This window comes from Prauserella alba (assembly GCF_024171735.1).
GTDB classification, from domain to species: Bacteria; Actinomycetota; Actinomycetes; order Mycobacteriales; family Pseudonocardiaceae; genus Prauserella; species Prauserella alba.
In genome coordinates this window covers 973,937-1,029,511 of sequence record NZ_JAMTCH010000004.1, presented here as the reverse complement: position 1 = coordinate 1,029,511, position 55,575 = coordinate 973,937, and the positions used below count along the sequence as shown (strand labels likewise).

Genomic DNA, 55,575 nt, shown 5'->3' with positions numbered 1-55,575 from the left:
GTGTTGGCGAACGTGACCGCGCCCGTCTGCGTCGCCGGGTCGATCAGCGTGCAGGCGAGGAAGCCGGGCATCGACCCGGTGTGCCCCGCGAGGCGCTTGCCGCCCGTCTGGACGAGCTGGAAACCGAGGCCGTACCCGGCGCTCCAGCCGGTACCGGAATCGTCGACCGTGGCGGCCTCCCGCATCTCGGCGACGGTGTCCGGGTCGAGCACGCCGCCGGTGCGACCGCCGGTGAACGCCGTCCAGCGCGCCAGGTCGTCGAGCGTCGACCACAGCTGTCCCGCGGGAGCCATCGCGCCCGCGTCGTGGGCCGGTTCGGGCAGCAGGACGTCGGCGAACGGGTGGACGGCGTAGCCCGTCGCCGTGGTCAGGCCGTGCTCACCGGGCATCGGAGTGGTGTGCCGCATGCCCAGCGGTTCGAGGATCTCGGCGCGTACGACGTCGAGCCAGTCCGCGCCGCGCAGCGCTGCGACGAGCCTGCCGAGCACGCCGTAGCCGACGTTGGAGTAGTGGAACCGGCGGCCGGGGCGGTGCTTCGTCTCGCCCGCGGTGAGGCTCGTCGACAGGTCGGTCCAGCCGCCGCCGGGGCTGCGTTCCCACCACGCCCCGGGCGACTCCGACGTCAGGCCGCTCGTGTGCGACAGCAGCTGAGCGATCGTCGAGCCGCCGAACGTGGTGCCCGGCACGTGTGTGTCGAGCGGGTCGTTCAACTCGAGCAGCCCTTCGTCCCGCAGCCGCAGCACGGCAGCGCCGACGATCGACTTGGTGATGGAGCCGATGCGGTACTGGGTCGTCCGGTCGGGGCGAACGCCGTCGACCGTGCCGCGCGATCCCCACCACGTGATCTCGCCGTCTCGTACGAGGGCCGCCGCCAGCGACGGCGCGCGGCCCGCGACCTGCTCGGTGGCGATACGGCGGTTCAGCACGAGTTCGGTGGTAGGCAGCATGCCGAGATCGTAGACAGGGGCGGGGTGCACGCGGGCGCGCATACCGGTCGCGCGTTCGCCCCGAAGGGCACCTTTGGGGCGCTCAACGCCTCTATTCTTCCCTTCGCGTGCCCTGAGGAACGAGGGGAGGAATAGGGGCGCTCAACGCAACCAGGGTGCCCTTGGGGGATTTGGCGTGCGTCACGAACGGCGCCGGTCGGGGTTCCCTGGCGGGCTAGGGTGCTCGGCATGGCGACGCAGCGCATGACGATGCAGCGCATGACCACGCAGCGGGTGCGGGTTGACGACGGGGTCGAGCTGGCGGTCCACGTGGCGCAGCCGCCGGGATCCTCGACCGCCCCGAGTCCTGCGCGACACGCGGAGGCCGTGAGCTCCGCGGGCGCCTCGGAGCCGGCGAGGTCCGCGGGCGATGCGGGCGGAGGGAACGCCGTGCCGGTGCCCACGGTGGTGTGCGTGCACGGTTATCCGGACAACTCGTCGCTCTGGGACGGCGTCGCCGCGGAGCTGGCGGGCCGGTTCCGCGTCGTCACCTACGACGTCCGCGGTGCGGGTGCATCGGACCGTCCGCGCACGCGGGAGGCCTACCGGCTCGACCGGCTCGCCGCCGACCTGGCCGCCGTCGTCGACGCCGTGAGCCCCGACGATCCAGTTCACCTGCTCGCCCACGACTGGGGCGCGATCCAGACGTGGCACGCGGTCACCGGCTCGTGGCTGCGCGGCCGGGTCCGCTCGTTCACGTCGATCTCCGGCCCTTGCCTCGACCACGCGGGCCACTGGTTCCGGGACGGTCTGCGCAGGCCGTCCCGCTGGCGCGACCTGGCCAGGCAGGCGCTGCACTCGACGTACATCGGATTCTTCCAGCTGCCGGTCGTACCCGAACTGGCGATCCGCAGCGGCCTGCTGGCCCGCGTGCTCCGCAGCACCGATCCGGACGAACCCGCACCCGACACGGGCGACGCCGTCGCCGGGCTGAACCTGTACCGCGCGAACATGCCGCGGAGGCTGGGCGGCCCCGGTGAGCGCCACGCCGACGTTCCGGTGCAGGTCGTCGCTCCGACCGGGGACGGCTACGTCACACCCCCGCTGCAGTCGGGCGTCGAACGCTGGGTCGCCGACCTGCGGGTTCGCCGGATCTCGGGCGGGCACTGGGTGGCGCGCGCCGAGCCGCGGCGGATCGCGCGGGCGGCCGCGGAGTTGATCGACCACGTCGAGGGCAGCGGTGTAGCGGGCGGCGGCGTCGCGGACCGCGGTGCCGGTGGCGGAGATGGCGCCGTCGGTGGCGGTGAGGCCAGGTCGTTGCGCCGGAGCCGGGTCAATCCTCGTCCCGCAGGACGGTTCGCGGGGTACCTCGTGGTGGTGACGGGCGCCGCGAGTGGCATCGGCAGGGCGACCGCGCTGGCGTTCGCCGCCGAGGGCGCCGACGTCGTGCTCGCCGACGTCGCACCGTTGACGGCGGTCGCCGACGAGGTGCGTGCCAGGGGCGGCGAGGCGTTCGCCTACTCGGTCGACGTGTCCGGCGCCGAGGCGATGGCGGAGTTCGACGCGGCGGTCGCGGCCGAGGTCGGAGTGCCGGACGTGGTGGTCAACAACGCCGGTGTGGGGGTGGCCGGGCCGCTGCTGGACACGTCGGTGGCCGACTGGTCGTACGTCATCGACGTCAATCTCTGGGGCGTGATCCACGGCAGCAGGCTGTTCGGCAGGCGGATGGCGGAGCGCGGCGAGGGCGGTCACATCGTGAACGTCGCGTCGATGGCGGCGAAGGTGCCGAACGCGATGCTGCCCGCGTACTCGACGACCAAGGCGGCGGTGCTGCACCTGACCGAGTGTCTGCGCGCGGAGCTGGCCGCCCACGGTGTCGGCGCGAGTGCGGTGTGCCCCGGGATCGTGCGCACGTCGATCGCCGCCACCACCCGGTTCGCCGGTGCCGATGCGGCCGAGCAGGCGGGGCGCCGGACACGGTCGGACCGGCTGTTCGCACGCCGGAACTTCGCTCCCGAGAAGGTGGCGTCCGACATCCTGCGCGCGGTCGAGCGCGACCGGCCCGTGGTCGCACCGACGGCGGAGGCGAAGGTCGCGGGTGTGCTGGCCAGGTTCACGCCCGGGCTGTTGCGCGCGGCCGCCCGGCGACACCGTGCATAACTCCCCGTAACGGACTTTCCGTATCGCGGCCGACACTTCACGTACGCATCGCGAACCGGAAATATAGGGCACGCTGCGGAGACGTCGAGGATCACCTACGAAAGTAGCCCGGCGTCCGAGGGACCCATGCGGTTACGATGCGTGCATCCGTGTTCAAGGCGTCCCCTGTAGGAGTGATCGATGAGCGGTTACGACGTCGATCCGGACGAGCTGCGCGCTGCGGCGCGGTCGATCGGCACCGCCGTGGGTAAGGCCGACGACCTGAAACTCGAGGACGTCGTCGGCGACAAGAAGGCGTTCGGTGACGACGCCGTCGCGACGGCCCTCACCGAGTTCTGCACGACGTGGCAGCTCGCCGCCGGGGTGCTGCAGGACAGTGGCCGGGAGGCCGGGCAGTCGCTCGACGGCGCCGCGACCGGATACGAGCGGGCCGACGAGCAGAACACGATGGGATCGGCACCCGGCCCAGGGCCGCAGGTGCCGCCGATGTGACCGGAAGCGGGCGACATGGCTGAACTGGGGTCGACCGAGGACCCGAAGGAACTCATCCCCGGCAACGCGGAGACCATCACCGGCGCCGCGAACACGTTGCGGGCACGCGCGAAGAAGTTCGCGGAAGTGGCCTCGGACCTCGGCAACGTGCGGATCGAGAACTGGTACGGCGCGGCGAGCAACCAGTTCTGGGACACGTTCACCGCGGAGAAACCGAAGTGGGAGAAGGGCGCGTCGGCGCTGAGGTCGGCCGCCAAGACGCTCGACGGTCACGCGCAGACGGTCTCGTGGGCCCAGTCGCAGGCGGCGGAGGCGATCGCCACGTACAACGAGGGCCAGCGCGCCACCGCGACCGCGCAGCAGGACTACATGGACGAACACGGCGTCTCGCCCAACGCGCCCGGCGCGTCTACCTCCTCCGGTTCGTTCACCGACCCCGGTGAGGCCAAACGGCAGGAGGCGCGGGAGATCCTGAACCGTGCCCGCAACCAGCTCGCGACCGCCGGTGGCGAGAACGCAGGCGCCATCAGGAAGCAGGGCGGGCATTCGCCCGACGCGCCGGGCTGGCTGACCGGCCCCGCGGACTTCGCGTCGACGTCGCCGCAGATCAAGGGCAACGTCAACACCGACTCGATGGCGTCGAAGACGCTCATGGACCAGGCCAGGGAGGACGGCGGGCGCTGGAACGACCGGTTCGACCGGTACAACCAGTACGGCCACCGGTTCGACACGCCGCAGCGGGGTGGTCCGAACGTCGACGTGACCGTTGCCCAGTCGAAGGCCTCGTACGACCTGCTGAAGGCGCAGGCCTCCGGTGCGACCCAACTCGGGGACGCCACCGCATCGGGCTCGGCGGGCGCGAAGCTCGGCGCGGAGGCCAGTGCGGGCGCAGGCTTCACCCGCGACGGCCTCAAGGCCACGGCCAAGGCCTCGGCCGGTGCGACCGCGGAAGCCAAGGGGCAGGTCAACTACGGAGCCGCCGAGGTGGGCGGTTCCGGCAAGGCGTTCGCGGGTGCCGAGGCGCAGGGCACCGCCGAGGTGGGCGCCGACGGACTGAAAGCGGGCGCCAACGCGTTCGCCGGTGCGCGCGCCGAGGGCGAGGTCCACGCGGACGTCGGCGGTGTCGGTGCCGGTGTGAAGGGCGAGGCGTGGGCCGGTGTCGGCGCCGAGGCCAACGTGCAGGTCGGCATGGACGACGGCAAGTTCGTCGTCGGCGGTGAGGTTGGTGCCGCGCTCGGCGTGGGTGGCAAGCTGGGCGGTGAGGTCACCGTCGACCCGGGCAAGATCACCGACACCGCGCAGGACGCGGGTGCCGCCATCGGCGACTTCGCAGGGGGCGTGGGCGACAAGGCCCGCGACGTCGGCGGAGCGCTGAACCCGTTCGACTAGCCCGTACGCCGAACCCCGCGGCCGCGCGCTGCGTGAGAAGGAGAGCGAATGGCCACGCAACTGCCGGTGCCGCTGGAGCTGGAGCTGCCGGAGGGGTGGACGTCGGCGCCGCCGGACGAGGTGGACGCACCGGGCGCGGCGTTCGTCGCGTTGCACCTGCCGTCGGCCGACGGCTTCACGGCCAACATCACCGTGTCCGGCAGTATGCGCTCCGGTGATGACGTCCTCGAGGAGACCGCCGACGAGTCCCTCGAACGGCTCGGAAGCGCGACGGCGGGTACCGCGGAGCTGCGGCAGCGGCAGGGGCTCGGGTCGGCGGACGCGCCCGGCCTGATGCAGCTGGTCGATCTGACCACGACGATCGACAATCAGCCGCTGAAGCTGATCCAGTTCCAGGTGTACCTGCTGCTGCGGGACGTTTCGGACCCGGAGAAGCAGGTCGTCGTCGAGGTCATGCTCACCTGTAAGGAGTCACAGTTCGACACGGTCCTGCCGGACTTCCAGACGTTCGTGTCGAACATCAGCCCTGCCTGAGCACGCCCTGCCCCCGCGTGTCCTGCACTCGGCACCGCGTGTTCTGCGCTCAGGTGTCGTCCGGTCGCCGGGCGGTGCGCTGACGCGCGACCGTTCCTCCGCGTATCCGGCCCCGGGTCGACGTGCGCCGGACACGGCTCAGGTGACCGTGGGCCTGCCGAGGTCGGCGGGCAGCAGGCCGGCGACCTCGGTCAGGTACGCCAGCGCGGAGTCCACATCGGACTGTCCGAACGGTCCCTTTTGCTCGAACCACGTCAGCAGCAGGTCGCCTTCGAACCGCAGCGGTAGTCCGCGGGTGTTGACGGCGGTGCGCAGCGCCGGATTCAGGACCGTCTCGGCGAAATCCTGGTCGCCGCGGGGCCGGACGTCCTTCTTGGTCGGTGTCACTTGCAGGGTCGGCACCTCGTGTGCGAGCCGCAGGGTGAACACGCGGTAGTAGCGCGAGTACGTCTTCCGCTCGCCGACGGTCATGGGTGTGGGGGTGTATGCCAGGCACGTGAACTCGCGGCCCCCGGTCACCCCGTGGATCAGGTCGCGGCTGATGCGGCCCCGCGCGGTCTGGGTGAACGGAAAACCGGTGAACCGGTCGGCGTAGCCGGACTCCTCCTCCTGGTACGTCCAGCCGCGCCGCTGCGCGAGCTCGGCGAGCCCGGGGCCGGAGTCGTGGCGGTACTTCTCGTCGCGCCTGCGGTTGCGCAGCATCAGCGTGACCGCCGCCGCCACGATCGCGGCGAACACGACGACGAACAGGATCGGCGCGAGAACATCCATGCCGGCTCCAACACCTCGGGAAGGGGACACCGTGCACCCTGCCATCCACCGCGCTCGCGGGTACGGCCCGCGCCGCGGTGCCGTTCTGATCGGGTGGCCGTGGCGGTGGTCACCGGTCGGACGGTTTCGCGAGGGCAGGCCGAGGCCCTAACGTCACCACTCACGGTGCGGTTCGGCCACGTTCGGGGCACCTTCGAAGGGCATGGTTCGCGTTCGGGAGGTTGGCATGGCGGAACTGGATGATGTCAGCGGTGCGGCGGTGCGGTTGCCGGACATGCGGGTGTCGTACGAGGCGGAGACCCTCGACGAGGACTCACTCGCGCCGACCTGGCACGAGCAGCTTCAGCGGTGGCTCGACTCCGCCGTCGACGCGGGGCTGCCGGAACCGAACGCGATGGTGCTCGCCACGGCCGACGCCGACGGGATGCCGTCGTCGCGGACTGTGCTGTGCAAGGGCCTCGACGAGCGCGGCATCGTCTTCTACACGAACTACACCTCGGCCAAGAGTCACGACCTGACGTCGACGCGCTTCGCGTCGGTCACCTTCCCCTGGTACCCGCTGCAGCGTCAGGTGACCGTGCGCGGCGAGGTGGAGAAGGTCGGCGCGGCGGAGACGGCGGCCTACTGGCGCGGCAGGCCGCGCGGGTCGCAGCTCGGGGCGTGGGCGTCGCCGCAGTCCACGCGGGTCGGGGGCCGGGAAGCGTTGGACGACCTGCTGGCCGCGGTCGAGCGCCGGTTCGTCGACGTCGAGGAGATTCCGGTGCCGCCGCACTGGGGTGGTTGGCGCGTACGTCCGGTGAGCGCGGAGTTCTGGCAGGGCCGCAAGGACCGCCTCCACGACCGGTTGCGTTACGTGCGCACCGACGACGACTGGCGCGTCCACCGCATCGCCCCCTGATCGCGCGGTGCCTTCGAAGCCCCAAGGGCACCTTGGGGTCGCTCCCGGGATCTGCCAGGTCGTCCAGCTCGGCTACGTCGGCTACGCCGTGTCGGCCGCCAACCGTGCCGCTCGTGCCGCCACGGCCGCCAGGGCCGATTCCGCGACCGGCGACGCCTGAGCGGTCCGCCCGCGCCCGCCCGGAGGTCCGGACCGTGCCGAAGTGAGCAGCGCCATCGGCCACAACTAGTTAGTTGTCGTACGCTAACGAGTTGTGAGTGATCGGACCGACGACAAACCCCGCGCGGCGAGGAAGCGCCTCGGTTCGATCGTCATCGACCGGCGTCCGCTGAAGATCCCGGCGTTCCGCAGGCTGTGGGTGTCGTCCCTGGTCACGGCGATCGGAAGTCAGTTGACGGCGGTCGCCGTGCCGAAACAGGTCTACGACATCACCGGTTCGTCGGCCTACGTTGGCCTGACGGGTGTGTTCGGGCTCGTCCCACTGCTGATCTTCGGGATCTGGGGCGGCGCGATCGCCGACACCGTCGACCGCCGCAAACTGCTGCTCGTCACCAACACCGGTATCGCGGTGACGGCGTGCCTGCTGTGGGCGCAGGCCTACTTCGACGTCGGTTCCGTCTGGGTCGTGCTGTCCCTGCTCGCCGTCAACCAGGCGTTCTTCGCCGTCAACATGCCCACGCGCAACGCCGTCGTGGCACGTCTCGTGCCGACGGAACTGCTGCCGTCGGCGTCGGCGCTCACGGGCACGATGACGACGTTCGGTGCCGTGTTCGGCCCGCTCGCGGCGGGTGCGCTGCTGCCGATCGTGGGGTTGTCGGCCCTGTATCTCGTCGACTCGGTGGCACTGCTCGTCGTCGTGTGGGCGGTGTGGCGGCTGCCGCCACTGCCGCCGCAGGACGGCCGGATCCGCCGCGCGGGCCTGCGCGACATCACCGACGGCTTCCGTTACCTGGGGGCGCAGAAGATCCTGCTCGCCTCGTTCGTCGTCGACATCGTCGCGATGGTCGCCGGGATGCCGCGGGCGCTGTTTCCCGAGATGGCCGAGCGCACGTTCGGCGACCCGGCAGGCGGCGGTCTCGCGCTGGGCTGGCTGTACGCGGCCATCCCGCTCGGCGCGATGCTGTTGTCGCTGATGTCCGGTTGGGCGAGTCGCGTGAGCAGGCACGGTGTGGTGGTCGTGGTGGCGATCGCGGTGTGGGGTCTCGCCATCGCCGGGTTCGGCATGTCGCAGGTGCTGTGGCTGTCGATCGTGTTCCTGGTGGTCGCGGGTGCGGCCGACATGGCGAGTTCGATCTTCCGCATGGCGATCCTGCAGACCGCGGCGACCGACGAGATGCGCGGCCGGACGCAGGGCGTGTTCACGGTCGTCGTCGCAGGCGGGCCGCGGGTGGCCGACGTGACGCACGGCTGGGCCGCCGCGGGGGTGGGGACCGGCGCGGCGGCGACCGGTGGTGGCCTGCTCGTGCTCGTCGGCGTGGCCGTCGCGGTGCTGTTGATTCCGGCGTTCTGGCGGTATCGCGCGCCGGTGACCAGCGGGAACGTATCGGACAATTCGTAACCGAATCGAGACCTGCCGCGGGTGGTCCGGTGGCCGTGCGGCACACTTTCCGGCATGTCGAACGCGGGCGTGACGGACGAGTCCTCGCCGACCGGGCAGCCCCCACTGAAACGGGTCCTCGGGTCGAAGCTGCTGTTGTTCTTCGTGGTCGGCGACATCGTCGGCACTGGGATCTACGCGCTCACCGGACAGGTCGCGGGCCGGGTCGGCGGGGCGCTGTGGCTGCCGTTCCTGTTGGCGTTCACCGTCGCCTTCATGACGGCGTTCTCGTACCTGGAACTCGTAGGCAAGTACCCGCGGGCGGCGGGTGCGGCGCTGTACACGCACAAGGCGTTCAACATCCGCATGCTGACGTTCCTCGTCGCGTTCGCGGTGATGTGCTCGGGCATCACGTCGGCGTCATCGGCGGCCGTCGCCTTCGGCGACACCTATATCGCCGAGTTCATCACCGCGCCGATGCCGCTCATGGCGATCGCGTTCATCGCACTGCTGGCGCTGATCAACTTCCGCGGCGTGCGGGAATCGGTCACCACCAACGTCGTGCTGACCTGTATCGAGATCGGCGGGTTGCTGATCATCATCGGTGTCGGCGTCTGGGCGGTGCTGAACGGGAGCGGCGACGCGAGCCGGCTCGCCGAGTTCAACACGCAGGACCAGACCATGCTCGTGGCGATCACGTCCGCCACGTCGCTGGCGTTCTTCTCCATGGTCGGCTTCGAGGACTCGGTGAACATGGCCGAGGAGACGAAGGATCCGGCGCGCGTGTTCCCCAAGGCGATGCTGTGGGGCATGGTGATCGCAGCGACGATCTACATCCTCGTGTCGGTGACGTCGTCGCTGCTGGTGCCCGCCGAAGGACTCGAGGCGGCCGAGAGCGGCGCGCTGCTCAAGGTGATCGACATCGGCGCGCCCGGCATGCCGCGGGAGATCTTCTCGGCGATCGGCCTGTTCGCGGTCGTCAACTCCGCACTGATCAACATGCTCATGGCCAGCAGGCTCGTGTACGGCATGGCGAACGAGCGGATCATCCCGAAGGTGTTCGGCACGGTGCACCCCGCCCGTCGCAGTCCGTGGGTGGCGATCCTGTTCACGAGCGCCATCGCCGTCGTGCTGGTGTCCGTTGTGGACATCGACGTGCTCGGCGGTACGACGGCGTTGCTGCTACTCGTCGTCTTCGCGGTGGTCAACGTGGCGGTGCTGGTTCTCCGGCGGGATCCGGTGCCGCACAACCACTTCCGAGCGCCGACGGTCGTTCCCGTGCTGGCGGCCGTGTTCTGCCTGTACCTGGCCAGTCCGCTGTCCGGCCGACCGGCGCGCGACTACGTGGTCGCGGCGATCCTACTGGCGGTCGGGCTCGTCCTGTGGGCCGTCAACCACGTCGCGATGCGTGCGCTGCACCAGAAGCAGTCCGCAGACGCCTCGCGGTAGACCGTCTCAGGCGAGATTCGCCAGTTCCACCGGGTCGTGGGAGCAGAACACCGTCACCTCGCCGGTACGGGACACCTCGGCGAGGCGCCGCTGGTTGGCGACGCGGGCCGCGCGATCGGTCTGCAGCGCGCGTTCGAACAGTGACAGACCGCGCGGGCAGTGCGGCTCCGTCTCGAGTTCGCCGCGGAAGAAGTACGCATCGCCGGCGTGCAGCCGCCATTCGTCGCCCGCGCGCACGGCGACGCCCGCGTGGCCGCGGGTGTGCCCGGCCAGCGGGATGATCAGGACCTCCGGCGGCAGGCCCGTGAGCTGGCGTACCGCGTCGAAGCCGAACCAGCCCTCACCGCCGGGTTCGTAGGCGGTGAAAGCGGGTTCGTGCGCGAACTGCACCTTGCGGTACCGCGACCGCTCCTTGGCGTCGGCGGGCTGTTCGAGGGCGCGCAGTTCCCGGGCGTTGATGTGCACGGTCGCGTGCGGAAAGTCGACGAGGCCGCCCGCATGGTCGAGGTCGAGGTGGGTCAGCACGATGTGCCGCACATCGGCTGGCTCGAAGCCGAGTGCCCGGACCTGTGCCGCGGCGGTGCGGGACGGGTCGCGCACCGGCGAGATCCCGGTGGCGAAGGCCCGGCCCAGCCATTCGGCGGGCCGGCTGAGCGCGGGCGTTCCCATGCCCGTGTCCACGAGCACCAGTTCCGAATCGGTCTCGACCAGTATGCAGTGGCAGGTCAGCTCCGCGCGCCGCGCGATGCCCGGCTCGCCGTCGACGAGCCCGCCGCCGAACGGCCGCATCGCGCCGCCGCTGAAATGGTGGACCCGTGTCGTCATGATCACGACCCTAGTCGCAGCCGACCGCCGTGTGCGGCCGTTCGCTGTCGGCGTACCACCGGGCGGCCATCCTGGTGCGTGCCGCCACCGCCCCGCGATGTGCACCAGCACGTCCCAGTATGTTCGGGACATGGCCAATCCGACCGGGGAACACTTCGAGCTTCTGCGCGGCAACGCGCGCGCCGTCGTCACCGAGATCGGCGCGGGGCTGAGGTCGCTGACGATCGGCGGCGCCGCGTACGTCGAGACCTTCGCCGAGGAGGAGCAGCCGCCGAAGGGGGCCGGGCAGGTCCTCGTGCCGTGGCCGAACCGCACTGCCGGAGCGCGGTGGACGTTCGACGGCGAGGAGCAGGAGCTCGAGGTCACCGAACCCGCTCGCGGCAACGCCATCCACGGCCTGGTGCGGCATCAGGAGTGGGAGCTGGTCGAACACGCCGAGTCCTCGATCACGTTCGGCTGCGACATCGGCGCCGCGAAGGGCTGGCCGGTGCCGCTGCGCACCGGCATCGTCTACGACCTCGCGCCGCGCGGGCTGACCGTCACGCACACGGTCAGCAACGAGGGCGACAAGGCGGTCGGCTTCGGCGTCGGGGCGCATCCCTATTTCCGCATCGGCGACGTGCCCACCGACGAACTCACGCTGACGCTGCCCGCCACGCGCGTGCGGCCGTTCGACGATGACAAGCAGTTGCCCTACGGCGAGGAACAGGACGTCGAGGGCACCGGCTACGACCTGCGCGGTGGTCGCATCGTGGGTGGACTGGACCTGGACACGGCGTTCACGGGGCTGGAACTCGGCGAGGACGGACTGCACCACGTGTGGCTGAGTCACCACGAAGGGACCCTGGACGTCTGGTCCGAACCGGATTTCCGCTGGGCCCAGGTGTTCACCCCGTCGGACTTTCCCGAGCGCGGCCGTGCGATCGCGATCGAGCCGATGACGTGCCCCGCGGACGCGCTGAACTCGGGCACCGACCTCATCACGGTCGAACCGGGTGAGACGTGGCGTGGTTCGTGGGGCATTCAGCTCGCAGGTTCGTTAGCCTAACGAACTATGACTACCGCAATCACGAACGGATACGTGGTCCCCGTCGACGGTGACCCCATCGACGGCGGCACAGTGCTGATGGACGGCGGCAAGATCGTCGCCGTGGGATCCGGCGTCGACGTGCCCGCCGACGCCGAGGTCGTCGACGCCGCGGGCCGGTGGGTCCTGCCCGGCTTCATCGACGCGCACGCCCACCTCGGCGTGCACGAGGACGGCGAAGGCTGGTCCGGCAACGACACCAACGAGATGACCGACCCCAACGGCGCCCGGTTCCGCGCGCTCGACGGCATCGACCCGTACGAGCCCGGATTCGACGACGCACTGTCCGGCGGCGTCACGAGCGTCGTCATCAAGCCCGGCTCCGGCAATCCCATCGGTGGGCGCACCGTCGGCGTGAAAACGTGGGGCCGCACGATCCTCGACATGATGTTCGCCGAGGACGTCAGCGTGAAGAGCGCACTGGGCGAGAACCCGAAGCGCGTCTACGGTGAGAAGGACAAGACACCGTCGACCCGCCTCGGCGTGGCCGCCACCCTGCGTGAGGCGTTCACCAAGGCCCGCAACTACGCCGCCCAGCGCGACCACGCGGCGGCCGAGGGCAAGCCGTTCGACGTCGACCTCACCATGGAGACACTGGTGCAGGTACTCGACGGCGAGCTGTACTGGGATCAGCACACCCACCGCGCCGACGACATCGTCACGGCCGTGCGACTGGCCGAGGAGTTCGGCTACAAGCTCGTCGTCAACCACGGCACCGAAGGCCACCTGATCGCGGACTTCCTCGCCGAACGCGACGTGCCGGTGATCCTCGGGCCGCTGTTCACCTCGCGCGCCAAGGTGGAGCTGCGGAACCGATCGATGCGCGCCGCGGGCATCATGGCGCGTGCCGGTGTGAAGCTCGCGATCACGACTGATCATCCCGTGATCCCGATCGACTTTCTCGTCTACCAAGCGGCGCTGGCGGTCAAGGACGGTCTGGACCGGACGACGGCGTTGCGCGCGCTGACGGTGCATCCGGCGGAGATGCTCGGACTCGGCGACCGCATCGGTGCGCTCAAGCCCGGCATGGACGCCGACGTGGCCGTGTGGTCCGGCGACCCGCTGGATGTCATGAACCGTGCCGAGCGGGTGTTCGTCCGCGGTCGCGACGTGTACGCGTTCGACGACGCGACGGGCGAAGGCGTGGTCGCCGACCGCCGCTACCGCGAATAACGACACCCGGGCAACGCGGCGGCATGGCGACGCTGCGGCGTGGGCAACGCGGCGGCGGGCGCGGTGCGGCGGCGTGAGTACGCGGGCCGCGTGTCCTGCACTCGGCCCCGCGTGTTCTGCACTCACGCCGCCGTGTTGCGCCCTCGGGGGCCCGTGTTGCGCCCTCCGGGGCCCGCAGGTCTCGCGCTGTGCGGTGCCATGGTGTTTCCGGTTGCGAAACCGTCGGTAGCGCAGGTCGAGTTCAGCCGCCACGGCGCCGGATGGTCGACCACCGTCACCGCGGAACATGCCGGCCTGGGTGCAGTTCTCGCGGTTTCGGAGCAGATCTCGGCGTGCTGAATGCAGAACACGCTGGACTGAATGCAGAACACGCGCCCCGGAATCCGCAACACGGGCCCCGGGAACTGCAACACGGGCCCCGGAATCCGCAACACGGCGTCGTGAGTGGGGTTACGCCTCCTTGAGGGCGCGGGCGATGACCATGCGCTGGATCTGGTTCGTGCCCTCGAAGATCTGCGGCACCTTGGCCTCGCGCATGTAGCGCTCGACGGGGAAGTCGCGGGTGTAGCCGGCCCCGCCGAGGACCTGCACGGCGTCGGTCGTCACCGTCATCGCCGAATCGGTCGCGACGAGCTTGGCCACCGACGCCTGCCGCTGGAACGGCATGCCGCGGTCGCGGCGCCGGGCCGCGTCGAGGTACATCGCCCTGGACGTCTCGACGGCGGCCGCCATGTCGGCGAGCAGGAACTCCATCCCCTGGTTCTCGATGATCGGTTTGCCGAACTGCTGCCGGGTCTTCGCGTACGAGACGGCCTCGTCGAGCGCCGCCTGAGCCAGGCCGACCGAGCACGCCGCGATACCGAGCCGTCCGGACGCGAGTGAATCGAGCGCGATCTTCAGCCCCGCGCCCTCCCCGCCGATCAGTCGCCCGGCGGGCACGCGGGCGCCGGAGAAGATCATCTGCGCCGTCGTCGACCCGGTCAGGCCCATCTTGCGCTCGGGGGTGGCCGCGTCGAGTCCCGGCGTCGAGCCGTCGACGAGCAGGCAGCTGATGCCCTTGGCGCCGTCGTCGGAGGTCCGGACCATCGTCGTGTAGAAGTCGGCCTGACCGCCCGCGGTGATCCACGCCTTCGTGCCGTTGACGACGTAGTCCCCGTCGTCGCGCCGGGCGCGGGTGGACAGCGCTGCCGCATCGGATCCGGCGTGCATCTCGGACAGCGCGTAGGCGCCGAGTAGCTCGCCACCGAGCATGGCTGGCAGCCACGCATCGCGCTGCTCGTCCGTGCCGTAGTGGGCCAGCGCGAAGCACGACATCGTGTGCACCGACAGGCCGACGCCGACGGACATCCACGCGCCCGCGATCTCCTCGAGAGCCTGCAGGTACGTCTCGTACGGCACCTCGCCGCCGCCCCAGCGTTCGGAGTACGGCAGACCGAGCAGACCGGACTTGCCGAGCAGCCGGAACTGCTCCCTGGGGAACCGCTCGGCCTCCTCGTACTCGGCTGCGACCGGCGCCAGTTCGTCACGGGCGATCTCGCGGGCGAGCGCGATGAGGTCTGCGGACTCGGTGTCGGGAAGCAGGCGTTCGGCGGGCATCGGTGGCTCCTCGGCTGGCTGTGTCGCCCCGAGGGGCGCCCTGGGGGCGCTCAGCGCCACAAATGTTCCCTTCGCGCTGCTCCTGATCGTCTGACCGCGAGGGGAAGATTCGGGGCGTTCAACGCCACCAAGGTGCCCTTGGGGGCAAAACTTAGTACTGAAAACAGTACTGTGGTGGTGTTCTCAGTACCATCATAAGCTCGACGTATGCCCCAGAACCAGACCCGGCGGCGAACTCGCCCGGCCACTGCCCGTCAGCAGGCGTTGCTCGCCGAGGTCGAGGAGCTGTTCCTCGCCGACGGGTTCCTCGGCTACACCCTCGACGACCTGGCAGGACGCCTCCGCTGCTCGAAGTCGACGCTGTATGCGCTCGCCTCCAGCAAGGAACAGCTCGCCGTCACGGTCGTCACGCATTTCTTCCGCGGGGCGGCCGAGCGCATCGAGGCGCGGGTGGCCGGGGCCGCCGATGCGCGGGCGAGGATCCAGGAGTATCTGGCCGGGGTCGCCGAGGAGCTGGGCCGCGCGTCGGAGACGTTCATCGCCGACGTCGACACGTTCGAGCCGACCCGTGTCACGTACGAGTTCAACTCCCACGCCGCCGCCGACCGCATCCGCGCGTTCATCTCGGAAGGCATGTCCGACGGTCTGTTCCGCGACGTGCACGGGCCGCTGGTCGCCGAGTTCGCCGAGTTGCTGATCGAGCAGATCCAGAGCGGAACCGTCAGGGCGCGCACCGGCTACTCGGACGCCGATGCCTTCGCCGCACTGTCCGATCTGCTGCTGGGGGGCCTGCAGCGGGACGGCGGTCACGGAGGCGACGGTGGGCCCGGCCGCACCGGCGCCACCGCCGCTGTCACGCGTGCCGGTAACGTCCTCGCGACCGCGGCTGCCGGGGGCACCCCGGTAGCCGGTCGTGACGCTGAACCCACAACGGTCACGGACGACGCCGTGGCGGCCGAGACCGGCTCGGCAACGACGAAAGGAGCGCGGCGATGATCGTGTCCGGCGGTGAGGCGCTGGTGGACCTGGTGCCCGCGGAGTCCGATCCGGCGCTGCTGGCCCCTCGGCTCGGTGGCGGGCCGTACAACGTGGCACTCGCCGCGGGCAGGCTCGGCGTGCCGACGGCGCTGCTCTCGCGGTTGTCGACGGACCGTTTCGGCGACGCGCTCGTCGAGCGGCTCGAAGCGTCCGGTGTGGACACGTCCCTGCTGCAGCGCGGCCCTGAGCCGACGACGCTCGCCGTGGTCGCCCTCGATGAGACGGGCGCGGCGCGCTTCAGTTTCTACACCGAGGGCACCGCCGACCGGCTCGTCGAGGACCCGGGGCCGTTGCCCGCCGGCACCGGGATTCTGTCGCTCGGCACCCTCGGCATGGTGCTGGAGCCGGGTGCGAGCGCCTACGAGGCCGTGCTCCGCCGGGAGGCCGCGCGTGGCGTACTCACCGCGCTCGACCCGAACATCCGCGCCGACATGATCAGCGATCCCGACGCCTACCGGAAACGGTTCGCGTCCTGGCTGCCCGATGTGCGGTTGCTGAAAGTGTCCGACGACGACGCGGAGTGGCTCACCGGCGGGGAGTCGGCCGTCGAGGCGGCGGCGACATGGCTCGACGCCGGGGTCGAGGCCGTCGTGCTGACTCGTGGCGGTGACGGTCTGTCGGTGCTCACGACCGACGGTGAGGTCGCACGCGTACCCGCGGCGGATGTCGCGGTGGTCGACACGATCGGTGCCGGCGACACCGTGTTGGGAGCGCTGCTGGCGTGGTTCGCGGACCGCGGCGTGACGAATCTCGCCGCGATGACGCCCGACACCTGGACGCAAGCGCTTGCGTACGCCTCTCGTGCGGCGGGTGTGACGGTGTCACGCAGCGGCGCCGAACCGCCTACCTCGAACGAGTTAACCGGCGACCAAAACGCCAGCGTGTGAACCTTGTCGCACCGGGTCGCTGTGTGTAACGCCACGGCTGCGAAAAAGCCCTTATCTGGACTAGCGTTAGGGAGCATTCGTACCCCAGCGGGGCGGTGCGACGAGGCTGAAGGGCCTGTCGCGTACACGCGGTGACCAGCAGAACATGCGGTCGCCACCGGCCGGCCCGTGTGACCGTGAGAGGCATGTGCATGTCCGACGCGACTGCGGCGCAGTCCGAGGGCGAGAAGGCCGTGCTCCGCCTGCCCGATGGCGAGCACGACTTCAACGTTGTCCGCCCTGTTGACGGCGCCCCCGGCATTCAGCTCGGGAAGCTGCTGGCCCAGACCGGCTACATCACCTACGACCCGGGTTTCGTCAACACCGGGGCCGCGTCTTCCGCCATCACCTATATCGACGGTGAGGCGGGGATCCTGCGCTATCGGGGTTATCCCATCGAACAGCTGGCGGAGCGCTCGACGTTCGTCGAGGTGTCCTACCTGCTGATTCACGGCGAGCTGCCGAACAAGCAGCAGCTGGAGGACTTCACCTCGAAGATCAACCGGCACACGCTGCTGCACGAGGACCTGAAGCGCTTCTTCGACGGTTTCCCGCGGGACGCCCACCCGATGCCGGTGCTCTCCAGCGCCGTCTCGGCACTCTCGACGTTCTATCAGGACGCGCTCGACCCGTTCGACAAGTCCAACGTCGACCTGTCGACCGTGCGCCTGCTGGCGAAGGTCCCCACGATCGCGGCCTACGCCTACAAGAAGTCGATCGGCCAGCCGTTCCTCTACCCGGACAACTCGCTCGGTCTCGTGGAGAACTTCCTCCGCATGACGTTCGGTCTGCCCGCCGAGCCGTACGAGATCGACCCGGTGATGGCGAAGGCCCTCGACCAGCTGTTCATCCTGCACGCCGACCACGAGCAGAACTGTTCGACGTCGACCGTGCGGCTCGTCGGCTCGTCCGAGGCGAACCTGTTCGCGAGCATCTCGGCCGGCGTCATGGCGCTGTTCGGCCCGCTCCACGGCGGCGCGAACAGTGCCGTGCTGGACATGCTCGAGGGCATCAAGGCCGACGGCGGCAACGTCGACAGGTTCGTCGAGCGGGTCAAGAACAAGGAGCCCGGCGTTCGCCTGATGGGCTTCGGCCACCGGGTCTACAAGAACTACGACCCGCGCGCGAAGATCATCAAGAAGACGGCCGACGAGATCCTGTCGAAGATCGGCGGCAACGACGAGCTGCTCGACATCGCCAAGCGGCTCGAGGAGCGCGCGCTGTCCGATGAGTACTTCATCGAGCGCAAGCTCTACCCGAACGTCGACTTCTACACGGGTCTGATCTACCGGGCCATGGGTTTCCCGACGCAGTTCTTCACGGTGCTGTTCGCCCTGGGCCGGCTGCCCGGTTGGATCGCGCACTGGCGCGAGATGATCTCCGACCCGGAGACGAAGATCGGCCGTCCGCGTCAGATCTACACGGGTGCGAAGGAGCGCGACTACAAGCCGCTCTCCGAGCGCTGAGTACGACAGCGCTGACTCGCGGTTCGCACACGAGGGCCGCCGCCCGATATCCGGGCGGCGGCCCTCGTCGCGTGCGGAAACCGTTGCCGCGTGCCCCCAAGGGCACTTTGGTTGCATTCAGTGCGACGTTTCTTCCCCTCGCGGGCACGACTGGTCGGCCGAGTTGTAGCGGATCGTGAGGGGAAGGTTTGTCGCGTTCAACGCCACCAAGGTGCCCTTGGGGGCAAACGGGTCACGCCGTCAGGCGAGGGTGCGGAGGCCTTCGGTGGTGCGGGCGACCAGGTCGTCGACGCGGGAGCGGGCCGCTTCGGCCTCGGCCGGCACGAGGCCGAGGCGGGTGCGCCGGTGCAGCACGTCGTCGGCGTCGAGCGCGCCTTCGTGGCGGGCGGCCCACACGACCTCGGCTGCGGTGACGTCGGTGCCCGCGAAGACCGGCTCGGCGAGCTCGCGATCGACCTCGCCGAGCGCCGCCACTCGCGGGGCCTCGGTGCCGTACTTGGCGACCAGTCGCGGCGGCGCGTCCACAACGGACAGCTGGCTGCGGCTCGCGGCGCCGAACAGTGGCAGCCTGCTGGTCCGTGATCGCCCGGCGGGCAGGCGCGCCGATCGCACCGCCGCGTCGACGGCGTCCTCGGCCATCTTCCGGTAGGTCGTCAGCTTGCCGCCGACCACGGTGAGCACGCCGGTGTCCGGGTCGGTCAGCACCGCGTGGTTGCGGGACAGGTCGGCCGTCGCGCCGTCGGCCTCCAGCAGAGGGCGCATTCCGGCGAAGGAGCCCAGCACGTCGTCGCGGGTGAGTCGACGTTCCAGTATCGACGACGCCACCTCCAACAGGAAGGCCACATCGGACTGTGGAACCGTCGGAACGTCCTCGGGGTCGCCGTCGAGCGGTTCGTCGGTCAGCCCGAGATACACCCGCCCGCCGGGCTGGGGGAGTAGCAGCACGAAGCGGTTCAGTTCCCCCGGAACCGGCACCATCACGGACGTATCTCCCAGGCCGGTCCGTTCGGCGTCGAGCACCAGGTGGGTTCCCCGTGACGGTCGCAACCGCACCGACGGCGCCAGCGAGCCCGCCCAGACGCCCGTCGCGTTGACGACCTGCTTCGCCCGTAGTTCCACAGTGGATCCCGTCATGCCGTCGCGTGCGACGACGCGGTCGGCGTACAGCCGTGTCGCCGAGAGTCGCGTAAGGACACTCGCGCCGTGTGCCGCCGCCGTACGGGCGATCGCCACGACGAGACGCGCGTCGTCGGTGAGCGCCCCGTCGAACGACAACAGGCCGCCCCGCAGTCCGGTGCGCCGGAGACCGGGCGCGAGGGCGAGTGCCTCGGCCGACGGCACGGCCCGTGGTCTCGGCAGCAGTGACGACGGGGTCCTCGCCGCCCGTCGCAGCGCGTCGCCCGCGTGCAGTCCGGCCCTGGTGAGCAGGTGCCCGGGTTCGGTGGCCGGGCCGTAGGCGGGGAACACCTGCGCCATCGGCCGGGTCAGGTGCGGCGCGGTGCGGGTCATCAGTACGTTTCGCTCGACGGCGCTCTCGTGTGCGAGGCCGAGCTCGCCGTGGGCGAGGTAGCGCAGCCCGCCGTGCACGAGCTTGCTCGACCACCGCGACGTGCCGAACGCGAGGTCGTGGGCCTCCACGAGTGCGACGGTGAGCCCGCGGGACGCCGCGTCGAGTGCGCAGCCCGCGCCGGTGGCGCCACCGCCGACGACGATGACGTCGATCTGCTTGCCGGCGGCCAGGTCGTCGAGTTCTCGCGTGCGACGGCGGGCTGTCAGGGAGGCCGTGATCATGGCGTGAGGGCTCCTTCGAGCAGCTGGGCGAGTTCGGTGAGCAGGTTCTCCGGGGGTACGCCGGTCTCGCCGGCGGTCGCGGGCCGCAGGGACAGTACGAACGACTGGAGCAGTAGCAACAGCGCGCGAGACTGTGCCGCCGGATCGCCGGGCCGCACGGAACCGTCGGCGTGGCCTTCGACGACGAAGGTGTGCAATCCGTCCTCGGCGAGGCGTTGCGTCGCCCCGAGGCGTTCGGTGACGTACGGCAGCAGCAGCTCGGCGTCGAGGTCCAGCACGGTGCGCAGCAGCGGATCGGTGCCGAGTCGGCGGACGCCCGCGACGGCGTGTTCGACGAGGCGGGACCGTGCGGTGCCGCCCGCGGGGACGTCGTCGGCCACTCGCTGCAGCAGGGCGGTGAACTCTCTGGTCATGAGCGTCGCGAGGACGTTGCCGACGTCGGGGAAGCGCCGGTACACGGTCATCCGCGACACGCCGGCGGCCTGGGCGATGCCGGTGAGCGTGGTGCGCCGAACGCCGCCGGCGAGCACGCATTCCTTGGCCGCATCGAGCAGTGTGTCGTCCGAGACACGACCACCGGCACGGGTGTGACATTCCGGCTTCATGTGTCACACTATAGTCGTGACCGACAGCATTGACCACCGCCTGCGAGGTGCCTGGACGCCCGACGGTGCCGACGCCTCCCATCTCACGGCCAAGGAGCTCCGCTGGTTGCGGAGCCGGATCGGCGACACCACCCCGAACGATCCGGTGGCGCCCGATTCCGCCATCGCGACGCCGCCGTCGCAGTTGCCGGAGCGGACACGGTCCGCCATCGCCGCGGTCGTCGGCGCGGGCAACGTGCTCGAGGAACCGCGTGAACGCCTCGAGCGCAGCGGCGGGCTGTCGTACCTGGACCTGCTGCGGCGACGGCAGCCGACCGCGGGAATCCCCACCCCCGACGGCGTCGTGCTGCCGGGCAGTCCGAAACAGGTGCAGCAGGTGCTGGACGTGTGTGTCGAACACGACGTCGGCGTGGTGCCGTTCGGTGGCGGCACGTCCGTCGTCGGCGGTGTGACGGCGTTCAGGGGCGACAAGAAGGCCGTGATCGTCCTGGATCTGGAGCGCCTGAACCGCCTCGTGTCGGTCGACCCGATCTCCCGTACAGCGGTACTGCAGGCCGGGGTGCGCGCACCGGACGCCGAGCGCATGCTGTCGGCCCACGGCTTCACCCTCGGTCATGTCCCGCAGTCGTTCGAACGCGCCACCATCGGCGGGTTCGCGGCGACCCGTTCGGCGGGGCAGGCCTCGTCCGGATACGGCCGTTTCGAGGACATGGTCACCGGTGTGCGGCTGGCGACCCCGCGCGGCGAGTGGGAACTCGGCGTGGCGCCGGCGTCGGCGGCCGGGCCCGATCTGCGGCAGCTGGCGATCGGCAGCGAGGGAACCCTCGGCGTCATCACCGAGGTCGCGGTGCGCGTGCGGCCGCTGCCCGACAGCGAGCACTTCGAGGCGGTGGCCGTCGACGGCTGGGAACGCGGTAGCGGACTCGTGCGGGAGCTGGCGCAGCAGGGGCTGCTCGCCGACATCACTCGCCTGTCCGATGTGGACGAGACGGCGGTGCAGCTGCAGCTGGCGGGGACGTGGAAGACGAGCGCGTTGCGCCGTTACCTGAGTGCCCGTGGGGTCGACTCCCCGTGCCTGCTGGTGCTGAGCTGGCACGGGGAGTCGGCCGACCGCCGCAAGAAGGCGATGCGGCTGTTGCGCTCCGGTGGTGGCGTGTGGCTCACGTCCGCACCGGCGCGAGCGTGGCTGCGCGGCCGGTTCGGTGGGCCGCGCCAGCGGGATGCGCTCCTCGACGCGGGCGTGTGCGTGGAAACCCTCGAAACCGCAACGCACTGGTCGAAACTCGGCACGCTCTACGACCGGGTGCGTACCGCGTTACGGCGGGAACTCGGCCATCCGCTGATCATGTGCCACGTGTCGCACGCCTATGAGACCGGTGCGTCGCTGTACTTCACGGTGTTGACGCCGCGGGATCCGGAGGATCCGATCGGTCAGTGGGAACGAGCCAAGGCCGCGGCCTGTGAAGCCATCTCCGCCGACCGTGTCGGGACGATCTCGCACCACCACGCCGTCGGCATGGACCACGCGCCGTATCTGACGGCCGAGATCGGCGAACTCGGCCGTGACGTCCTCGCCGCCGCCAAGCGGGCGGTCGACCCGACCGGGATCCTCAACCCCGGCAAGCTCATCGGCTGACGGGCGTGCCCTCCGGGACGACGGTCACGTCGAGTCCGTGGGTGCCGGCCGCCTCGCCGGTCAGCCGGGCGGCACCGTACTGGACCAGTTCGGCGGTCCGCACGGGTGCGCCGTCGACCAGCAACGGCATGTTGCCGCCCTCGATGCCGACATAGGCGTACACCTCGTCCAGAGTGGACCCGTCCTCGAGCCGGATATGTCCACTGTGGAGGCGTGCGAGGTCGTAGGCCTTGCCCCGCGCCTCGCAGACGTCGAGTGCTTCGACCTGGCCCGGCGTCGCGAACCACACGGCGTGCCACTCCGTGACACCCGGTGCGGACGCGAGCGTCGCGGGCCGCTGGTCGTCCCGCGGCCGCAGCGCCGCCGCCCACACGGCCGCCAGGTCGCGGCATTCCGCGCGTGCGGAGATCACCGGCCCGGACAACCCCAGCGTTTCCCGCAGCCACGTGATCTTCGAAGGGCACACGTTCGAGCCGTAAGCCAGCACCGGCACGCGCTCGCGGTCCGCGCGTGCCGCCGCGAGCGTGTCGGCAGACAGTGCGTACCCAGCGCCGTCGTGGTGGACGTACGAGTGCGAAGGGCGGGCGCCCGGGTACGGGTCCTCCGGGTATTGGGCGTCGTGGAAGATCGGTTCTCCGGAAATCAGGATCGCTCAGCCCTCGATGATGTACGCGATGCCGCCGCTGCCGCTCGCGACCTCGCCTTCGGCGTCGTAGCGCTTGGTGCGCTGCCAGATCGTTTCGAACTGCTCGCGATCGTAGACGCGCCGCACCTCGTCGTTGGACTTGGACGCCGGGTCGTTGGCGATCACGTCACCGTCTTCGGTGAACCCGACGACCACAAGGAGGTGTCCCGCGGTGCCGTAACCGGCGCCGTCCAGCTCCTTCTCCAGGAACGACTGTGACGTGATGACCGGGATGCCGCGCGCGATGTAGCTCTCCAGTTCGGCCAGCGAGTGCAGGCGGGTGACGTTGCCCTTGAGCCCGTACTGCGAGGCGTAGGCGGTGTTGAACGGCCAGTTGCCGGTGCCCTCGTAGGCGTAGTCGTAGGTGTGCCGCGCCGCGTGCGCCACGCTCTTGTCCGGATAGTCCGCGGGAAGCCACGACAGCTGTTCGTCGGTCGGCTTCGCGCCCCAGTACTCCGCGACCATCGTCGTGGACGTAGGGCTGCACCACGCCTGGCCGCCACCGCCGTACTCTGGATAGTTGCCACGGTGGACGTTCTGCGCGTACGTGGGCACGTCCAGCTCGATGCCGGCCGCCTCGCCCGGCTCCGTCAGCTCCGGGCGGAACCGGTCCGGCACGTCGGAGGTCATCGCCCCGACCTGCGTGACCACCGGTGAGGCGTTGGACCCCTCGGCGCGGTACAGGGTCACGCGCAGCCGGTAGGCACGGAACGCCACGCCGTCGGCGGCCGACAGCGTGTCGGTGTAGACGGCGGCGTGCTCGTCGGACTGGCCCGTGACGCTGGTGCGCTCGATGTCGCCGTCGCCGTAGGCCCACTTGCCGAGCGTGTACCAGGAGGTGTCGGCACCGGCTGCGGTGCGCGCCTGCGCCTGGACCTTCAACCAGGTGCCCTCCGGCGTGCGGGCGTTCCAGGACGAGATGAGCTCGGAGGCGTCGAAACCGGGTTCGTGGACCGGTGACGTCCAGGTGCCGTACTCGTAGCCGTTCTCGGTGCCTACGGGATCGCTGATGCGCATGCCCTCGTCGCCGGGGCTGACGCCGTCGAGCTCGCCCGAGGCGAAGTCGCGCGGGCTGCTCCAGCCGTGGTGGTCGATGGCTTCGTCCTCGGTGGAAGGGGCCGCGGCTCGCGCGGACGCTTCGCCAACGGGTAGGGCCGGAGCGGAGGCGGTCGCCGTGGGCTGCAGGATCACCGATGCCGTGATCGCCGCCGTCAGCACCGTGGAGAGTCGTCCGCGCATGGCGAGTCATTGTTATCGCCGGACAGCGGCGTGTAAACCGCGGATGGACCGTTCGGCCCACGTCGTGGGTCCCTCTTCTCACCCTCCGTGCGCACCGCGGTTCGCGGGAGCGCCCCCAAGGGCACTTTGGTTGCATTCAACGCAACCAAAGTGCCCTTGGGGGCATCTGCCCCTGGGCCGGGTGGGGGATCGCCTAGAAGTGTCGGATGTCGAGCTTGCCTTCGGCGTGGTCGGCGCGGATGCGCTTCTTGTCGAACTTGCCGACGCTGGTCTTCGGCACCTCGGGGATGAACGTCCAGTGCTCGGGCAGCTGCCACTTGGCGACCTTGTCGCGCAGGAACTCCCGCAACTCCTCGGCGGTGACGGTGTGGCCCTCCTTGACGACCACGGCCACCAGCGGGCGCTCGTCCCACTTCTCGTCCGGCACGCCCACGACCGCGGCTTCGGCGACCGCCTCGTGCGCCATGACGTCGTTCTCCAGGTCCACCGACGAGATCCACTCGCCGCCCGACTTGATGACGTCCTTGGATCGGTCGGTCAGCGTCAGGTAGCCGTTCGGGGTGATCTTGCCGACGTCACCGGTGCGCAGCCAGCCGTCGCGGAACTTCTCGGGGTCCGACCCCTTGTGGTACGCGCCGGCGATCCACGGCCCCGCCACCTCGAGCTCACCGACGCTCTCGCCGTCCCACGGCACCTCGTTGCCGTCGTCGTCGATGAGCCGCGCCTGCACCGAAGCGGGGAACCGGCCCTGCGTGTAGCGGTAGCGCCACGCCTCGTCGCCGGAGGCCCCTCGCGGCGGACGGGCGACGCTGCCCAGCGGCGACGTCTCGGTCATGCCCCAGGCGTGCAGCACCGGGACGTTGTAGCGCTCCTCGAACGCGTGCATCATCGACGGCGGCGCTGCGGAACCGCCCACCACGACCTCGCGCAGATGGGAGATGTCCTGCGGGTTGGCCTCGAGGTGCTGGAGCAGCCCCTGCCAGATCGTCGGCACGGCGGCGGCGTACGTCGGCTGCTCTGCGGCGAGGATCTCGGCGATCGGCCCCGGCTGCAGGAACCGGTCGGGCATGACCATCGACGTGCCCACCATGAACGCCGCGTACGGCACGCCCCACGACATCGCGTGGAACTGCGGCACGATCACCAGCGCCGTGTCCGTGTCGCTCAGGCGCATGCTGTCCGACATGCACACCTGCATCGAGTGCAACCAGATCGAGCGGTGCGAGTAGACCACGCCCTTCGGCTCACCGGTCGTACCGGACGTGTAGCACATCGCGGCCGCCGACCGCTCGTCGATCTCCGGCCAGTCGAACTGTGCCGGCTGGGCAGCGAGGAGCTGCTCGTAGTCGTGAACCTGCACTCCCTCGGGAGCTTCGACGGTCGCCGGGTCACCGTTCGCGACCACGACGTGACGCACCGTGGACATCTCGGCGAGTGGCTTGTTCAGCAGCGGGATGAGCGTGCCGTCCACGATGATGACGTGGTCCTCGGCGTGGTCGGCGACGTACACCAGCTGCTCGGGGAACAGGCGGATGTTCAGCGTGTGCAGCACGGCGCCCATGGCAGGGATCGCCATGTAGGCCTCGAGGTGCTCTGCGTTGTTCCACATGAACGTGCCCACGCGCTGGTCGCCCGTCACGCCGAGGCCGCGCAGGGCGTTCGCCAGCCGCGCCGCCCTGTCGCCGACCTCGGCGTAGCTGCGCCTGCGCGTGTCCGATCCGGTCCACGTGACCACTTCGCTCGTGCCGTGCAGCGTGCTGCCGTGCTTCAACAGGGTGGCGATGGAAAGGGGGGCATCCTGCATCGTGCTCAACATTGAGGCTCCCGTGGTTCTTGCGGTGAACGCGGATTCAGCGCGAGCCTATCCGTAAGCTGCGACATGCAGCAGGTGCTGCGTATAACAGTTACGCGTAGTGGCGGGCCACGGCTCCAACGCTTCGACCTGCATGCCTCGGACGGGGGGTCATCGCGTGTCGATTTCGCGGACGAAGGGGTCTTGGCGTTTACTGGGCGCGTGGTAAGAGACGGCCTGGCCAGCGCTTGCTCGGGCAAGCACCTGGGGACCCGGGTTGTCGCCGCTGCACAAGCGGCACCCGAGAAGAAAGGAAAGGTACGTTGGCTCTGCCTACGTTGACTCCGGAACAGCGGCAGGAAGCCCTGGCCAAGGCGGCCGAGGCTCGCAAGGCGCGCTCGGAGCTGCTTGCGTCGATCAAGGACGGTTCGGAAACCATCGAGAAGGTGCTGAACCGCGCCAAGGACGACAAGACGGTTGGGAAGACCAAGGTCACCCAGCTGCTGAAGGCTGTTCCCGGGCTCGGCGCCGTGAAGGTCGCCGCGCTCCTGGAGCAGGCGGGCATCGACCCTGACCGCCGGGCCGCAGGCCTCGGCGACCGTCAGCGCGAAGCTCTCATCAGCGCTCTCAAGTGACGCCCCGCGTCCGTGGGTGGCCCGCCGTCACGGCGTGTCACCCACGGGCCGTCGCGCCCTTTTCCTCCGATTTCGAACCGGTTCGGTTCCGGTTCGCACATTCGCCTGCGGTGATTCGCGTCGGCGATTCGCCGCCGGTTTCCTGGCGACCGCTGTCGCTGCGCGTGTGCCGTCGGGCATCACCGCGGGCGCGAACCGTGCTGGAGCGCGTCGGGGTCGAGTCCCATCGCGTGGGCGAGCGTCGCGAACTTCGCCGACGTCTCGGCCAGTTCGGCCTGCGGATCCGAATCGGCGACGATGCCGCCGCCCGCGTACATCCGCAGTGATGCCGCGCCCGCGTCGGCACAGCGGATCGACACGGCCCATTCGCCGTCCCCTTCGCTGTCGACCCAGCCGGTGGCACCGGCGTAGTAGCCGCGGTCGAACGGCTCCAGCTCGCCGATGAGCTGCCGCGCGGACGCCACGGGCGTGCCGCAGATCGCGGGTGTCGGATGCAGTGCCGAGGCCAGCTGCAGCGCTGTCGTCGCAGGGTCGGCCAGTTCGCCGATGATGCGCGTGCCGAGGTGCCACATGGCCGGGGTGCGTTCCAGCGCCGGTTCGGCGGGCACGTCGAGCGTGCGGCAGAACGGGCCGAGTGCCTCGGCGACGGCCTCGGTGAGGATCGTGTGCTCGATGAGGTCCTTCTTCGACCCCAGCAGCGCTTCCGCGTTCGCGGTGTCGGTGGCGGCGTCCGCCGAACGGGGCATGGACCCGGCGAGCGGGTGTGCCACGACGCGCCCGCCGCGGCGGGAGACGAGCAGTTCCGGACTGGCGCCGAGCAACGTCCGCCCGCCGGGCAGGTCCGCGGCGTACACGTGGCCGTGGCGGTGGTCGAGCACCAGGTTCCGCACGATCGCGGCGACGGGCGCCTCGTCGGCGAACTCGACGTCGAGCGCCCGTGCGAGAACGACTTTTCGCAGGTCACGAACGGCCAGCTCGGTGACGGCCGTGCGCACCGCGCCGACGTGGTTCGGCGGTTCGGGGACGGCCCGCACCGCCGCGGGCACACCGACGTGTTCCCTGGTGAGCCTGCCCACGTCAGGGTGTGCCGGGCCCGCTGTGTGGGTCGTCTGCGGGACGACCAGCCGTGCAGGGGTTCCGGAGGCGGCGTCGTAGGGCAGGACTCCCGTGGCGATGCCACCGCGCTCGGCGAGGGCCGCCGACACCCGGTCTGCGAGTGCGTGCTCGTCGGTCCCGGTGATCTCGTGGGCGACGCCCCGGGTGAGGATCGTGCGGTGTGCGGTGGCGAACAGGAAATCGCCGCGCCGGTAGTGCTCGACGAGGCCCGCGGCGTCCATGCCTTCAGTGTCCCAGCGCGGCGGGCGCCGGGCTCCACCATCGCTCTGTGATCTCCAGCTCGTCGCCGGTCAGGACGGCCACCGAGGCGTCGTAGCCGCTGCCGGGCTGCAGGGCGGCGAGCCTGGTGGTGGCCGGGTCGAGGGTCGATGCCGCGGCCGACACGAGACGTATCGGCTCGCCGGGCGCCGACAGCGTGAGGCTCGTCAGCGGGATGCGCAGCCCTTTGCCGGTCGCCTTCATCAGGGCTTCCTTGCCGGTCCAGTAGCGGAAGAACGAGCGGGTGCGGTCGCTGTCGGCCAGGTCGGCGACGGCGGCACGTTCGGTGTCGGACAGGGCGTAGTCGAGCAGCCCGTCGTCGGCGTGACGTGTCGTGGCTTCGACGTCGAGGCCCAGTTCGGCGCCGTCGGTCAGAGCGAGCCCCACGCGATCGCCTGCGTGGGATATCGACAGTCGCAGCGTGCTGCCGGGCAGGCGCGGCGGGCCGTGCTGCTTGTCGCAGTCCTCGCAGGCCGCGTCGAACACGACGTCGGCTGCCGGCACTCCGAGTCGTTCGCCGACCAGGGTCTTCGCCATGACCCGCCCGGTGAGGAACCGCCGACGGTCGTCGGACTTGCGGTACGCGCCGTACCGCTCCCGTTCGACGTCGGTCAGGAGTCCGCGGTGCTCGGCGGCGTCGTCCACCGGAACCGCCCACCAGACGGCACAAGTGATCATGCCCAACAGACTAGCCGCGCGAAGCGTTTCCGTGGGGCTTGGCGGCTTGCGCGACGGGTGGGCATTCGCTGAATGCCCCCAGGGGCACTTTGGTTGCATTGAGTGCGACCAAAGTGCCCCTGGGGGCGCCCTCCGGGTGGGAGCGCGTCAGGTGTCGAAGGTGTCCTTCGGGGCTGCGCGGAGGTGGGCGCGTTCGCCCTGGGTGCCGAACAGGCTGAGGAATTCGACGGGTTCGCAGTCGGCGGAGCCGAACCAGTGCGGGACGCGGGTGTCGAACTCGGCGGCCTCACCTGGCGTGAGTGCGAGATCGTGTTCGCCGAGCACGAGCCGGAGCCGCCCGTTGAGCACGTAGAGCCATTCGTATCCCTCGTGCGTCTGCGGGTCCGGTTCCGGCGGCGTGTCACATCCGTTGAGCACGATCTTGTACGCCTGGATCCCGCCGGGCCTGCGGGTGAGCGGAAGCATGGTCATGCCGTGCCGGGTGACCGGGCGCAGGTGTACGCGCGGATCGCCGGTCGGCGGCGCGTCGACCAGCTCGTCGAGTGCGACACCGTGGGCCTTGGCCAGCGGGAGCAGCAGTTCGAGCGTCGGCCTGCGGGCGCCAGATTCGAGGCGTGACAGCGTGCTCACGGAGATGTCGGTCCGGTCGGACAGCTCCGCGAGCGTCAGGTCGCGCCGGGTGCGCAGTGCGCGCAGTCTCGGTCCCACGGCGTCCAGTGCCTGGCCCAGCTCGTCGTCCATGAGGTGATTTTGCCATCTCGGCAAAGAACTTTGCCAACTCTTGTGACGGCGGTGCAGAGTCGCCGGTGGAGGTATCCACAGCACAGGGGCGAGGAGGACACGGTGACCGAGGAGGACACGGTGACGGAGCAGTGGGAAGGCGACTACGACGTCGTGGTGATCGGGGGCGGAGCGGCCGGGCTCAATGCGGCGCTGATGTTGGCCCGTGCACGTCGCAGCGTGGTCGTGCTCGATGCAGGCGAACCCCGCAACGCGCCCGCGCACGCGGTGCACGGACTACTCGGGCGGGAGGGGGTTCCGCCCGCCGAACTGCTGGAACGCGGCAGGGCCGAGGTGCGCAGCTACGGCGGCCGGGTCGTGACCGCGGAGGTCGACGCCGTGTCGGCAGGCGGCGAAGGGCGGTTCACGGTGTCGACGTCCGCCGGGCGGTCGGTACGGGCACGCCGGGTGCTTGTCACCACCGGTCTCGTCGACGAACTGCCCGATATCGGGGGCCTGCGTGAGCGGTGGGGGCGTGACGTCGTGCACTGTCCGTACTGCCACGGCTGGGAGGTGCGCGATCGGCGCATCGGGGTGATCGCGAACGGGCCGATGGCCTTGCACCAGGCGTCGCTGTTCCGGCAGTGGAGCTCCGACGTGGTCTTCTTCTCCCGGGGCATGGAACTGTCCGGTGACCAGCGGGAGCAGCTCCTCGCACGTGACATCCGCATCGTGACCGGCGACGTCGATGCGCTGGTGATCGACGACGACCGGATCACGGGCATCCGCACGGCCGACGGCGAGACGGTCGCGAGGGACGTCGTCGCCGTGGCGACCCGGATGGTCGCGCGGGCGGGGTTCCTGGCGGACCTCGGGCTGACACCGAGGGAGCACCCTTCGGGCACGGGGGACCACCTGCCCGTCGACGCGCGCGGCGAGACCGACGTCGCCGGGGTGTGGGCGGCCGGCAACGTCACCGACCCGTCCGCCCAGGTGGGCAATGCCGCTGCGGCCGGTGCGTTCGCCGCCGCGCAGCTCAACGGTGATCTCGTGGCGGAGGACACCCGGGTGGCGGTCGCCCGGTACCGGGGCGAGCCCGTCGCAGTGACCGGCTGACGGCCCCGCGCGGTACGTCCGAGGGCGCCGCCGACCGGCCGACATCACCCACCGCCGCCCGCCCGGTCATGCGTCGGGTGGCGGTGGGTGATGTGGTGCCGTCGATACTGGTGCGCTGGAAACTGATGCGCTTGGATACTGGTTGGAACCGGGAGATTCGTTCTCGGTGCTGCGGAGCGTGCATCCGCCGCGGAGCGGCCATGCACTGGGAGCGGCCATGCACTGCAGGGCGGCATGCACCGGGCCCGCAGGATCGTCACTGCGGGCACCGGCAAAGCCCGGCCGGTGACCGGGCGCGGTCGTCAGGACCGGTTGCCCTGCTTGATCGCGAGGGGAACGCCCGCCAGATCCTCCTCGTTGCAGAGGATCTTCAGGTTGTAGTACGGGTATCCGTCGCGATCGTCGTAATCGAGGTGGACCGCGATGACGTCCGCGGACTCACCGAGCCACTGCTGCGCCTTGCGGAGCCAGGCCGCGCCGCGCTCCAGAGCGGCGGGAAGATCGTCGTCACGGAACTCGACGGGACGGTAGGGCACATCGTGGATGTGGTCCTGCGGATCGGTAGGCGTGGGAAGCCCGGGCGCGACGCCCTCGTCGTTGAGTTCCAGGTGGATAGTCTGTTCACTCACCCCACGAGCGTCCCCCAGCTACGGCGTCAGGGCAAGCGCCACCCCCTCCGTACTGGGCCGATGCACCCTCATCGGGGCTGTTTCGGCGGTGCGCCGACCATGCGCCGAGCGAGGTCGGCGTAGTGGTCGGCGAGATCGCTTCTGCCCAGCTCGCCGCCGGGGGAGAACCACCGGGCCACGCCGTTGCACATGTCGAGCAGTGCGAGCCGTGTCGTCGCGGGGCGGGTGGTGGTGAACACACCACTGCGCAGGCCGTCGTCGATGGTGTCGGACCACAGTTTCTCGTACGCGTCCCTGATGCCGACGACGTCCCGCCGCGACGCGGGTGTCAGCGCGTCGACCTCGTTGTCCACGACCCGGGTGCGCAGCGGTTCGCGCGCGTGCCGGGTCACGTGCAGCACCACGAGCCGGTCCAGCCGTTCGACAGGGTCGGTGACACCGTCGAGCTCACCCGTTGCGGCGTCGAGCAGGCCCTGCAGCGAGGTGCGCATGATGTCCGCGAGCAGCCGCTCCTTCGTGGGCATGTAGTGGTACAGACTGGCCGACGAGAGGTCGGCTGCCTTGGCGAGGTCGCGGATGCCGGTGCCGTGGAACCCTTTCGTGGCGAACAGCCGCACCGCCGCGCGGTGCACGCGCTCGCCTGCGGGTTTGCCGCCGGCGGGTTTCGTCACAGCCACCTGCCCGCCTTCCGGTCGTAGGAGCCCGCGCGCTGATCGCCCTCGCGCAGCTGTCCCTTCGCGACGCGCTCGGACGGGGTCATCGGCAACTCGTCCACAACGGACCAGAATCGCGGAACCTTGAACCGTGCGAGTTTCGCCTCGCAGAACGCGGCCAGTTCCTCGGGATCGTGCTTTCCGTCGAGCACGACGTACGCCTTGACCTCCTCGCCGCGCAGCTCGTCCGGTACGGCCACGACCGCGGCCGCCGCGATGCCGGGGTGTAGCAGCAGGGCGCGTTCGACCTCGTCGGCGGCGATGTTCTCCCCGCTGCGGCGGATCATGTCCTTGGTGCGGCCGATGAAGAACACCCTGCCCTCGTCGTCCATGCGGGCGAGGTCGCCGGTGTGGAACCAGCCGCCACGGAACGCTTTAGCCGTCGCGTCCGGATCGTCGTGGTAGCGGTGCATCAGGCCGGTGCCACGGATCAGCAGCTCACCCTCGGTGCCGCGCGGAACGGGGATGCCGCTGGCGTCGGCGACGATCACCTCGCGGTGGGCGGCAGGGCGCCCGATGCAGCCGCTGCCGACCAGCTCGTCGTGATCATCGGGGTACATGCGGATGTCGCCGCCGGTCTCGGTCATGCCGAAGGCCTCGTACCACGGCACACCCCACCTGGCCTCCAGCTCGGCGTGCAGTTCCGGCGGAATGGCCGAGGCCGTGATCGCGCGCACCCGGTGGTCGCGGTCCTCCGGTCCGCGCGGCATTCGCAGCAGCAGCGTCGGCATCAGGCCCAGACAGTAGAACCACGTGACGCCGTGCTCACGCACCTTTTCCCAGAACGTCGACGGGTGGAACCGGTCGAGCACGACGAGGGTCGCACCGGAACGCAGTCCCAGCGCGACGTTCCACTGTGGATCGATGTAGTGGAACGGCTGCGCGGTCAGCATGACGTCGTCGGCCGAGATCGCGGGGAAGGCCGTCGCCAGGTCGTCGGCGAGGGTCGTCCAGTAGCGGTGGGGCAGGACGCACCCCTTCGGCGCCCCGGTCGTGCCCGACGTGTACTGGATGTTGGTCGGCGTCTCCCGGGTGGGAGCGAAGTCCGGCGTCGGTCCCGTGCCGCTGCTCTCGGTGCCGCTGCTTTCGGTGCCGCTGAGCTCGTCGGTCGTGACCACCTCCCGCAGCCCGGTGCCGGGGGCGACGGTCCGCAGCAGCCCCGCGAACTCCTCCGACGTCACCGCCAGCGAAGCACCCGAATGGGTGATCACGTGGCCGCCGTCGAGTTCGCGGTATCCGGTGTTGACGGGCACCATCGCCGCACCGAGCCGAGCCAGCGCCAGCCACAGCAACGGGAACTCCGGCCGGTTGTGCAGCATGACGGCCACCCGGTCGCCCGGCGACACCCCGCGTTCGGCCAGTGCCGCGGCGAGCAGGCCGGTGCGCCGGTCGACATCGGCGAACGTCAGCGTCTCGCGGGCGCCGTCCCGCCCGGTGTCGTCGAAGATCCATGCGGGCTTGTCCGGCCAGGTCCGGGCCGCCGTGGTGACGAGTTCGACGAGATGGGTGCTCATCGGGACCGGAACTCCTCTGCGCTCTTGCCGACCTCGGGGGTGTGCTCGGTGAGCAGGGCGTGCGTGACCTCGAGTTCCAGCACGCTCTCGACCGCACCGTCGATGCCGTGGTCCAGAGCGCGCTTGGCCAGCGTGACCGAACGGGGCGGCTTGTCCGCCAGCTCCGAGGCCAGTTCCGTGACGCGGGCGCCGAGCTCGTCGCGCGGCACGACCCGGTTGACCAGGCCGAGTCCGGCGGCCGTCTCGGCGTCGATGCGCTCGCCCAGCAGCATCAGCTCCTTGGCCTTCAGCGGTCCGACCAGCAGCGGCAGCAGGCGGGACGCCGCCCCGGTGACGCTCAGGCCGAGGCCCGCTTCCGGGAAGGCGAACACGGCGTCGTCCGCCGCCACCACCAGATCGCACCCCAGTGCGAACTCGGCACCCGCGCCGATCGCGTACCCGTGCACGGCCGCGATCACCGGCTGCGGCAGGCCACGGAGTTTGCGCGTGACGTCCTGCAGGCGTTCCAGCCGCGGGCGCGAATCACCCTCGGGTGTGGGCTCCTTGAGGTCGTGCCCTGCGCAGAACGCACGCCCTTCGCCGGTGAGCACGACCGCGCGGACGTCGGTGCGGACCGTCACGGCGTCGAGTGCGGTGAGCAGATCGTCGACGAGGTCGGCGGTGACGGCGTTGAGCCGCTCGGGGCGGTTGAGGCGGACGACGGCCACGCCGTCGGCGCCGGAGGTGTCGAGCTCCACTGTCGGCATGCCGCAACACTAACTCGGTCGATCAATCGATCGATAGACCGGAAGGGTGGCATCCGGGCACTGACCTGTGCTGAACTGCGTGTCATGCCGGTACGTGATGCGACACCCGACGACGTCGAGGACATCTGCCAGCTCATCGAGGAGCACGCTCGTTACGAGGGCAAGGACGACCTCGTGCTCGACCGCGGCGACATGGCGAAACACCTCTTCGGGCCGGAGCCGAAGGCGTGGGTGGTGATCGCCGAGGCGGACACCGGAGCCGACGTCGACGATGCGGCGGGCGAGCGGGTGACGGCCGGCATGGCGCTGTGCGCGTGGACGTTCCCCAGCTGGGACGCCAAGCCGGGCGTCTTCCTCGACGACCTGTTCGTGAAGCCGGAGTTCCGCCGCTACGGCCTCGGCAGGGAGCTCATGGCCGAGCTCGGCAGGCGCACCAGCGGACGGGTCGAATGGGACATGCAGGTGGGCAACGCCAAGGCCGAGGCCTTCTACGGCTCGCTCGGCGGGAAGCCGGTGGAGGGCTGGGTCAAGTACCGGTGGCTCCCCGACCGGCGGTGAGGCTCGGCCGCCGGTTCCGTCGGGAGGACGCCGTATCTTGGAGGGCATGGAAGACGGCTCGAATCGGCGTTCGTCCTCGATCGAGGACTACATGCGCGCGATCTACGGCCTCGCCGAGCGTGGCGAGGCCGTGACGAACACGTCCCTGGCGGGCAGGCTCGAGGTGAGCCCGTCGTCGGCGTCGGGCATGGTCACCAAGCTCGCCCAGCAGGGCCTCGTCGAGCACGTGCCGTACCGCGGCATCGAGCTCACGGCCGAGGGAATGCAGCTCGCTCGGTCGGTGCTGCGCAGGCATCGGCTCATCGAGACGTATCTCGTCTCCGAACTGGGCTACACATGGGACGAGGTGCACACCGAGGCCGATCTCCTCGAGCACGTGATGTCCGAACGTCTCGTCGAGCGCATCTCGGCCAAACTCGGGGATCCGGTGCGCGATCCGCACGGCGATCCGATTCCGGCCCCGGACGGGAGCGTCGAGGAGATGTCCACGGCACTGCTCGACGAACTGCCCGCGGGCGCGGTCGGGGAGATCGCCAGGGTGTGGGACACGGACCCCGAGCTGCTGCGGTTCCTCGCGGAGCGGTCGATCACGATCGGGGACCGGGTCGAGGTGGTGGAACGGCAGCCGTTCGGCGGCCCGGTCGTGGTGAAGGTCGGCCCGCCCGCCGACGCCGCAACCCACGCCCTCGGCACCACCATCGCGCAGGCCCTGTCGGTCACCGTCCGCTGAGGCGCCCCACCGCGTGTCCTGCACTCAGCACCGCGTGTCCTGCGCCCACCCGTCGCCCGGCCACCACCTCTCGTCGCCCGGCCACCGCCCCTCAACGCCGCACTCCCGCGCGCCGGACCCATGCGCGTGTTCTGCGTCCACGTCGCCGGCGCCGCGGTGCCACACGACTGCCCTGCGTCACCCGAAGTGCCCGACAGCTCCCACGGCGAGCAGCAGAAAGGCCGCGGGGAACGCGATGTTGTGGAACACCAGGGCGCGAACGTGGACGGCGATCGCGATCACGAAGAACGCGACCAGCCCGACGGCGGCGGCCGTACCGATCAGTGGAACCCCGGCGAACCCGAGCAGCAGGCCCACGACGCCCGCACCCTCGACGACCGCGAGGTACGGGAGCCACCGGGCGTCGAGCCCGACCTGGGCGCAGTTGTCGAGCACGAACCCTGCGCGCATCGCTTTGGCCACCACCTCGACGGCGTTGGCCACCGCGCAGCCGATCGCGGCAACCAGCAGTATGACGTCGAGCGCTCCGCTCATGGTCGTCCCCTTCGAGGTGTCGGCGGTTCTCACCCCTTCCGACGCCGACGACGCGCGACGTGTGACACCCGCGAGGTTGTGACACCGGTGGCGGCGGCTACGTGCGCCCGGTGACCGTCTCCACCTCGGCGAACCGGCGCCGGACGTCGCGCTCGGTCAGGCCGAAGTCGGCGAGCGAGTAGCGGTGTGCGGGACGGGCCGCGCCGGTCGTGCTCGCGGTGTGCAGCCGCCGCATCGCCTGGCGTGCCTCGTCGCTCAGCGGTAGGCCGAAGTGGCGGTACACGGCCTCCACGGTGCCGATCGGGTCGGCGACGAAGTCGTCGTAGTCGACGTCGAAGAACCGCCGCTGATCGTGGCGGGCGCGGGTCTCCGTGAACGTCTCCAGCCCGCGGGCCCACAGTTCGAGTTGGTCGCGGCCGACGCGCTCGCCGGTGAACGTCTCCGACCAGCCCGCGCTCGCCTGCGCGTTGAGGCTGCACACGGAGGCGATCGCGGTCTCGGGTGGCCGGTGCGTCTGGATCACGAGCGCGTCCGGATACACGCGGAGCAGCTCGTCGAGCGCGAACAGGTGACTCGGGTTCTTCAGTACCCACCGGCGGCCCGCGTCGGGCAGTCCGATCAGCTGCAGGTTGCTGCGGTGCCGCCGATATGCCGCTGTCCAGTCCTGTTCGGACAGCCACGCCGAGTACGAAGGCATGTGTGCCAGGCATTCGTACGACACCGAACGCAGCGACTGCCGCAGCAGTTGCCAGCATTCCTCGACCTGGTCGGCCGACATCGCGTGCACGCCCATGAACTCCGGGTTGTCGACGTGGTACTGCTCGTAACCGGCCTGGATGCGCTGGAAGACGGGGTTGTCGGGCCACGTGTCCGGGTGCGGGCGCGGCTGCGGCACCTCCGTCAGCCACACCTCGAGTCCCTGGCTGGCGGGGTCGGCGGTCAGCAACCGGTGCAGCGCGGTCGTTCCCGTGCGCGGCAGACCGGTGACGAAGATCGGCCGCTCGATCGTGACGTCGGCGTGCTCGGGATGCTGTTTCCACGCCGCTTCGCTGAGCAGCCGGGCCATCAGCGCGCCGCGAAGGAACGCGCGTTTCACCTTGCGCCCCAGCGGGGTCAGCGCTGCCTCGCGTTCGTAGGAGTCGAGCAGCACGGCGAGTCCGTCGGTGTAGTCGTCGCCGCCGAAATCGTCGAGCCCGGTGATGCGGCTCGCGGACTCGCACAGCTCGTCGATGGTCGCGACCATGGCACCGCCTTCCTCAGTGGTGGAACTCGCCCGCGTTGACGTCGAGACACTGGCCGGTGATCGCCCGCGCCATGGGGGATGCGAGGAACACGACGGCATCGGCGATCTCGTCGGGTTCCGGAAGCCTGCGCAGATCGGTGGTCGCGGCGGTGTCGTCGTAGACCTGCTGCGGGTCGACGCCCCGTTCGCTCGCGAGGTGGGCGAAATAGGCCTGCAGCATGTCGGCCCAGATGTAGCCGGGTGCCACCGAGTTCACGCGCACGCCCGACGGCCCGAGTTCCGAGGCGAGACTCTGCGACACCGACAGCAGCGCCGACTTCGCCATTTTGTACGCGCCGTAGAGCTGCCGGGAATGCCGCAGCACCGCCGAGTTGATCATCACGACCGACCCGGCCGGTGCGAGCCGCGGGGCGAAGCGCCGGGTGAGCCGCAGTGCCGCGAACACGTTGACGTCGAGGCCCGCCCGGAGCTTGTCGATTCGCACCTCGGTCAGGTCCGTCATCGGCGGCATCGCGAAGGCGTTGTTCACCAGTGCGTCGACCCGGCCGAACTCGGCGAGCGTCGAGTCGACGATCCGGGCACACGCGTCGTCGTCGGTGATGTCGGCGGGCACGGTGAGCACGCGCCTGCCGAGTTCGCGCACCTCGGCAGCCACCTTCCCGAGCCGCTGCCCGTCCCGCGCTACGAGCGCGACGTCGGCGCCCGCGTGCGCGCTGCGCACCGCGATCGCCCTGCCCAGCCCGGGACCCGCACCGGACACCACGACGACTTTGCCGGCGAGGACCGTCATCCCAGCATCCTCGTTGCGAACTCCGCCTGCCTGCGCGCGATCCGCGCCGACCACTGCTCCGGCGTGACTCTCGCGTGGTCGTGGAACGGCAGCCGGGTCGGCAGCTCGTCGACGTCCACGACCTCGACGGTCGGCCCGTCGGCTGCGCCGAGATCCCGCGAGAGCCGTTGCCAGCGCAGCTGCACGTACCCGCGGTCGTGGCCCACTCGTTCCAGCCAGTTGGCGACACCCGGGTCACGCTCACTGACGACGAACCGGAACCGCCCGTCCGGGTCCACAGTGGCCTGATCGGCGGTGAGACTCGTCTGGTGGTTGACGTAGTCGAGGGAGATGTACCACATGCTGCCGAGCTGGATGCCCTGATACGGCGCGTCCGACTTCGGCACCGTCACGATCATCGCCTTGTCGTCCGGAAGGTCGTAGTGCCCGACGGCCGAGAACTGGGTCGCCAGACCGCCAGGGGTGCGGCGCGGTTCGGTGAGCGTGTTCACCGGCAGGTTGAGATAGAACCACTCGGGGAAGGCGAGGAACGTTTGCAGTCTGCCGAGCAGCATCTTTCCCGCGACGCCGTAGCGTTTTGCCATCGCACGGCGGTCGAGCGGCGGTGGTGCGGTTCCCGCGGTGTCGTCGCGGTGGATGCGGATCGTGCCGCGGCGCTCCGTCCAGTCGCTGTAGACCTCGCGGACGACGAGCATGGCCGCGCCCTCGGGGAGCACGAAGTAGCCGCTGCCCGCCTTGCTGCGGTCGGGGCCGAAGCGGATCTCGAACGTTCCGTCGGGTGTGATGTCGAGTTCGCGGTCGTCGAACGCGGTGAGGCTGTCCGGCACCTCCACCGGGGTGTAGTCGCCTGCCAGGACCTGGAAGCTGAGGTCCCTGGTGGTGCCGCGGGTGCCGGTGATGACGTACTCGGCGTCGTCGCGGATGTAGGAGTGGAAGTACAGCGCGTCCGGGTTGTCGAGGCCCATCTTCGTGTACGGACCGGTCGACTGGACGAAGAACGGATGGTCGCGCTGATAGGCCCGCGCCAGGTGGAGGCAGGCCTGGATGCCGCCCGCGAGGTAGTCGTACCCCTCGACGAGGTCCGCTTCGTTGCGGACGTGGGGTGCGTCGGCGATGACCTTCTCGGCTTCGGCGATGGCGTCCGCCAGCGGCTGCGTGATCACGCGCACACGATAGAACGTGTTCTACATCTTGGTCAATGAAGTACGGTGCGCGCTCATGACGTCTCGGCCCAGAGGTTGGCGGTCAGTCGCAGGCTCGGCACGTCCGCCGTGGACAGCATCATCTCGTAGAGTCGCAGGTAACCGGTGTGGGCGATGCGCCACACGCCGTCGTCACCCCGGAGATAGCGGTCCCGGTAGAACGCGGCGCCCTTGATCAGCACGTCGTGTTCCGGCGCGATGACCGTGTCCTCGAACGACCACGTGCCCGTCGCCGAGTCGCCTTCGATGTCGATCTCCGGCTGACCTGCGGAATGCGTGGTGATGATCGTGCCGCCGAGGTTGCTCTTCAGGAACTCCAGGATCGCGTCGCGGCCGGTGAAGCTGAGCGGTTCGCCGAGTGCGGGGCTTCCGTAGTCGGCCGTGGCGTCGGCCGTGAGCACGTCGGCGAGCTCGTCCCAGCGTTTGAGGTCGACACAGCGGAGGTAGCGGTACTTGGCCTGCTTGATCTGTTCCAGGGTGGCGAGGTCCATGAGCACAAGCTTCGCGGTTCGCGCCGCCTGTGGCAAGAACATGTTCTCGTCGCGACCCCGTTGGCGCGGGCGGTGCCGGGCTTGCTTTGCTGGGTGAATGACCACAGATGCAGAACTCGCAGGGCAGCTGGCCGTCGAAGCCGGGAAACTGTTGCTCGACGTGCGTGCCGACGGCGCCGACCTGGCACCGAAGGAGCTGGGCAACCGCGGCGACGCGCGGTCGAACGCGCTCCTGCTGGAGCGGCTCGCCGCGCAGCGCCCCGGCGACGCCGTGCTCTCCGAGGAATCGGCCGACAGCAGTGAACGGTTGTCGGCCGACCGCGTCTGGATCATCGACCCGCTCGACGGCACCCGCGAGTTCTCCCAGCCCGGCCGGGACGACTGGGCCGTGCACGTCGCGCTGTGGCAGCGGGGCAAGGGCATCACCGACGCGGCGGTGGCCCAGCCGGACCGGGACACGGTCTACGTGACCGGCGACGTGACCCTCGCGCCGAGCGACGGCACCCGCCGGATCCTGGTGAGCGCCAGCAGGCCACCCGAGTTCGCCGCAGGAGTCGCCTCCGATCTCGGCGGCGAACTGGCCCCGATGGGCTCGGCGGGCGCCAAGGCGATGGCGGTGCTGCGCGGCGAGGCCGACGCCTACCTGCACGCGGGCGGCCAGTGGGAGTGGGATTCCGCCGCCCCGGCGGGTGTCGTCCAGTCGGCCGGACTGTTCACGTCCCGTGTGGACGGATCGCCGCTCGAGTACAACGCGCCCCACCCCTACCTGCCGGACCTGGTCATCTGCAGGCCCGAACTCGCCGACGACATCCTCGCCTCGATCGTGAAGCACTCCTGAAGAGAGCGCGCCGGTTCAGCGCCCCCAGGGGCACTTTGGTTGCATTGGACGCAACCAAAGTGCCCCTGGGGGCATTCCGATCCGGGTCAGTCGGCGAGCGCGGCCAGGATCTGTTCGCCGTACTTGTTCAGCTTGTTCTCACCGACACCGCCGACCCGGCCCAGTTCATCCAGAGTGGACGGATGGTCGACGGCGATCTGCCGCAGCGTCGCGTCGTGGAAGATGATGTAGGCGGGTACGCCCTGCTCCTTCGCGGTGGCGCCGCGCCAGTCACGTAGCCGGTCGAACGCCGGCTTCGCCTCGTCCGGCAGATCCGCGGGCTGGGCGGCGCGCTTGGTCTTCTCGCGCGTCGCCGTGCGTTTCGGCTCACGGCGCAGATGCACCTTCCTACCCTGGTACAGCACCTCGTCGCTCGCAGGGGTCGTCACGAGCGTGCCGTACTCGCCCTCGACGGCCAGCAGGCCGGTCGCGAGCAGCTGCCGGATCACCCCGCGCCACTCGTTGTCACCCAGGTCGGAACCGACGCCGAACACGCTCAGCTCGTCGTGCCGGTGCTGCGTGATCTTCGTGGTGGTCTTGCCGCGCAGGATGTCGATGATCTGCCCGGCGCCGAACTTCTGGTTCCGCTCCCGTTTCAGCCGCACGACCGTCGACAGCAGCTTCTGCGCGGCGACGGTGCCCTCCCACGACTCAGGGGGCGACAGACAGGTGTCGCAGTTGCCGCACGGCTCACCGTCCTGGCCGAAGTAGGCGAGCAGCTGCACCCGGCGGCATTCGACCGTCTCGCACAGCGCCAGCATCGCGTCGAGATGCGTGGCCAGCTTCCGCCGGTGGGCCTGGTCGCCTTCCGACGACTCGATGAGCTTGCGCTGCTGCATCACGTCCTGCAGGCCGTAGGCGAGCCAGGCCGTCGACGGGAGCCCGTCTCGGCCGGCGCGACCCGTTTCCTGGTAGTAGCCCTCGACGGACTTCGGCAGGTCGAGATGCGCGACGAACCGCACGTCCGGCTTGTCGATGCCCATGCCGAACGCGATCGTCGCTACCACGATCAGCCCGTCCTCACGCAGGAACCGGGCCTGATGACGTTCGCGGGTCGCCGCGTCGAGGCCGGCGTGGTACGGCACCGCGTCGATCCCGTTGCGGACGAGGAGCTCGGCGGTCTCCTCGACGGACTTGCGGGACAGGCAGTACACGATGCCCGCATCGCCGTCGTGTTCCGTGCGCAGCAGGTCGAGCAGTTGCTTACGCGGTTCGTTCTTCGGCGCGATGCGGTACTGGATGTTGGGCCGGTCGAAACTGGCGACGTGGTGCAGCGCCTCGTCCAGGCCCAGTCGCTCCGAGATCTCGGCGTGCGTGGCCTTCGTGGCCGTGGCCGTCAATGCGATACGCGGGACGTCGGGCCACTGCTCGTGCAGACCGGACAAGGCGAGATAGTCCGGGCGGAAGTCGTGCCCCCACTGCGACACGCAATGCGCCTCGTCGATCGCGAACAGTGCGAGCGGTGCCCGGTCGAGCAGCCGGCGCGTCGCGTCCAGGTTGAGGCGTTCCGGGGCGAGATACAGCAGGTCGAGTTCGCCGGCGAGCAGCTGGGACTCGGTGAGCCGCCGCTCGTCGGGATCCTGTGTCGAGTTGAGGAACCCCGCGCGCACGCCGAGCGCGCGCAGTGCGTCCACCTGGTCCTGCATCAACGCGATGAGCGGTGAGATCACCACGCCGGTGCCGTCGCGGGCCAGCGCCGGAATCTGGTAGCACAGCGATTTGCCGCCACCGGTCGGCATGAGCACGAGCGCGTCGCCGCCGGAGGTGACGTGGTCGACGATCTTCTGCTGTCCGGGGCGGAACTCGTCGTAGCCGAACACCCGGTTCAGCACGTCGAGCGGGTCGCGGGTCGTCACCCGCGCGATCCTACGACGCTGCTCCGACACGGGAGCGACACGGCGCCGCCGAGCCGGCCCTGGTCACTCCAGGCGGGCGATCGGGGCGCCCTGCTTGACGACGTCGCCCTCGCCGACCAGCAGCCGGACCACCCCGCCGGTGGGGGCGGGCACCTCGACGTCCACCTTGTCGACGGCGACCTCGGCCAGTAGCTGCCCCTCGGACACCTGCTGGCCGTCGGCCGCGAACCAGGTGGCGAGCACACCCTCGGCGTCGGGGTCGGACTGCGACACGGTGGGGAACGGCACGTCGCCGCCTGCTCCGGTCACCGCTCACCGCCCCATGACGCCGAAGACGGCACTGCGGATCCGGTCGGCCGTAGGCAGCACGGCGTCCTCGAGTCCCCGGGCGTACGGGATCGGCACGTCGGGTACGGCCACCCGCACCGGCGGTGCCGTCAGCAGGCCGGGGTCGCGTTCGGCGACCCTCGCGATGATCTCGCCCGAGACGCCGAACGACCGGTAGTCCTCGTCGACCACCAGCAGCCTGCCCGTGCGGCCGACGGATTCGAGGATCGTGTCGGTGTCGAGCGGCACGAGGCTCCGCAGGTCGACGACCTCGCAGTCGATGTCGTCGCCCGCGAGCTCGTCGGCGACGTCGAGCGCGTGGTGCACCGACAGCGACAGCGTCGCGACGGTGACGTCCGTGCCGGGCCGGGCGATCGCGGCCTTGCCGATCGGCACCTCGTAGTCCTCCTCGGGCACCGGGCCGACCGAACGCGGGTTCTTCGCCATCCACGGCAGTCCCATGATGCCCTTGTGGAACATGTAGACCACCGGGTTGTCGTCGCGGATCGCCGAGGTCATCAGTCCCTTGGCGTCGGCGGGGTTGCTCGGCACGACGACCTTCATCCCCGGCAGGTGCGCGAACGTGCCCCACAGGCACTGCGAGTGCTGCGCACCGTCGGAGTAGCCGCCGCCGACCGCGGTCGTCAGCACTATCGGCACGCGCACGTTGCCGCCGGACTCGTAGTGGATCTTCGCCATGTGGTTGTAGATCTGGTCCATGCAGACGCCGAAGAAGTCGGCGAACATCAGCTCGGCGATCGGCCGCATCCCTTCCACGGCCGCACCGATCGCCGCGCCGATGAACGCGGTCTCGGAGATCGGCGTGTCCACGACCCGCTGCGGGCCGAACCGGTCGAGCAGACCGGTTGTCGAACTGAAGATGCCGCCGTAGGCGCCGACGTCCTCGCCCATCACGAACACGTCCTGATCGCGGTCCATTTCTGCGGCGATTGCCTCCACCATCGCTTTCGACGTGCTGAGTCGGCGGGTGGTGGTCGGCGCCGAGGCGTCGGTGAGCGACATCGCTCCTCCTCGTGGCTACGTCGTGGTGTGCTGGGTCGTGGTGTGCTGGGTCGTGGGTGCCGGGTCGTGTGTGGTGCCGTCGGGCGAAGTGCGGCGGCTCGGGTGAAGCCGGGCCGGGTCAGGCGAATACGAGGTCGGCGGCCTCTTTCGGGGCCGGTGCGGGGCTGCGCCGGGCGAACGCGATCGCGTCCTCCACTCGTTCGGACGCGTCGGCGGCCGCGGACGTGACGGCTGCCTCGTCGAGCACGCCCGCGCTACGCAGCTCCTGCTCGTAGGTCGGCAGCGGATCGCGGCCGGGCACGCCGTCGAGGTCGTGCCGGTAAGCCTGCGGATCGCCTTCGAAGTGGCCCCAGAGCCGCAGTGTGTGCACCTCGAGCAGGCTGGGCCCCTCGCCGGTGCGGGCCCGTGCCACGGCCTCGGCCGCCGCCTGGTGCACGCCTTCGACGGAGTTGTCCTCGACGCGCCTGCCGGGCATGCCGTATGCGGCCGCGCGGTCGGCGTTCGACGTGATGCACGTCGAGGCGCTGCGAGGCACCGAGATGCCCCACTCGTTGTCCTCGACCACGAACACCACCGGCAGCTTCCACAGCGCGGCGAGGTTCAGCGATTCGTGGAACGCACCCTGGTTGGCCGCGCCCTCGCCCGTCACGGCCACCGCGACGCCGTCGGTTCCCCGCCGCTGGAACGCCAGCGCCTGGCCCAGCGCCGGCGGGTAGCCCTCGGCGATGATGCCGGAGCACGAGAAGTGCACATCGGGGTCGAACAGGTGCATGTGGCCGCCGCGGCCCTTGCCGAGCCCGTCGACGCGGCCGAAGATCTCGGCGGTCATCCGGTGCAGGTCGACCCCGTGGGCGATCGCGAAGTGGTGCGGGCGGTGAGTGGCGGTGACGGCATCGGCCGAGGTCAGCTGCGCGCACACGCCCGCTGCGACCGGTTCCTGGCCCGCCGACAGGTGCATCTCGCCCGGGATCGCCCCGGCGCCGATGTCGAAGACGGGCTTCTTGTCGGCGTGGTATTCGCGCAGGATTGCTTCCTCGAAGGTGCGGATCAGCACCATCATGCGGTACAGGTCGAGTCTCGTCGCGGTGTCCATGCCCGTCCTCCGCAGTCTTTCCATCGGCGCGGTCTTCCCATTGGCGCAGGGCCCTTCTCGCCGGCGCAGTGTCGTCGACGGCGAGTGGGTTCGTCGGCAACTCTTCTCGCCTGCGCGGACGTCGGGCAACGGCGCGGATTTCAGATACTGATAGGGCGGCCGCCTACCGGGTGATGGTGTCGGCCGCGGCGGCCCGGGTGACGCGGTGCGCCGCCCGTTGCATCGCCCGCGCGGCCGTCCTCGTGGGGCGATACCGCCTGGCGGGCAGTGACACCGCGACGGCTCCGAGCACACCGGGACAGTGGACGACGCCGCCGACGCAGGCCGTGCCGAGGAGGTACTCCTGGCGGTCGTCGAACACCTCGCCGCCCGTGGCCAGCGCGTGCTCGAGCGCGCGGGCGTCGGTGATCGTGTGCGGTGTCAGGTCGGCGAGCCGGTGGCGGGCCAGGTAGTCGGCGCGTTCGCCGGTCGGGAGCGTCGCGAGGATACACTTGCCGAACGCCGTGGCGTGCCCTGCTTCGTGGGCACCCACCCACAGGTCGGCGGTCGGCGTGTCGGGACCGTCGACGATGTCCACCAGTTCGATCTCGCCATCGGTGTAGAGCGCCAGGTAGGCCGCACCGTGCAGCTCGTCGCGCAACGCCCGCAGGATCGGGCGGACGTGGGTCAGCAGGCGCTGCGACGCATGCTCCGGTGCGGCCGGTCGCAGCCGCTCGCCCAGGACGTAGCCGTCTTCGAGTTTGCGCAGGTAGCCCTCGTGGACGAGGGTGCGCAGCAGGTGGTAAGTGGTCGGTAGGGGAACTCCGACGGTGCGCGCGAGGTGCTTGGCGGTGACGGGCCGCGCGCTCGCCCCGACGGCGTCGAGCAGGTGCAGGGCACGCTGCACGGAGCCGATGAGCGTGGGCCCTTCCGACACGAGTGCCACCTCCACCACGTCGTCGTAGCCGCCTGCCGTTTCGGGCGCCTGGACATCCGAGCCGAGATGTCCAGGATGTCCCGGCCGCGGCACGGGCGGCAAGTTCGGGCCGCGGCCGCGGACCCTTCGGTTGTCGCGCAAACCCGCAGCGGATGTCGGCGGCGGCCGATACCGTGCTCTGTCGGACGATCACCGACGAGATGCGATGGGGGAAACCGGACAATGGGGTGGAACAAGCGCAATCTGCTGGCTGCGGCGGCGGCAGGGGCGATGCTCGTGGCGGCCGCTCCTGCGGCGCAGGCGGCCACGCCGCAGCTGCTGCTGGTGCACGGGCACGGTAATCCGGCCGATGGCAAGAACTGCAACGGCGCCACCTGGGACGAGGCGATCGACTACTACACGTCCGACGGCAGTCTGTCGCGTGACGAGATCACCACCGTCGCCTACTACGAGGGCAACGGCCCCGGTGGCCCGAACGTCGGCAACTGCGACGTGCAGGTGTCCGCGGCGAGCAAGGAAACGAAGATCCAGTTCATCGCCAGGGACCTCGCCAACTACGTCCACGACGAGTACACCAGCAAGGGCGAGCCGGTGAACATCGCGGCGCACTCGATGGGCGGGCTGGTGACGAGGGTGGCGCTGCTCGGCACGGCCGAGGGCTGGTCCGGCTTCCCACCCTCGATGGACGTCGACAACGTGGCCACCGCGGGCACGCCCCACCAGGGCGTCAAGGAAGACCGCGACGACTACACCGCGCAGTGGGACCAGATGGAGCAGGGCTCGGGGTTCCTCGACGCGCTGCACGCCGACGGCAGGGAGCTCGGCGACGCGTGGACGGACGGCACCGACTGGACGGTCATCGGGTCCGCTGAGGACGGCGTGGTCAGCTACGACTCGGCGATCGACAAGGGCAACAGGGCAGACCAGAAGTTCGGCTACCTGAGCCACGACGCGGGAACGGCGGCGGTCACCCACAGCGGTATCCGTGAGATCACCGGGCCGCACACCTACGAGATGCACTACTGGCACGACTCCGGCGACCACGACACGCACCACACCGACAACGGGTGGGCGCCGTTGAAGTCGCTGTACAAGGCCGCGCTGTACGACGGCGACGACCTGCCCAGGTAGATCGCCCGCGGCCCGGCCCCGCCCGGGGTGGAGCCGGGCGGGGCCGGGTCCGTGCGAAACCGGTGGAGCCGGGCCCCTCAGAAACCGCTGTTGCGCAGGTGCGGGGTCTGCGCGGCGAGCATGTCGAGCTGGGTGCGGACCGCGGTGAACTCCGATTCCCCTCGCAGGTCGAGTGCCACGGCGCCGGCACGGTCGGTGGTGCTGGCGAACGCCCGTTCCGCGGAGGTCAGCAGCTCGGCGATCCGTTCCGAGGTGGCGGCGGGCGGCTGCTGCGAGTGGCCGGCGCCGTGGTGGCGGCCGGACTGCGGGCCCGGTGTCGCACCGCCGGTACGGCCCCCTGGCGCCAGGTTGTCGCCGAGCCGGGCCAACCGCAGCGCCTCGCGCAGTTCGTCGTCGAGTGTCGATCCGATGTCGGCCAGCCAGTCACGGCCGGGGCCGGTGGGCAGTGTCGTCACGATCGCGTGGAACGCGGTCACCGAGTCGACACAGCGCTGGTAGGACAGGGCCCACCGGCCGCCTGCGAGCAGGCCTTCCTCGGTGTAGGGGTCGGCGGCCCGCTCCGCGTCACGGGCGGCGCGCCGCTCGGCCTTGGTCGGAGTGCGCAGCCACGACCGGGCCAGGAACTGCACGGGCAGTCCGATCAGCCCGAACAGCACTGCGCCGATCGGCACGAACACGATGAGCCCGCCGAGGAAGTTCATCGAAGGCTCGTTGTCGGCACCGTGCTCACCGGGGTTCGCCGTGTACAGCAGCGCCACGACGACCATCACGAGCGCACCGATCGCGCCGAACACCGCCCAGCCCGCACGCGCAGCGGCGTGCACGACCGGCCCGCCCCGCACGGCCATGCGGGAACGCCAGTCGTCGAAACGTCCCTGCTGTGCCGGGTTGTACTGCGGTGCCGTGCTGTTCTGCGGTGCCGTGCTGTTCTGCCGTCTCGGGTTCCCCCGCTGCGCCATGCCTGCTCCTCCGCCGATCCGCTGACTCGGACTCCAGGCGGTGGTTCCCGGTTCCGTTCGGTCTCCCCGCTGAGCGTATGCGCAGTGGTGCGGGAGCGGCGGGACCGGTAGCCGCCGCGACAGGGTTCCGGGCGGGAGCCGGATGGGCGCGACGCGGCGAGGTCCCGGGACGCGATGCGTACCGGGACCTCGCCTGCGGTGCCGGTCGGCGTCAGCCGACCGTCTCGGGCTCGCGGGACTCGGCGGGCCGCGGATCGCGGGGCACCTTCAACAGCGACAGCATCACGGCGCACACCACGAGACAGCCGATCGGGAAGAACAGGCCCGCCGACACGTTGTCGGCCGTGGCGTTCTGGCCGATCACGTACGGGCCGAAGAACCCGCCGAGTGCGGCGATGGAGTTGATCGCCGCGAGGCCGACCGCCGTGTGCTCCTTCGACAGCACCCGGGCGGCCAACGCCCAGTACGGCGCGAGGTAGCCCAGCACGCCGACCGCCACGAGGGACAGGCAGATCAGGGCGGGCACCGGGTCGGTCCGGAAGACGATGGTGCCGATGAGCCCCACCGCGGCGAGCAGCATGAGGCCCACGACGTGCCAGCGGCGTTCCCTCGTACGGTCGGAGTTGCGGGCGATGAGCAGCATGCCGATCGCGCCGACGACCCACGGGATGATGCCGAGGAACCCGATGTTCGTCGCCGAGTACGACGGGTCCATCTGCTTGACGATCTGCGGCAGGAAGAACGTGAAGCCGTACAGACCGCACGCGGCGAACAGGTTCGCCAGGCCCAGATACAGCACGCGCTTGTTCGCCATCACGCGCAGCTGGCCGAAGAAGGTCTCCTTCTTCTCCGGTGCGTAGTCCTTGTTGATCTCGGCTTCGAGCCAGTCGCTCTCCTGTTTGGACAGGAAACGCGCCTGCGAGGGCTTGTTCGGCAGGTACATCAGCACGAGGACACCGACGAGCACCGCGGGAGCGCCCTGCAGGATGAACACCCAGCGCCAGCTGGACAGGTCGAACCAGTGGACGTGGTCGAGGATCAGCCCACCGGTGAGGCTGCCGAGCACCATCGCGATCGGCTGGGCGAGGGCGAGCATGGCGATCGCGCGGCCACGCTCGGCGGGCCGGAACCACAGCGTCAGATACAGCAGCAGGCCCGGGTAGAGCCCGGCCTCGGCGATACCCAGAACGATCCGCGCGGTGTAGAGCTGCGGCACGTTCTGGATGAAGCCCGTCACGACGGTGACGACACCCCAGCTGACCGCGATGCGCGCGAGCCAGATCCGGGCGCCCACCTTCTTCATGATCATGTTGCTGGGGATCTCGAACAACACGTACGCGAGGAAGAAGATCGCCGACGCGGTGCCGAACACGGCAGCCGAGACGGCCAGCTCGTGCTCCATGCCCAGCTGGGCGTAGCTGATGTTCGACCGGTCCATGTAGTTGAAGATGTACAGCAACATGACCAGCGGCAGGACCCGCGTGCTGACCTTGCGGACGGTCCGAGTGCCGATGTCGCCGGCGGTGGTATCCGCGGTCACCGGTGGACGTGTTTCGCTCATGAGTTCTCCTCGTTGAGACATCGAGTGTCGCCGGGTTCGGGGTGCCGGCCGCGTGCGGTGCGGGGTTCAGGGGCCTGCGGCGGCTCCCAGGCCCGCGAGGCGGCCGACGGTGACGGCGACCGCGACGGCGTTGCCACCCCCGACGTAGCGTTCGCCGAGCACGCCCGCTCCCGCCTCGCCCGCGGCGAACAACCCGGGAATGACATCGCCCCGGCCGTCACGAACCCGTGCCGTCGCGTCGATCGCCAGTCCCGCGTGCGTGCAGACGAGTTCGGCGGGTTGCAGGCGTGCGGCGTAGAACGGTGGCCGGTCGATCGGGTCGGGGTCGGCCGTCGACCCCTTGTTGGCGAGGGTCCGGTGCCGGAGGAACTCGGGGTCGCGGCCCTCCGGCAGCTGGGCGTTCCAGCGCCGCACCGTGGCTTCCAGCGTGTCGGCGGGCACTCCGGCCATGTCGGCGAGTTCGGCGAGCGAATCGGCGCGCAGCGTGCGGCCCGCCTCGGCCTCGGCGAGCACGTGCTCGGAGTTCCAGTGGGCGTACCCCGGCGGCAGTGACGTCCTGGCACGCTCGTCGAACACGGCCCACACCGGGCCGTCCTGGGCGTCGATGATGCCGCCGGACACGGCGTAGGAGGCGTCCTCGTCCATGAACCGCCTGCCGCGGCCGTTGACGTAGACGCGGGACTTCGGCGGGAATCCGGACTGCCAGTGGTGCAGCCGCTGGAAGTACACGGTGGGCAGCCGCAGCCCCCAACCGTCGCCGGTGACGTCCGCGCCGACCTGGTCGCCGAATCGCAGGTGATCGCCCCTGCTGCCGTCGGCGGCCACGACGAACAGGTCGTCGCCCGCGCGCAGCGCGTCGGGGAAGTACCGTTCCAGCAACTGCGGGTCACGGGCGAACCCGCCACTGGCCACGACCACGGCCCGAGCGGGCACCTCGATGTCGTCGGCGACGACGCCCGTCACCCGTCCCTCGTGCTGCAGCAGGCGCTGCACCCGAGTGTTGAGCACGACCTCGACGCCGCCCTTGCGGGCCGCCCTGGCCAGCACCTGGACCAGGCCGTAGCCCTGGTCCTTCGGCACGTGGCCTCGCCAGACGTCCTCGACACCCGCCTGGCACAGGCCGGGCATGTGCGCGTTCGTCGACACCCGGGCCGGGACCTCGACGCCCAGTCCGATCAGCCATTCCAGCGCCGGGCCCGCGCCTCGGCAGAAGGCGGCGATCAGGCCGGGTTCGAGTTGCCAGCGGTTCAGGTCCATGTAGTGCTGGAAGAACCGTTCGGCCGAGTCGTCGACGCCCAGTCCTTCTTGGACACTCGTGCCCGCCGCGGTGAACAGGCCTGCCGACAGCTGGGTCGAGCCGCCGAGTTCGGCCTCGGATTCGAAGAGCAGCACGGAGCGGCCACGTTCGGCGGCGGACACCGCGGCCGCGAGGCCCGCGCCGCCGCCCCCGATGACGACGACGTCCCAGCCGTCGTGTTCGTCGGTCACCGCGGATCGCCTCCCGTCTCGGCCGTGATGCGGTGGTAGAGCCCGTTGGAGACGAGCCCGCCGTCCACGGTGAGTTCGCTCCCGGTCATGTAGCTGGAACGCTCGGACAGCAGGAACAGGACCGCCTCGGTGATCTCGCTCGGCCTGGCCATCCGTCCGAACGGGACGCTCGCCACGGCGGAGGACACGAACGAGTCTGCCCCGGCGAGGAATCCGGTGTCGGTGAGACCGGGGTGGACCGAGTTCACGCGGATCCCCCACTCCGCGAGGTTTCCCGCGGCCGATTTGGACAGTCCGGTGAGTCCCCATTTGCTCGACGAGTACGCCGGTGAGAAGTAGCCGATCTGCCCGGAGATCGACGAGATGTTGACGATCGATCCGCCGCCCGAGTCGCGCATCGGCTCGGCGACCGCCTTCATGCCGTAGAACGGGCCGAACAGGTTGATCCGCATGGTGCGTTCCCACACCTCGTCCGGGGTGGCCAGGAACTGGAGTCTCCTGGAGATCCCCGCGTTGTTGACGAGCCCGCCGAGACTGCCGCGGACCCGTACGACGTCGTCGACGACCGCCTGCCACGCCGCCGCGTCGGTGACGTCGAGTTCGTGCACCGATGCCGATCCGCCCGCCCGCGTGATCTCGGCGGCGACCGGGCCGGTGTCGGCGACGTCGGCCAGACATACGTGCGTGCCCAGGGCGGCGAGCGCACGCGCGTGGTTCGCGCCCATGCCCGTGGCTGCGCCGGTGACGAGGACGACCTCGGGATACTCAGACATGGCGCGACCCGCCGTCCACGGCGATGCTGTGGCCGGTGACGTACCGGGCGCTGTCGGACAGCAGGAACAGCAACGGGCCCGCGACCTCTTCGGGGGAGCCGAACCGGTGCAGTGGGACGACGTCGAGCGCGCGTTGCAGCGTCGCCGGATCGTCCTTGGCCCACCGGGTCATCGCGGTGTCGATGTAACCGGGCGCCAGCGCGTTGACGCGAATGCCCCGGTCGCCGAACTCGACGGCGAGCGATTCGGTCAGATGCGCCACGGCCGCCTTCGACGCGCAGTAGGCGCCGCGGCCCTTGCGCACCCGCACCGCGGACACCGACGACATGTTCACGATCGCGCCGCCCTGTCCCATGTGCCGCGCGGCCGCCTGCGCTCCGTAGAGCACGCCCTCGACGTTGACCGACAGCGTCGCGTCGAGCTGCTCCGCAGTGATCTCGTCGGCCACCGCGTACGGGAAGATTCCGGCGTTGTTGACCCAGAAGTCGAGCCTGCCGAACGTGGTCGTGGCCAGTTTCGCGATCGCTTCGTGGTCCTCGGCCCTCGTGACGTCGACGGCCGCCGGGACGATCTCGCCCGGTTTGTCGGCCACGCACGCGGCCGCCAGTTCGGCGGCCAGCTCGTCGGCCGTCGCCTGCATCCGGTCGGCGTCGATGTCCGCGCCGACGACGTGCACGCCGCGAGAGGCGAGTGCCGCCGTGAAACGCGCTCCCATGCCCTGTGCGGCACCGGTGACGACCGCGACCTTGCCCTCGAACTCGGGGTGCACGACCGCCATCGGCGTGTTCTGGGCGCGGGTGTCGCTCATGGTTCTCCGTTCCGTGTGACGCCGGCTCGGTGCGCCGGCGTGGTGTCAGCGGGCTTCGTCGTCGCGGCGCACGGTGCGGCGGCTGATCCGCCAGCCGACGGTGCTGCGCACGACCCGGTCGGTGACCGTCGTCTGCCGGACCACAGTGGACGGACCGGCCTGCTGCGTGTGCACGAGTTGCAGATACGCGCGCACGAGGAGTTCGTCGGGGCCCTGCCGGGTGGCGAACAGGTTGGTGAGCACGTGCCGGGTGACGCCTTCCTGCCGGGCGAACTCGTCGGCGAACGCCGTCAGTGCCGTGGTGCCGACGACCGGTTCGGGATAGCTCGGGGAGTGGAACTCGCCGTCCGGTGTGAAGGTCGCCGCCCAGGCGTCGGCGTTCCCGTCGTCGATGAAGTGACTCTGCGCGCCGTAGAGCTGGTGCAGGCGCGCGAGGGTCTCGGTGCTGATGTCGTCGTCCGGACCGCGTGTCATCTGATCCTCTTCGCCCGTTGCTCTCGGATACGCCGTCGGATTCATGCGCCGCCCGGTCGCGATGCGGTGCATGCGCCGGGGTTCGCAGGTCGGCCGGTGCTCGTGGTGCGTGCGGCAACGGCCTCTGGTAGTGTGCGAATATCGCACGTAACGTGCGAACTACGGAAACAGTAGGGTGGCTGTCGACGGCCGTCAAGGGGGTTACGCAGTGTCCGAACTCGACTCCGGAATGTCCAAGACGTTGCACAACGGCTTGGAGATCTTGGAACTACTGGTCGCGCAGCCACGCGGGATGACGCTCACCGAGGTCGCGGACGCCCTCGGGGTGCATCGCACCGTGGCCCACCGGCTCGTGCGGACGCTCGAGGCGCACCGGCTGTGCAAGCGCGACCGCGACAAGCGCATCACCCTCGCGGCGGGGCTGGTCCGGTTGGCCGAGCCGGTCGAACAGGATCTGCGGACGCTCGCGCTCCCTGTGCTGGAGGATCTCGCGGAGAAGACCAAGGCGTCGGCGCACCTCGTCGTGCGTGACTCCGACGAGGAGGCGCGGATGCTGATGATCGTCGAACCGCGCATGGCGCGGATGCACGTCAGCTTCCGTGCGGGTCAGGTGGATCCGGTGAACCGCGGTTCGGCAGGTCTCGCGCTGCTGTCCGCGCAACCGCCCGCGTCAGGGGAACGGGAGGCGGTGACGACGGCGCGGCGGCGCGGCTTCGCCGTGTCCTACGGCGAGGTCGTCCCATCGGTGTGCGGCGTGTCCGCGCCGGTGCCGGGCAGGGAGGTGAGCCTCGGGCTGACGTTGTTCGAGATCGAGGACGAGGACGAGCTCGGCCGCATCGTGTGTGAAGCGGCGAATCGGCTGGGCGCGCAGCTGTAGGACCGGTCCACGCCGCGGCGGATGGCCGAGCCGTGATGGGACTCCGCGCGCCGCGGCCCCGGGTGGCCCGATGTGGGCCCCGGGGCCGCGCGCGGTGGTCGGGCGCAGTGTGGTCGGGCCGTGGTGGTCGGGCCGTGGTGGTCAGGCTGTGGTGGTCAGGCTGTGGTGGCCTTGCCGGCCAGCGTGGCGAGGACCTTGGTGAGCTGCTCGGCGACCTCGGCGTCGGAGTACGGATGCGTCTCGGCGAACCGCGTGGCCGAACCGGGGATGTCGAGCTTCACGTCGTCGATGACGGCGCCGCCCGCGATCCCCGCGGCCTTGCGGGTGTCGTCGTGGGCCCACACGCCGCCGTACTGGCCGAGCGCGGTGCCGATGACGGCCACCGGCTTACCGGTCATGGCGCCTGCCTGCCACGGGCGGGACAGCCAGTCGATGGCGTTCTTGATGACCGCGGGCATGGTGCCGTTGTACTCCGGTGAGACGTACAGGAAGGCGTTCGCGCGTTCGGCAGTCGCGCGCAGGCGGGCGGCCGCGGCCGGTAGTGCGTCACCGGTGTCGATGTCCTCGTTGTAGAACGGCAGGTCGCCGAGGCCGTCGGCGACGGTCACGGTGACGTCGGCCGGCGCGAGCTTGGCGGCGGCCTCGGCGAGCTGGTGGTTGTGCGAGGCGGCGCGCAGGCTACCGACCAGCGTGAGGATCTCGACGGACATGGATTCAGCCTCCCGGCGGCGTGGAGCGTATTGACGAGGACGAATGATGGCATCGACATCCGGCCGTAACCGGACCAGGGTCCATCTTTAGTGGTGTGGGCAACCCGCCGTGCGTCGCCGTCCGCGCCTCGGAGGTCCGGGCAGCCGCTATCGTCGGTGGACGTGCCCCAGCGACACGTCCTCCCGCTGACCCCGGTCGGCGAGGAACCCCGACTGCGCGCCGATGCCGTACGGAATCGCGCCCGGCTGCTCGCAGCAGCCGCGCGGCTCGCCGACGAGCACGGCGTCGAGCGGCTGACCATGGACGCCGTCGCCACCGCGGCCGAGGTCGGCAAGGGCACCGTGTTCCGCAGGTTCGGCGACCGCATCGGCCTGTTGCAGGCCCTGCTGGATCACGTCGAGGCGCGGTTCCAGTCCGGGTTCCTCGAAGGCGAGCCACCGCTCGGCCCCGGTGCCCCCGCGCGCGAGCGTCTCCACGCGTTCGGCCCCGCTGCGTTGCGCCACGATGCGGCGCACCGCGAGCTGTACCTCGCCGCGGAGGGCAAACCCGAACGCCGGTTCGTCACGCCGTCGGTCCGGCTGCGGCACACCCACCTGGCGATGCTGTTGAGCTCGGCGGGGGTGCAGAGCACGGGCGGTGACCCCGAACTGCTCGCCCACACACTGCTGAGCTTCGTCGACTCGGCACTCACGTCCCACCTGACGGCCCAGCGGGGACTGCCACTCGAACGGCTCGAAACCGGCTGGGCCGACCTCGTCGACCGGCTGCTGGGCTGACCGGGCCCGCCGTGTGTTGCGGTTGCGGCGGCGGTGCGCGATCCGCAGCACGCCCCCGGGATCCGCAACACGACCCCCGGGATCCGAATGTGACGCGCGGGTGTTGATCAAGCACTACCGCAGCGCCACCGTGCGTTCACGGTAAGCGGTTTTCCTGGGCCGTGCTGAGCCAACCCGGTTCCCGTTCCAGGAGGTTCGATGTTCCCGCCACGTCATCGCCCGAGCAGTGACCACGAC

The 55,575-nt window shown here is 70.2% G+C and carries 55 protein-coding genes and 1 pseudogene (2 of these 56 only partly in view); 23 read left to right on the top strand and 33 right to left on the bottom strand.

Going from position 1 to position 55,575, the window contains the following annotated elements; translation table 11 throughout:
• Nucleotides 1-947, bottom strand: the 5' portion of a protein-coding gene (locus LY12_RS13640; protein WP_253856574.1) for a serine hydrolase domain-containing protein. It extends 415 nt beyond the left edge of the window; only the first 947 of its 1,362 coding nucleotides appear in the window; the start codon lies at nt 945-947; the stop codon falls past the left edge of the window.
• A gap of 228 nt (nt 948-1,175) precedes the next feature.
• On the opposite strand from LY12_RS13640, the gene LY12_RS13635 reads away from it, so the two are divergent.
• The 4 genes from LY12_RS13635 to LY12_RS13620 all read left to right on the top strand — a co-directional run bounded on the left by LY12_RS13635 (nt 1,176) and on the right by LY12_RS13620 (nt 5,501).
• Nucleotides 1,176-3,086, top strand: coding sequence for an SDR family oxidoreductase (locus tag LY12_RS13635; protein ID WP_253856573.1), 1,911 nt, complete (start codon nt 1,176-1,178; stop codon nt 3,084-3,086).
• Nucleotides 3,087-3,266: 180 nt separating this feature from the next.
• Nucleotides 3,267-3,578, top strand: coding sequence for a WXG100 family type VII secretion target (locus LY12_RS13630; RefSeq protein WP_253856572.1), 312 nt, complete (start codon nt 3,267-3,269; stop codon nt 3,576-3,578).
• Between the two features lie 15 nt (nt 3,579-3,593).
• Nucleotides 3,594-4,967, top strand: coding sequence for a putative T7SS-secreted protein (locus LY12_RS13625; protein WP_253856571.1), 1,374 nt, complete (start codon nt 3,594-3,596; stop codon nt 4,965-4,967).
• Nucleotides 4,968-5,015: 48 nt separating this feature from the next.
• Nucleotides 5,016-5,501 (top strand): hypothetical protein, encoded by a 486-nt coding sequence (locus tag LY12_RS13620; RefSeq protein ID WP_253856569.1) that lies wholly within the window; start codon nt 5,016-5,018, stop codon nt 5,499-5,501.
• Between the two features lie 138 nt (nt 5,502-5,639).
• On the opposite strand, the gene LY12_RS13615 is transcribed toward LY12_RS13620, so the two are convergent.
• Complete coding sequence (locus tag LY12_RS13615; RefSeq protein ID WP_253856567.1) at nt 5,640-6,272, bottom strand: hypothetical protein; 633 nt, start codon at nt 6,270-6,272, stop codon at nt 5,640-5,642.
• Between the two features lie 226 nt (nt 6,273-6,498).
• On the opposite strand from LY12_RS13615, the gene pdxH reads away from it, so the two are divergent.
• From pdxH to LY12_RS13595, 4 genes are all read left to right on the top strand, one after another.
• Entirely contained in the window at nt 6,499-7,170 is a 672-nt protein-coding gene (gene pdxH, locus LY12_RS13610) for a pyridoxamine 5'-phosphate oxidase (protein WP_253856565.1), read from the top strand.
• A gap of 7 nt (nt 7,171-7,177) precedes the next feature.
• On the top strand, nt 7,178-7,330 hold the full coding sequence (locus LY12_RS13605; RefSeq protein ID WP_253856563.1) for a hypothetical protein: 153 nt from the start codon (nt 7,178-7,180) through the stop codon (nt 7,328-7,330).
• A 93-nt stretch (nt 7,331-7,423) separates the two neighbouring features.
• Nucleotides 7,424-8,728 carry an MFS transporter gene (locus LY12_RS13600; RefSeq protein ID WP_253856562.1) on the top strand — a complete coding sequence of 435 codons (1,305 nt, stop codon included), beginning with the start codon at nt 7,424-7,426 and terminating at the stop codon, nt 8,726-8,728.
• A 54-nt stretch (nt 8,729-8,782) separates the two neighbouring features.
• Complete coding sequence (locus LY12_RS13595; RefSeq protein ID WP_253856560.1) at nt 8,783-10,156, top strand: APC family permease; 1,374 nt, start codon at nt 8,783-8,785, stop codon at nt 10,154-10,156.
• A gap of 6 nt (nt 10,157-10,162) precedes the next feature.
• Here the strand turns inward: LY12_RS13595 and LY12_RS13590 are convergent, their stop codons facing one another.
• Nucleotides 10,163-10,981, bottom strand: a complete 819-nt coding sequence (locus tag LY12_RS13590; protein ID WP_253856558.1) for an MBL fold metallo-hydrolase — start codon at nt 10,979-10,981, stop codon at nt 10,163-10,165.
• 130 nt (nt 10,982-11,111) lie between these two features.
• Here LY12_RS13590 and LY12_RS13585 point away from each other — a divergent pair, with 130 nt between their 5' ends.
• Both LY12_RS13585 and LY12_RS13580 read left to right on the top strand, forming a co-directional pair.
• On the top strand, nt 11,112-12,029 hold the full coding sequence (locus LY12_RS13585) for an aldose 1-epimerase family protein (RefSeq protein WP_253856556.1): 918 nt from the start codon (nt 11,112-11,114) through the stop codon (nt 12,027-12,029).
• A 6-nt stretch (nt 12,030-12,035) separates the two neighbouring features.
• Nucleotides 12,036-13,241 carry an amidohydrolase gene (locus LY12_RS13580; protein ID WP_253856554.1) on the top strand — a complete coding sequence of 402 codons (1,206 nt, stop codon included), beginning with the start codon at nt 12,036-12,038 and terminating at the stop codon, nt 13,239-13,241.
• A gap of 450 nt (nt 13,242-13,691) precedes the next feature.
• On the opposite strand, the gene LY12_RS13575 is transcribed toward LY12_RS13580, so the two are convergent.
• The gene (locus tag LY12_RS13575) at nt 13,692-14,837 is read right to left on the bottom strand and encodes an acyl-CoA dehydrogenase family protein (RefSeq protein WP_253856552.1); all 1,146 of its coding nucleotides are present in this window, start codon (nt 14,835-14,837) and stop codon (nt 13,692-13,694) included.
• Nucleotides 14,838-15,044: 207 nt separating this feature from the next.
• Here LY12_RS13575 and LY12_RS13570 point away from each other — a divergent pair.
• The 3 genes and pseudogenes from LY12_RS13570 to LY12_RS13560 form a co-directional block, all read left to right on the top strand.
• A pseudogene (locus LY12_RS13570) lies at nt 15,045-15,635 on the top strand (TetR/AcrR family transcriptional regulator); the annotation flags it as partial.
• 194 nt (nt 15,636-15,829) lie between these two features.
• Entirely contained in the window at nt 15,830-16,762 is a 933-nt protein-coding gene (locus tag LY12_RS13565; RefSeq protein ID WP_253856550.1) for a carbohydrate kinase family protein, read from the top strand.
• A 191-nt stretch (nt 16,763-16,953) separates the two neighbouring features.
• On the top strand, nt 16,954-18,267 hold the full coding sequence (locus LY12_RS13560) for a citrate synthase (RefSeq protein WP_253856548.1): 1,314 nt from the start codon (nt 16,954-16,956) through the stop codon (nt 18,265-18,267).
• A gap of 240 nt (nt 18,268-18,507) precedes the next feature.
• Here LY12_RS13560 and LY12_RS13555 read toward each other — a convergent pair whose 3' ends face one another.
• Nucleotides 18,508-20,058, bottom strand: coding sequence for a glycerol-3-phosphate dehydrogenase/oxidase (locus LY12_RS13555; protein ID WP_253856546.1), 1,551 nt, complete (start codon nt 20,056-20,058; stop codon nt 18,508-18,510).
• Nucleotides 20,055-20,663, bottom strand: a complete 609-nt coding sequence (locus tag LY12_RS13550) for a TetR/AcrR family transcriptional regulator (RefSeq protein WP_253856544.1) — start codon at nt 20,661-20,663, stop codon at nt 20,055-20,057. Before LY12_RS13550 ends, LY12_RS13555 begins: the two co-directional genes overlap by 4 nt.
• Before the next feature lie 16 nt (nt 20,664-20,679).
• Here LY12_RS13550 and LY12_RS13545 point away from each other — a divergent pair, with 16 nt between their 5' ends.
• Nucleotides 20,680-22,299, top strand: a complete 1,620-nt coding sequence (locus LY12_RS13545) for an FAD-binding oxidoreductase (protein ID WP_253856542.1) — start codon at nt 20,680-20,682, stop codon at nt 22,297-22,299.
• On the opposite strand, the gene LY12_RS13540 is transcribed toward LY12_RS13545, so the two are convergent.
• The 3 genes from LY12_RS13540 to LY12_RS13530 form a co-directional block, all read right to left on the bottom strand.
• On the bottom strand, nt 22,289-22,792 hold the full coding sequence (locus tag LY12_RS13540; protein WP_308292111.1) for a gamma-glutamylcyclotransferase: 504 nt from the start codon (nt 22,790-22,792) through the stop codon (nt 22,289-22,291). The genes LY12_RS13545 and LY12_RS13540 overlap by 11 nt on opposite strands.
• 159 nt (nt 22,793-22,951) lie before the next feature.
• Entirely contained in the window at nt 22,952-24,223 is a 1,272-nt protein-coding gene (locus LY12_RS13535; protein ID WP_253856540.1) for a C39 family peptidase, read from the bottom strand.
• A gap of 193 nt (nt 24,224-24,416) precedes the next feature.
• Nucleotides 24,417-26,039, bottom strand: a complete 1,623-nt coding sequence (locus LY12_RS13530) for a long-chain fatty acid--CoA ligase (RefSeq protein WP_253856538.1) — start codon at nt 26,037-26,039, stop codon at nt 24,417-24,419.
• Nucleotides 26,040-26,338: 299 nt separating this feature from the next.
• On the opposite strand from LY12_RS13530, the gene mihF reads away from it, so the two are divergent.
• Nucleotides 26,339-26,650, top strand: coding sequence for an integration host factor, actinobacterial type (gene mihF / locus LY12_RS13525; protein WP_253856536.1), 312 nt, complete (start codon nt 26,339-26,341; stop codon nt 26,648-26,650).
• 179 nt (nt 26,651-26,829) lie between these two features.
• Here the strand turns inward: mihF and LY12_RS13520 are convergent, their stop codons facing one another.
• From LY12_RS13520 to LY12_RS13510, 3 genes are all read right to left on the bottom strand, one after another.
• A complete protein-coding gene (locus tag LY12_RS13520) occupies nt 26,830-27,987 on the bottom strand; it encodes an isochorismate synthase (RefSeq protein WP_253856535.1) in 1,158 nt (385 codons plus the stop codon).
• Between the two features lie 4 nt (nt 27,988-27,991).
• Complete coding sequence (locus tag LY12_RS13515) at nt 27,992-28,702, bottom strand: 4'-phosphopantetheinyl transferase family protein (protein WP_253856533.1); 711 nt, start codon at nt 28,700-28,702, stop codon at nt 27,992-27,994.
• A gap of 147 nt (nt 28,703-28,849) precedes the next feature.
• A complete protein-coding gene (locus LY12_RS13510) occupies nt 28,850-29,443 on the bottom strand; it encodes a helix-turn-helix domain-containing protein (RefSeq protein WP_253856531.1) in 594 nt (197 codons plus the stop codon).
• 102 nt (nt 29,444-29,545) lie between these two features.
• Between LY12_RS13510 and LY12_RS13505 the strand changes: the two genes are divergently transcribed.
• Nucleotides 29,546-30,538, top strand: a complete 993-nt coding sequence (locus LY12_RS13505; protein WP_253856529.1) for an NAD(P)/FAD-dependent oxidoreductase — start codon at nt 29,546-29,548, stop codon at nt 30,536-30,538.
• Between the two features lie 302 nt (nt 30,539-30,840).
• On the opposite strand, the gene LY12_RS13500 is transcribed toward LY12_RS13505, so the two are convergent.
• The 4 genes from LY12_RS13500 to LY12_RS13485 form a co-directional block, all read right to left on the bottom strand.
• Nucleotides 30,841-31,167 carry a hypothetical protein gene (locus tag LY12_RS13500; RefSeq protein WP_253856528.1) on the bottom strand — a complete coding sequence of 109 codons (327 nt, stop codon included), beginning with the start codon at nt 31,165-31,167 and terminating at the stop codon, nt 30,841-30,843.
• Between the two features lie 68 nt (nt 31,168-31,235).
• Nucleotides 31,236-31,844, bottom strand: a complete 609-nt coding sequence (locus LY12_RS13495; protein ID WP_253856526.1) for a TetR/AcrR family transcriptional regulator — start codon at nt 31,842-31,844, stop codon at nt 31,236-31,238.
• Nucleotides 31,835-33,394 carry an AMP-binding protein gene (locus LY12_RS13490; protein WP_253856524.1) on the bottom strand — a complete coding sequence of 520 codons (1,560 nt, stop codon included), beginning with the start codon at nt 33,392-33,394 and terminating at the stop codon, nt 31,835-31,837. Before LY12_RS13490 ends, LY12_RS13495 begins: the two co-directional genes overlap by 10 nt.
• A complete protein-coding gene (locus LY12_RS13485; protein ID WP_253856522.1) occupies nt 33,391-34,140 on the bottom strand; it encodes an enoyl-CoA hydratase/isomerase family protein in 750 nt (249 codons plus the stop codon). The genes LY12_RS13490 and LY12_RS13485 overlap by 4 nt, the downstream gene beginning before the upstream one ends.
• 84 nt (nt 34,141-34,224) lie before the next feature.
• Here LY12_RS13485 and LY12_RS13480 point away from each other — a divergent pair, with 84 nt between their 5' ends.
• Nucleotides 34,225-34,698, top strand: a complete 474-nt coding sequence (locus LY12_RS13480) for a GNAT family N-acetyltransferase (RefSeq protein WP_253856521.1) — start codon at nt 34,225-34,227, stop codon at nt 34,696-34,698.
• A 46-nt stretch (nt 34,699-34,744) separates the two neighbouring features.
• Entirely contained in the window at nt 34,745-35,428 is a 684-nt protein-coding gene (locus LY12_RS13475; protein WP_253856520.1) for a metal-dependent transcriptional regulator, read from the top strand.
• Between the two features lie 177 nt (nt 35,429-35,605).
• On the opposite strand, the gene LY12_RS13470 is transcribed toward LY12_RS13475, so the two are convergent.
• The 5 genes from LY12_RS13470 to LY12_RS13450 all read right to left on the bottom strand — a co-directional run bounded on the left by LY12_RS13470 (nt 35,606) and on the right by LY12_RS13450 (nt 39,688).
• Nucleotides 35,606-35,962, bottom strand: a complete 357-nt coding sequence (locus LY12_RS13470; protein ID WP_253856519.1) for a DoxX family protein — start codon at nt 35,960-35,962, stop codon at nt 35,606-35,608.
• Nucleotides 35,963-36,059: 97 nt separating this feature from the next.
• Complete coding sequence (locus LY12_RS13465; protein WP_253856518.1) at nt 36,060-37,205, bottom strand: sulfotransferase family protein; 1,146 nt, start codon at nt 37,203-37,205, stop codon at nt 36,060-36,062.
• A gap of 13 nt (nt 37,206-37,218) precedes the next feature.
• Nucleotides 37,219-37,995: an SDR family oxidoreductase gene (locus tag LY12_RS13460; RefSeq protein WP_253856517.1), complete on the bottom strand. Its 777-nt coding sequence runs from the start codon at nt 37,993-37,995 to the stop codon at nt 37,219-37,221.
• Complete coding sequence (locus tag LY12_RS13455) at nt 37,992-39,158, bottom strand: hypothetical protein (protein ID WP_253856516.1); 1,167 nt, start codon at nt 39,156-39,158, stop codon at nt 37,992-37,994. The genes LY12_RS13460 and LY12_RS13455 overlap by 4 nt, the downstream gene beginning before the upstream one ends.
• Nucleotides 39,159-39,211: 53 nt before the next feature.
• Complete coding sequence (locus LY12_RS13450) at nt 39,212-39,688, bottom strand: nuclear transport factor 2 family protein (RefSeq protein ID WP_253856515.1); 477 nt, start codon at nt 39,686-39,688, stop codon at nt 39,212-39,214.
• 97 nt (nt 39,689-39,785) lie between these two features.
• On the opposite strand from LY12_RS13450, the gene LY12_RS13445 reads away from it, so the two are divergent.
• A complete protein-coding gene (locus tag LY12_RS13445) occupies nt 39,786-40,526 on the top strand; it encodes a 3'(2'),5'-bisphosphate nucleotidase CysQ (protein WP_253856514.1) in 741 nt (246 codons plus the stop codon).
• Nucleotides 40,527-40,612: 86 nt separating this feature from the next.
• On the opposite strand, the gene recQ is transcribed toward LY12_RS13445, so the two are convergent.
• The 5 genes from recQ to LY12_RS13420 form a co-directional block, all read right to left on the bottom strand.
• Nucleotides 40,613-42,421, bottom strand: a complete 1,809-nt coding sequence (gene recQ / locus LY12_RS13440; protein ID WP_253856513.1) for a DNA helicase RecQ — start codon at nt 42,419-42,421, stop codon at nt 40,613-40,615.
• A gap of 63 nt (nt 42,422-42,484) precedes the next feature.
• On the bottom strand, nt 42,485-42,730 hold the full coding sequence (locus tag LY12_RS13435) for a biotin/lipoyl-containing protein (RefSeq protein ID WP_253856511.1): 246 nt from the start codon (nt 42,728-42,730) through the stop codon (nt 42,485-42,487).
• 3 nt (nt 42,731-42,733) lie between these two features.
• Nucleotides 42,734-43,771 carry an alpha-ketoacid dehydrogenase subunit beta gene (locus tag LY12_RS13430; RefSeq protein ID WP_253856509.1) on the bottom strand — a complete coding sequence of 346 codons (1,038 nt, stop codon included), beginning with the start codon at nt 43,769-43,771 and terminating at the stop codon, nt 42,734-42,736.
• Nucleotides 43,772-43,889: 118 nt separating this feature from the next.
• A complete protein-coding gene (locus tag LY12_RS13425; protein ID WP_253856507.1) occupies nt 43,890-44,864 on the bottom strand; it encodes a thiamine pyrophosphate-dependent dehydrogenase E1 component subunit alpha in 975 nt (324 codons plus the stop codon).
• Between the two features lie 163 nt (nt 44,865-45,027).
• Nucleotides 45,028-45,873 (bottom strand): IclR family transcriptional regulator, encoded by an 846-nt coding sequence (locus LY12_RS13420; protein ID WP_253856505.1) that lies wholly within the window; start codon nt 45,871-45,873, stop codon nt 45,028-45,030.
• A gap of 129 nt (nt 45,874-46,002) precedes the next feature.
• On the opposite strand from LY12_RS13420, the gene LY12_RS13415 reads away from it, so the two are divergent.
• Nucleotides 46,003-46,911 carry an alpha/beta hydrolase gene (locus LY12_RS13415; protein ID WP_253856503.1) on the top strand — a complete coding sequence of 303 codons (909 nt, stop codon included), beginning with the start codon at nt 46,003-46,005 and terminating at the stop codon, nt 46,909-46,911.
• A 77-nt stretch (nt 46,912-46,988) separates the two neighbouring features.
• Here the strand turns inward: LY12_RS13415 and LY12_RS13410 are convergent, their stop codons facing one another.
• The 6 genes from LY12_RS13410 to LY12_RS13385 form a co-directional block, all read right to left on the bottom strand.
• Nucleotides 46,989-47,870 (bottom strand): hypothetical protein, encoded by an 882-nt coding sequence (locus tag LY12_RS13410; protein ID WP_253856501.1) that lies wholly within the window; start codon nt 47,868-47,870, stop codon nt 46,989-46,991.
• Between the two features lie 211 nt (nt 47,871-48,081).
• Entirely contained in the window at nt 48,082-49,431 is a 1,350-nt protein-coding gene (locus LY12_RS13405; RefSeq protein ID WP_253856499.1) for an MFS transporter, read from the bottom strand.
• A gap of 66 nt (nt 49,432-49,497) precedes the next feature.
• Complete coding sequence (locus LY12_RS13400) at nt 49,498-50,919, bottom strand: FAD-dependent oxidoreductase (protein ID WP_308292110.1); 1,422 nt, start codon at nt 50,917-50,919, stop codon at nt 49,498-49,500.
• Nucleotides 50,916-51,692 (bottom strand): SDR family NAD(P)-dependent oxidoreductase, encoded by a 777-nt coding sequence (locus LY12_RS13395; protein WP_253856497.1) that lies wholly within the window; start codon nt 51,690-51,692, stop codon nt 50,916-50,918. Before LY12_RS13395 ends, LY12_RS13400 begins: the two co-directional genes overlap by 4 nt.
• Nucleotides 51,685-52,500: an SDR family NAD(P)-dependent oxidoreductase gene (locus tag LY12_RS13390; RefSeq protein WP_253856495.1), complete on the bottom strand. Its 816-nt coding sequence runs from the start codon at nt 52,498-52,500 to the stop codon at nt 51,685-51,687. The genes LY12_RS13395 and LY12_RS13390 overlap by 8 nt, the downstream gene beginning before the upstream one ends.
• Nucleotides 52,501-52,545: 45 nt before the next feature.
• Entirely contained in the window at nt 52,546-52,974 is a 429-nt protein-coding gene (locus tag LY12_RS13385) for a nuclear transport factor 2 family protein (protein ID WP_253856493.1), read from the bottom strand.
• 208 nt (nt 52,975-53,182) lie between these two features.
• Between LY12_RS13385 and LY12_RS13380 the strand changes: the two genes are divergently transcribed.
• A complete protein-coding gene (locus LY12_RS13380; protein WP_253856491.1) occupies nt 53,183-53,851 on the top strand; it encodes an IclR family transcriptional regulator in 669 nt (222 codons plus the stop codon).
• A 155-nt stretch (nt 53,852-54,006) separates the two neighbouring features.
• Here LY12_RS13380 and LY12_RS13375 read toward each other — a convergent pair whose 3' ends face one another.
• The gene (locus LY12_RS13375) at nt 54,007-54,561 is read right to left on the bottom strand and encodes an NAD(P)H-dependent oxidoreductase (RefSeq protein ID WP_253856489.1); all 555 of its coding nucleotides are present in this window, start codon (nt 54,559-54,561) and stop codon (nt 54,007-54,009) included.
• Between the two features lie 162 nt (nt 54,562-54,723).
• Between LY12_RS13375 and LY12_RS13370 the strand changes: the two genes are divergently transcribed.
• Nucleotides 54,724-55,338: a TetR/AcrR family transcriptional regulator gene (locus LY12_RS13370; RefSeq protein ID WP_253856488.1), complete on the top strand. Its 615-nt coding sequence runs from the start codon at nt 54,724-54,726 to the stop codon at nt 55,336-55,338.
• 198 nt (nt 55,339-55,536) lie between these two features.
• Nucleotides 55,537-55,575, top strand: partial view of an alkaline phosphatase D family protein gene (locus LY12_RS13365; protein ID WP_253856487.1) — the 5' portion only. Its footprint extends 1,587 nt past the window's final position; the window shows 39 of its 1,626 coding nt (coding positions 1-39); the start codon lies at nt 55,537-55,539; its stop codon lies beyond the right edge, outside the window.

What these genes read in the sequence shown, in the direction of transcription:
- LY12_RS13635 (WP_253856573.1), top strand. Translation starts at nt 1,176, where the DNA reads ATGGCGACGCAGCGCATGACGATGCAGCGCATGACCACGCAGCGGGTG.
- LY12_RS13630 (WP_253856572.1), top strand. Translation starts at nt 3,267, where the DNA reads ATGAGCGGTTACGACGTCGATCCGGACGAGCTGCGCGCTGCGGCGCGG.
- LY12_RS13625 (WP_253856571.1), top strand. Translation starts at nt 3,594, where the DNA reads ATGGCTGAACTGGGGTCGACCGAGGACCCGAAGGAACTCATCCCCGGC.
- LY12_RS13620 (WP_253856569.1), top strand. Translation starts at nt 5,016, where the DNA reads ATGGCCACGCAACTGCCGGTGCCGCTGGAGCTGGAGCTGCCGGAGGGG.
- LY12_RS13615 (WP_253856567.1), bottom strand. Translation starts at nt 6,272, where the DNA reads ATGGATGTTCTCGCGCCGATCCTGTTCGTCGTCGTGTTCGCCGCGATC.
- pdxH (WP_253856565.1), top strand. Translation starts at nt 6,499, where the DNA reads ATGGCGGAACTGGATGATGTCAGCGGTGCGGCGGTGCGGTTGCCGGAC.
- LY12_RS13595 (WP_253856560.1), top strand. Translation starts at nt 8,783, where the DNA reads ATGTCGAACGCGGGCGTGACGGACGAGTCCTCGCCGACCGGGCAGCCC.
- LY12_RS13590 (WP_253856558.1), bottom strand. Translation starts at nt 10,981, where the DNA reads ATGACGACACGGGTCCACCATTTCAGCGGCGGCGCGATGCGGCCGTTC.
- LY12_RS13585 (WP_253856556.1), top strand. Translation starts at nt 11,112, where the DNA reads ATGGCCAATCCGACCGGGGAACACTTCGAGCTTCTGCGCGGCAACGCG.
- LY12_RS13580 (WP_253856554.1), top strand. Translation starts at nt 12,036, where the DNA reads ATGACTACCGCAATCACGAACGGATACGTGGTCCCCGTCGACGGTGAC.
- LY12_RS13575 (WP_253856552.1), bottom strand. Translation starts at nt 14,837, where the DNA reads ATGCCCGCCGAACGCCTGCTTCCCGACACCGAGTCCGCAGACCTCATC.
- LY12_RS13565 (WP_253856550.1), top strand. Translation starts at nt 15,830, where the DNA reads ATGATCGTGTCCGGCGGTGAGGCGCTGGTGGACCTGGTGCCCGCGGAG.
- LY12_RS13560 (WP_253856548.1), top strand. Translation starts at nt 16,954, where the DNA reads ATGTCCGACGCGACTGCGGCGCAGTCCGAGGGCGAGAAGGCCGTGCTC.
- LY12_RS13555 (WP_253856546.1), bottom strand. Translation starts at nt 20,058, where the DNA reads ATGATCACGGCCTCCCTGACAGCCCGCCGTCGCACGCGAGAACTCGAC.
- LY12_RS13550 (WP_253856544.1), bottom strand. Translation starts at nt 20,663, where the DNA reads ATGAAGCCGGAATGTCACACCCGTGCCGGTGGTCGTGTCTCGGACGAC.
- LY12_RS13535 (WP_253856540.1), bottom strand. Translation starts at nt 24,223, where the DNA reads ATGCGCGGACGACTCTCCACGGTGCTGACGGCGGCGATCACGGCATCG.
- LY12_RS13530 (WP_253856538.1), bottom strand. Translation starts at nt 26,039, where the DNA reads ATGTTGAGCACGATGCAGGATGCCCCCCTTTCCATCGCCACCCTGTTG.
- LY12_RS13520 (WP_253856535.1), bottom strand. Translation starts at nt 27,987, where the DNA reads ATGGACGCCGCGGGCCTCGTCGAGCACTACCGGCGCGGCGATTTCCTG.
- LY12_RS13515 (WP_253856533.1), bottom strand. Translation starts at nt 28,702, where the DNA reads ATGATCACTTGTGCCGTCTGGTGGGCGGTTCCGGTGGACGACGCCGCC.
- LY12_RS13510 (WP_253856531.1), bottom strand. Translation starts at nt 29,443, where the DNA reads ATGGACGACGAGCTGGGCCAGGCACTGGACGCCGTGGGACCGAGACTG.
- LY12_RS13490 (WP_253856524.1), bottom strand. Translation starts at nt 33,394, where the DNA reads ATGAGCACCCATCTCGTCGAACTCGTCACCACGGCGGCCCGGACCTGG.
- LY12_RS13485 (WP_253856522.1), bottom strand. Translation starts at nt 34,140, where the DNA reads ATGCCGACAGTGGAGCTCGACACCTCCGGCGCCGACGGCGTGGCCGTC.
- LY12_RS13480 (WP_253856521.1), top strand. Translation starts at nt 34,225, where the DNA reads ATGCCGGTACGTGATGCGACACCCGACGACGTCGAGGACATCTGCCAG.
- LY12_RS13475 (WP_253856520.1), top strand. Translation starts at nt 34,745, where the DNA reads ATGGAAGACGGCTCGAATCGGCGTTCGTCCTCGATCGAGGACTACATG.
- LY12_RS13470 (WP_253856519.1), bottom strand. Translation starts at nt 35,962, where the DNA reads ATGAGCGGAGCGCTCGACGTCATACTGCTGGTTGCCGCGATCGGCTGC.
- LY12_RS13465 (WP_253856518.1), bottom strand. Translation starts at nt 37,205, where the DNA reads ATGGTCGCGACCATCGACGAGCTGTGCGAGTCCGCGAGCCGCATCACC.
- LY12_RS13460 (WP_253856517.1), bottom strand. Translation starts at nt 37,995, where the DNA reads ATGACGGTCCTCGCCGGCAAAGTCGTCGTGGTGTCCGGTGCGGGTCCC.
- LY12_RS13450 (WP_253856515.1), bottom strand. Translation starts at nt 39,688, where the DNA reads ATGGACCTCGCCACCCTGGAACAGATCAAGCAGGCCAAGTACCGCTAC.
- LY12_RS13445 (WP_253856514.1), top strand. Translation starts at nt 39,786, where the DNA reads ATGACCACAGATGCAGAACTCGCAGGGCAGCTGGCCGTCGAAGCCGGG.
- LY12_RS13430 (WP_253856509.1), bottom strand. Translation starts at nt 43,771, where the DNA reads ATGTCGCTCACCGACGCCTCGGCGCCGACCACCACCCGCCGACTCAGC.
- LY12_RS13425 (WP_253856507.1), bottom strand. Translation starts at nt 44,864, where the DNA reads ATGGACACCGCGACGAGACTCGACCTGTACCGCATGATGGTGCTGATC.
- LY12_RS13415 (WP_253856503.1), top strand. Translation starts at nt 46,003, where the DNA reads ATGGGGTGGAACAAGCGCAATCTGCTGGCTGCGGCGGCGGCAGGGGCG.
- LY12_RS13410 (WP_253856501.1), bottom strand. Translation starts at nt 47,870, where the DNA reads ATGGCGCAGCGGGGGAACCCGAGACGGCAGAACAGCACGGCACCGCAG.
- LY12_RS13405 (WP_253856499.1), bottom strand. Translation starts at nt 49,431, where the DNA reads ATGAGCGAAACACGTCCACCGGTGACCGCGGATACCACCGCCGGCGAC.
- LY12_RS13395 (WP_253856497.1), bottom strand. Translation starts at nt 51,692, where the DNA reads ATGTCTGAGTATCCCGAGGTCGTCCTCGTCACCGGCGCAGCCACGGGC.
- LY12_RS13390 (WP_253856495.1), bottom strand. Translation starts at nt 52,500, where the DNA reads ATGAGCGACACCCGCGCCCAGAACACGCCGATGGCGGTCGTGCACCCC.
- LY12_RS13385 (WP_253856493.1), bottom strand. Translation starts at nt 52,974, where the DNA reads ATGACACGCGGTCCGGACGACGACATCAGCACCGAGACCCTCGCGCGC.
- LY12_RS13375 (WP_253856489.1), bottom strand. Translation starts at nt 54,561, where the DNA reads ATGTCCGTCGAGATCCTCACGCTGGTCGGTAGCCTGCGCGCCGCCTCG.